The sequence below is a fragment of the Flavobacterium sp. FlaQc-30 genome (genome assembly GCF_044005885.1).
Lineage (GTDB): Bacteria > Bacteroidota > Bacteroidia > Flavobacteriales > Flavobacteriaceae > Flavobacterium.
This window is the reverse complement of sequence record NZ_JBIPCO010000009.1, coordinates 171,798-229,468: the sequence shown is the minus strand read 5'-3', so window position 1 is coordinate 229,468 and position 57,671 is coordinate 171,798. Positions and strand designations below refer to the sequence as shown.

General features: G+C 32.8%; 46 protein-coding genes (2 of these 46 cut by a window edge). 23 read left to right on the top strand and 23 right to left on the bottom strand.

What is annotated here, in order from left to right:
* Nucleotides 1-674, bottom strand: partial view of a prolyl oligopeptidase family serine peptidase gene (locus ACHRV0_RS19390; protein ID WP_395442135.1) — the beginning only. The gene continues 1,738 nt to the left of window position 1, outside the view; 674 of the gene's 2,412 nt are visible here — the first part of the coding sequence; its start codon is at nucleotides 672-674; its stop codon lies beyond the left edge, outside the window.
* Nucleotides 675-939: 265 nt separating this feature from the next.
* Here ACHRV0_RS19390 and ACHRV0_RS19385 point away from each other — a divergent pair, with 265 nt between their 5' ends.
* Together ACHRV0_RS19385 and ACHRV0_RS19380 are read left to right on the top strand one after the other, a co-directional pair.
* Nucleotides 940-1,947 (top strand): 3-oxoacyl-ACP synthase III family protein, encoded by a 1,008-nt coding sequence (locus ACHRV0_RS19385; protein WP_089055930.1) that lies wholly within the window; start codon nucleotides 940-942, stop codon nucleotides 1,945-1,947.
* Between the two features lie 117 nt (nucleotides 1,948-2,064).
* Entirely contained in the window at nucleotides 2,065-2,736 is a 672-nt protein-coding gene (locus ACHRV0_RS19380) for a copper homeostasis protein CutC (protein WP_395442134.1), read from the top strand.
* Nucleotides 2,737-2,828: 92 nt separating this feature from the next.
* Here the strand turns inward: ACHRV0_RS19380 and ACHRV0_RS19375 are convergent, their stop codons facing one another.
* Complete coding sequence (locus ACHRV0_RS19375; protein ID WP_395442133.1) at nucleotides 2,829-5,249, bottom strand: TonB-dependent receptor domain-containing protein; 2,421 nt, start codon at nucleotides 5,247-5,249, stop codon at nucleotides 2,829-2,831.
* A gap of 324 nt (nucleotides 5,250-5,573) precedes the next feature.
* Between ACHRV0_RS19375 and argS the strand changes: the two genes are divergently transcribed.
* From argS to ACHRV0_RS19345, 6 genes are all read left to right on the top strand, one after another.
* Nucleotides 5,574-7,352: an arginine--tRNA ligase gene (argS, locus tag ACHRV0_RS19370; RefSeq protein WP_395442132.1), complete on the top strand. Its 1,779-nt coding sequence runs from the start codon at nucleotides 5,574-5,576 to the stop codon at nucleotides 7,350-7,352.
* 332 nt (nucleotides 7,353-7,684) lie between these two features.
* Nucleotides 7,685-8,395: a hypothetical protein gene (locus tag ACHRV0_RS19365; RefSeq protein ID WP_123872417.1), complete on the top strand. Its 711-nt coding sequence runs from the start codon at nucleotides 7,685-7,687 to the stop codon at nucleotides 8,393-8,395.
* Nucleotides 8,396-9,051: 656 nt separating this feature from the next.
* Nucleotides 9,052-12,243 carry a SusC/RagA family TonB-linked outer membrane protein gene (locus tag ACHRV0_RS19360; protein WP_395442131.1) on the top strand — a complete coding sequence of 1,064 codons (3,192 nt, stop codon included), beginning with the start codon at nucleotides 9,052-9,054 and terminating at the stop codon, nucleotides 12,241-12,243.
* A gap of 11 nt (nucleotides 12,244-12,254) precedes the next feature.
* On the top strand, nucleotides 12,255-13,688 hold the full coding sequence (locus tag ACHRV0_RS19355) for a SusD/RagB family nutrient-binding outer membrane lipoprotein (protein WP_395442130.1): 1,434 nt from the start codon (nucleotides 12,255-12,257) through the stop codon (nucleotides 13,686-13,688).
* A gap of 691 nt (nucleotides 13,689-14,379) precedes the next feature.
* Nucleotides 14,380-17,583: a SusC/RagA family TonB-linked outer membrane protein gene (locus ACHRV0_RS19350; RefSeq protein ID WP_395442137.1), complete on the top strand. Its 3,204-nt coding sequence runs from the start codon at nucleotides 14,380-14,382 to the stop codon at nucleotides 17,581-17,583.
* 7 nt (nucleotides 17,584-17,590) lie between these two features.
* Entirely contained in the window at nucleotides 17,591-19,093 is a 1,503-nt protein-coding gene (locus tag ACHRV0_RS19345; RefSeq protein ID WP_395442129.1) for a SusD/RagB family nutrient-binding outer membrane lipoprotein, read from the top strand.
* Nucleotides 19,094-19,267: 174 nt separating this feature from the next.
* Here ACHRV0_RS19345 and ACHRV0_RS19340 read toward each other — a convergent pair whose 3' ends face one another.
* Nucleotides 19,268-20,173, bottom strand: a complete 906-nt coding sequence (locus ACHRV0_RS19340) for a DUF6607 family protein (protein WP_089055850.1) — start codon at nucleotides 20,171-20,173, stop codon at nucleotides 19,268-19,270.
* Between the two features lie 104 nt (nucleotides 20,174-20,277).
* On the opposite strand from ACHRV0_RS19340, the gene ACHRV0_RS19335 reads away from it, so the two are divergent.
* The 11 genes from ACHRV0_RS19335 to ACHRV0_RS19285 all read left to right on the top strand — a co-directional run bounded on the left by ACHRV0_RS19335 (nucleotide 20,278) and on the right by ACHRV0_RS19285 (nucleotide 34,973).
* On the top strand, nucleotides 20,278-22,392 hold the full coding sequence (locus tag ACHRV0_RS19335) for a TonB-dependent receptor plug domain-containing protein (RefSeq protein ID WP_395442128.1): 2,115 nt from the start codon (nucleotides 20,278-20,280) through the stop codon (nucleotides 22,390-22,392).
* A 17-nt stretch (nucleotides 22,393-22,409) separates the two neighbouring features.
* Nucleotides 22,410-23,501: an HmuY family protein gene (locus ACHRV0_RS19330; protein WP_395442127.1), complete on the top strand. Its 1,092-nt coding sequence runs from the start codon at nucleotides 22,410-22,412 to the stop codon at nucleotides 23,499-23,501.
* Nucleotides 23,502-23,734: 233 nt separating this feature from the next.
* Nucleotides 23,735-25,216 carry an SGNH/GDSL hydrolase family protein gene (locus tag ACHRV0_RS19325; RefSeq protein ID WP_395442126.1) on the top strand — a complete coding sequence of 494 codons (1,482 nt, stop codon included), beginning with the start codon at nucleotides 23,735-23,737 and terminating at the stop codon, nucleotides 25,214-25,216.
* 82 nt (nucleotides 25,217-25,298) lie between these two features.
* On the top strand, nucleotides 25,299-26,630 hold the full coding sequence (locus ACHRV0_RS19320) for a GDSL-type esterase/lipase family protein (protein ID WP_395442125.1): 1,332 nt from the start codon (nucleotides 25,299-25,301) through the stop codon (nucleotides 26,628-26,630).
* Nucleotide 26,631: 1 nt separating this feature from the next.
* Nucleotides 26,632-28,311 carry an MBOAT family protein gene (locus tag ACHRV0_RS19315; RefSeq protein WP_129025837.1) on the top strand — a complete coding sequence of 560 codons (1,680 nt, stop codon included), beginning with the start codon at nucleotides 26,632-26,634 and terminating at the stop codon, nucleotides 28,309-28,311.
* Nucleotides 28,312-28,602: 291 nt separating this feature from the next.
* Entirely contained in the window at nucleotides 28,603-29,955 is a 1,353-nt protein-coding gene (gene ffh, locus ACHRV0_RS19310) for a signal recognition particle protein (protein ID WP_012022351.1), read from the top strand.
* A gap of 126 nt (nucleotides 29,956-30,081) precedes the next feature.
* Nucleotides 30,082-30,969, top strand: coding sequence for a bifunctional 5,10-methylenetetrahydrofolate dehydrogenase/5,10-methenyltetrahydrofolate cyclohydrolase (locus ACHRV0_RS19305; RefSeq protein WP_395442124.1), 888 nt, complete (start codon nucleotides 30,082-30,084; stop codon nucleotides 30,967-30,969).
* Nucleotides 30,970-31,334: 365 nt separating this feature from the next.
* Entirely contained in the window at nucleotides 31,335-32,303 is a 969-nt protein-coding gene (locus ACHRV0_RS19300) for a magnesium transporter CorA family protein (protein WP_395442123.1), read from the top strand.
* A 316-nt stretch (nucleotides 32,304-32,619) separates the two neighbouring features.
* Nucleotides 32,620-33,234, top strand: coding sequence for a hypothetical protein (locus tag ACHRV0_RS19295; RefSeq protein WP_129024581.1), 615 nt, complete (start codon nucleotides 32,620-32,622; stop codon nucleotides 33,232-33,234).
* A 4-nt stretch (nucleotides 33,235-33,238) separates the two neighbouring features.
* Entirely contained in the window at nucleotides 33,239-33,529 is a 291-nt protein-coding gene (locus tag ACHRV0_RS19290) for a winged helix-turn-helix domain-containing protein (RefSeq protein ID WP_395442121.1), read from the top strand.
* 58 nt (nucleotides 33,530-33,587) lie between these two features.
* Nucleotides 33,588-34,973: a DUF4173 domain-containing protein gene (locus tag ACHRV0_RS19285; RefSeq protein ID WP_395442120.1), complete on the top strand. Its 1,386-nt coding sequence runs from the start codon at nucleotides 33,588-33,590 to the stop codon at nucleotides 34,971-34,973.
* Nucleotides 34,974-35,021: 48 nt separating this feature from the next.
* On the opposite strand, the gene rluF is transcribed toward ACHRV0_RS19285, so the two are convergent.
* The 5 genes from rluF to ACHRV0_RS19260 form a co-directional block, all read right to left on the bottom strand.
* Nucleotides 35,022-35,846 carry a 23S rRNA pseudouridine(2604) synthase RluF gene (gene rluF / locus ACHRV0_RS19280; protein WP_395442119.1) on the bottom strand — a complete coding sequence of 275 codons (825 nt, stop codon included), beginning with the start codon at nucleotides 35,844-35,846 and terminating at the stop codon, nucleotides 35,022-35,024.
* 152 nt (nucleotides 35,847-35,998) lie between these two features.
* The gene (locus ACHRV0_RS19275) at nucleotides 35,999-36,343 is read right to left on the bottom strand and encodes an antibiotic biosynthesis monooxygenase family protein (RefSeq protein WP_395442118.1); all 345 of its coding nucleotides are present in this window, start codon (nucleotides 36,341-36,343) and stop codon (nucleotides 35,999-36,001) included.
* 50 nt (nucleotides 36,344-36,393) lie between these two features.
* On the bottom strand, nucleotides 36,394-37,254 hold the full coding sequence (locus tag ACHRV0_RS19270; RefSeq protein WP_395442117.1) for an alpha/beta fold hydrolase: 861 nt from the start codon (nucleotides 37,252-37,254) through the stop codon (nucleotides 36,394-36,396).
* Nucleotides 37,255-37,464: 210 nt separating this feature from the next.
* The gene (locus ACHRV0_RS19265) at nucleotides 37,465-38,244 is read right to left on the bottom strand and encodes a zinc ribbon domain-containing protein (RefSeq protein WP_089055864.1); all 780 of its coding nucleotides are present in this window, start codon (nucleotides 38,242-38,244) and stop codon (nucleotides 37,465-37,467) included.
* 3 nt (nucleotides 38,245-38,247) lie between these two features.
* A complete protein-coding gene (locus tag ACHRV0_RS19260) occupies nucleotides 38,248-39,342 on the bottom strand; it encodes a Nif3-like dinuclear metal center hexameric protein (RefSeq protein ID WP_395442116.1) in 1,095 nt (364 codons plus the stop codon).
* A 126-nt stretch (nucleotides 39,343-39,468) separates the two neighbouring features.
* On the opposite strand from ACHRV0_RS19260, the gene lpxK reads away from it, so the two are divergent.
* Together lpxK and ACHRV0_RS19250 are read left to right on the top strand one after the other, a co-directional pair.
* Nucleotides 39,469-40,494: a tetraacyldisaccharide 4'-kinase gene (gene lpxK, locus ACHRV0_RS19255; RefSeq protein WP_395442115.1), complete on the top strand. Its 1,026-nt coding sequence runs from the start codon at nucleotides 39,469-39,471 to the stop codon at nucleotides 40,492-40,494.
* Nucleotides 40,466-41,278, top strand: coding sequence for a purine-nucleoside phosphorylase (locus tag ACHRV0_RS19250; RefSeq protein ID WP_395442114.1), 813 nt, complete (start codon nucleotides 40,466-40,468; stop codon nucleotides 41,276-41,278). Before lpxK ends, ACHRV0_RS19250 begins: the two co-directional genes overlap by 29 nt.
* A 9-nt stretch (nucleotides 41,279-41,287) precedes the next feature.
* Here the strand turns inward: ACHRV0_RS19250 and ACHRV0_RS19245 are convergent, their stop codons facing one another.
* The 4 genes from ACHRV0_RS19245 to ACHRV0_RS19230 all read right to left on the bottom strand — a co-directional run bounded on the left by ACHRV0_RS19245 (nucleotide 41,288) and on the right by ACHRV0_RS19230 (nucleotide 46,216).
* Nucleotides 41,288-43,456 (bottom strand): ATP-binding protein, encoded by a 2,169-nt coding sequence (locus ACHRV0_RS19245; RefSeq protein ID WP_395442113.1) that lies wholly within the window; start codon nucleotides 43,454-43,456, stop codon nucleotides 41,288-41,290.
* A 26-nt stretch (nucleotides 43,457-43,482) separates the two neighbouring features.
* A complete protein-coding gene (gene gap, locus ACHRV0_RS19240; protein WP_129024573.1) occupies nucleotides 43,483-44,481 on the bottom strand; it encodes a type I glyceraldehyde-3-phosphate dehydrogenase in 999 nt (332 codons plus the stop codon).
* 88 nt (nucleotides 44,482-44,569) lie between these two features.
* The gene (gene lipA / locus ACHRV0_RS19235; protein WP_129024572.1) at nucleotides 44,570-45,436 is read right to left on the bottom strand and encodes a lipoyl synthase; all 867 of its coding nucleotides are present in this window, start codon (nucleotides 45,434-45,436) and stop codon (nucleotides 44,570-44,572) included.
* Nucleotides 45,437-45,511: 75 nt separating this feature from the next.
* A complete protein-coding gene (locus ACHRV0_RS19230) occupies nucleotides 45,512-46,216 on the bottom strand; it encodes a GLPGLI family protein (RefSeq protein ID WP_395442112.1) in 705 nt (234 codons plus the stop codon).
* 223 nt (nucleotides 46,217-46,439) lie between these two features.
* Between ACHRV0_RS19230 and ACHRV0_RS19225 the strand changes: the two genes are divergently transcribed.
* A complete protein-coding gene (locus ACHRV0_RS19225; protein WP_395442111.1) occupies nucleotides 46,440-47,309 on the top strand; it encodes a M48 family metalloprotease in 870 nt (289 codons plus the stop codon).
* 214 nt (nucleotides 47,310-47,523) lie between these two features.
* Entirely contained in the window at nucleotides 47,524-48,396 is an 873-nt protein-coding gene (locus ACHRV0_RS19220; protein WP_129024569.1) for a M48 family metalloprotease, read from the top strand.
* A gap of 71 nt (nucleotides 48,397-48,467) precedes the next feature.
* Here the strand turns inward: ACHRV0_RS19220 and ACHRV0_RS19215 are convergent, their stop codons facing one another.
* The 11 genes from ACHRV0_RS19215 to recF all read right to left on the bottom strand — a co-directional run.
* Nucleotides 48,468-48,848 carry a PH domain-containing protein gene (locus tag ACHRV0_RS19215; RefSeq protein WP_089055871.1) on the bottom strand — a complete coding sequence of 127 codons (381 nt, stop codon included), beginning with the start codon at nucleotides 48,846-48,848 and terminating at the stop codon, nucleotides 48,468-48,470.
* A gap of 143 nt (nucleotides 48,849-48,991) precedes the next feature.
* Complete coding sequence (locus tag ACHRV0_RS19210; protein ID WP_129024568.1) at nucleotides 48,992-49,819, bottom strand: energy transducer TonB; 828 nt, start codon at nucleotides 49,817-49,819, stop codon at nucleotides 48,992-48,994.
* Between the two features lie 154 nt (nucleotides 49,820-49,973).
* Nucleotides 49,974-50,525 carry an RNA polymerase sigma factor gene (locus tag ACHRV0_RS19205; RefSeq protein WP_395442110.1) on the bottom strand — a complete coding sequence of 184 codons (552 nt, stop codon included), beginning with the start codon at nucleotides 50,523-50,525 and terminating at the stop codon, nucleotides 49,974-49,976.
* Nucleotides 50,516-51,622 carry a glycosyltransferase gene (locus tag ACHRV0_RS19200; RefSeq protein WP_129024567.1) on the bottom strand — a complete coding sequence of 369 codons (1,107 nt, stop codon included), beginning with the start codon at nucleotides 51,620-51,622 and terminating at the stop codon, nucleotides 50,516-50,518. The genes ACHRV0_RS19205 and ACHRV0_RS19200 overlap by 10 nt, the downstream gene beginning before the upstream one ends.
* An 84-nt stretch (nucleotides 51,623-51,706) precedes the next feature.
* On the bottom strand, nucleotides 51,707-52,321 hold the full coding sequence (locus tag ACHRV0_RS19195) for an FMN-binding negative transcriptional regulator (RefSeq protein WP_395442109.1): 615 nt from the start codon (nucleotides 52,319-52,321) through the stop codon (nucleotides 51,707-51,709).
* A gap of 75 nt (nucleotides 52,322-52,396) precedes the next feature.
* A complete protein-coding gene (gene murB / locus ACHRV0_RS19190; RefSeq protein WP_395442108.1) occupies nucleotides 52,397-53,410 on the bottom strand; it encodes a UDP-N-acetylmuramate dehydrogenase in 1,014 nt (337 codons plus the stop codon).
* Between the two features lie 110 nt (nucleotides 53,411-53,520).
* On the bottom strand, nucleotides 53,521-54,624 hold the full coding sequence (hisC, locus tag ACHRV0_RS19185; protein ID WP_395442107.1) for a histidinol-phosphate transaminase: 1,104 nt from the start codon (nucleotides 54,622-54,624) through the stop codon (nucleotides 53,521-53,523).
* A gap of 74 nt (nucleotides 54,625-54,698) precedes the next feature.
* Nucleotides 54,699-55,757 carry a glycosyltransferase gene (locus ACHRV0_RS19180; protein ID WP_395442106.1) on the bottom strand — a complete coding sequence of 353 codons (1,059 nt, stop codon included), beginning with the start codon at nucleotides 55,755-55,757 and terminating at the stop codon, nucleotides 54,699-54,701.
* An 87-nt stretch (nucleotides 55,758-55,844) separates the two neighbouring features.
* Nucleotides 55,845-56,525: a DUF2461 domain-containing protein gene (locus ACHRV0_RS19175; RefSeq protein WP_395442105.1), complete on the bottom strand. Its 681-nt coding sequence runs from the start codon at nucleotides 56,523-56,525 to the stop codon at nucleotides 55,845-55,847.
* A 10-nt stretch (nucleotides 56,526-56,535) separates the two neighbouring features.
* Nucleotides 56,536-57,234, bottom strand: a complete 699-nt coding sequence (locus tag ACHRV0_RS19170; protein ID WP_395442104.1) for a thioredoxin domain-containing protein — start codon at nucleotides 57,232-57,234, stop codon at nucleotides 56,536-56,538.
* A gap of 206 nt (nucleotides 57,235-57,440) precedes the next feature.
* Nucleotides 57,441-57,671 carry the end of a DNA replication/repair protein RecF gene (gene recF, locus ACHRV0_RS19165; RefSeq protein ID WP_395442102.1) on the bottom strand. Its footprint extends 849 nt past the window's final position, so only the last 231 of its 1,080 coding nucleotides appear in the window; its start codon lies off the right edge, out of view; it ends in the stop codon at nucleotides 57,441-57,443.

Here is a 57,671-nt window from a genome sequence, read left to right as displayed (position 1 = left end):
GCCTCATCATTTTTGTTTTTCAACATATCAGGATAAGTTCTATTTTGAGATTTTTCACCAGAAGTGTTAGAGATAATTGGGCCGGTTGGTAAATCTTTTTTAGAGTCTAATAGAGGTTGTCTGTTTTTTGGAAGCATTTTTACCAAAATAGTTTCATTGTCTAAAAACCAGCTGAAAGGATTTCCAAGATTTGCATTTACGGTTGCTTCAGTAAGTTTTGTCGCTTGCGCTGTTGCAATATCTAGTACCCAAAGTTCAACACCCGAGTTTGTGGTGTGAGAGAATAAGACTTTTTTGTCATTTGGCGACCAAAGTATATTACTGATTTTAGGATTGCTTGGCAGTCCTGAAACCTGAACTTCATCTTTTCCATTTATTTTTCTAACTTTAAGATTAGTTACATAAGTAACCGTACTTGAAATATTAGTAATAGGATTGATTCTTAAACCAGCTAAACGAAGTTCTTCTTGATTTAAATCATCAAGCGTTTTGTATGTATTTCGGTATAGCAAGAGCATGTTTTCTTTTTTTGTATCCATAGATACGGTTGGAGCTCTTTGGTAATCAGCTAAATCTAGAATAGATTTAGAGGGTTTTTGATACGTTAAATTTTCTTGTGCAAAAGAAAATAAACCAAGGTGTAAAAGTAAGAATAGAGTAACCTTTAATTTCATGATTTGGATTTTTTGGATTTGAATTAAGAACACATAAAAATGTTTGTCTAAGATACAGTAGTCTTGTTACATTTTATAGGTTATTTTTCATTCTTTTCAGTTATTTGTTCAAAATGATGTTTAATTGAGAATTAAATGTTTTTAAATAGTCTTATAATTAAAAGATATTAAACTGATAATTACGAAAAAAAGACTAATTTGTATGCTAATTTTTTAAAGTATACTTAAATTTGCATTCTAAATTTTTAACAAATAATAAAAGAATATGTATCATTCAAAAATAGCGGGCTTAGGATATTATGTTCCTTCAAATGTCGTGACAAATGATGATTTGTCTAAGATTATAGATACCAATGATGAATGGATTCAGGAACGTACCGGAATTCAAGAAAGAAGACATATCATTCGTGGAGAAGATACTACAACTTCAATGGGAGTGAAAGCTGCTAAAATTGCAATCGAGCGTTCTGGTGTAGCCAAAGAAGATATAGATTTTGTGGTTTTTGCGACATTAAGTCCAGATTACTATTTTCCAGGACCTGGAGTTTTAGTACAACGTGATTTAGGATTAAGAACGGTAGGAGCTTTAGATGTTAGAAATCAATGTTCTGGATTTGTGTATGCTCTTTCTGTTGCAGATCAATATATTAAAACCGGAATGTATAAAAATATTTTGGTAATAGGTTCTGAAGTGCATTCGACAGGACTAGATATGACAACCCGCGGACGTGGAGTTTCGGTTATTTTTGGAGATGGAGCTGGAGCAGCTGTTTTAAGTCGTGAAGAAGATTTGACGAAAGGAATTTTATCAACACATTTGCACTCTGAAGGACAGCATGCCGAAGAATTGGCTTTGCAGGCGCCTGGAATGGGAGCGCGTTGGGTAACAGATATTATTGCAGATAACGATCCGAATGACGAAAGTTACTATCCGTATATGAACGGACAGTTTGTATTCAAGAATGCAGTAGTTCGTTTTGCAGAAGTAATAAATGAAGGTTTAGAAGCAAATGGTTTGCAGGTTTCAGATATTGATATGTTGATTCCGCATCAGGCAAATTTGAGAATTTCGCAGTTTATTCAAAATAAATTCAAATTATCAGACGATCAAGTTCATAATAACATTCAAAAGTACGGAAATACAACCGCAGCATCTATTCCAATTGCTTTGACAGAAGCTTGGGAACAAGGTAAGATTAAATCTGGAGATACTGTAGTTTTGGCTGCTTTTGGAAGTGGATTTACTTGGGCTAGTGCAATCATCAAATGGTAAATTAATTCATCTTGCATTATATTTTGAAAACCTGCTTCATTTTGGAGCAGGTTTTTTTATAAATTGCGTATTTAAACCTGTTAGGTTTCTTTTGACGAAAAATAGATTTAAAATAAAATGAAAAAAAATCAATTAGAAATAGCCTGTTTCAATTACGAATCGGCAATAATTGCACAAGAAAATGGTGCTGACCGAATCGAATTATGTGATAATATGCAGCTTGGCGGAACTACTCCAAATACAATATCGGCAGTAAGAGTTCGTGAAAAGCTGAATATAAAAATGCACGTAATTATACGACCACGCGGAGGAAATTTTGTTTATACCGATGATGAGTTTGTCGAAATGAAACAAGACATAAAACAGTTTAAAAAACTAGGAGTTGACGGTTTTGTTTTTGGAATTTTGAATGAAGATGGAAGTGTAAATAAAAAACAAAATCAAGAGCTGGTTAATTTAGCAGGTTCACTTTCGTGTACTTTTCACCGTGCTTTTGATGTAGTTAATGATTTTGAGCAATCGCTTGAAGATGTTATTGCCTGTGGTTTTAATACAATTCTAACTTCTGGACGAGGAAAAAATGTTGAAGAAGGTATTTTTGATTTGGTGTTGATACAAAAGCTGGCAAAAGATCGAATTGAAATTATGCCCGGCGGTGGATTGCGATCTTCGAATATTAAATTGCTTCAAGATAAATTAGCGCCGACTTTCTATCATTCATCAGCAATTACAGATAACACGGAAAGAGCAAATCCAGAAGAAGTAAAAGAGTTAAAAAACTTTTTGTAGCTAAATAAAAAGCCTGAAGTTGGCAAACTTCAGGCTTTTTTTCTACAAGAAATTATTTAAAAAATATTAAAATAGATCTAATAAAAGCGAGATTAGAACATTCCGCCGCCGCCTTTATTAGTATTATCCTCTCTTTGTTTACGTTGTAAGTTTTTAATTTTTGCACCTCCAAAGTTATACGTTAAGCCTAAATAAACGGTTTGGCTTTCCCATGTAAATTGTCCCAATTGCGGGTAAGGATACATTGTATCAAAAGCATATTTCATTGTATTGAAAACGTCATTAAAACGTAAACTTATATTCATTTTGTTGTTTAATAAAGTATAACGAGAACCTATGTCCATTTTATACATTTCGTGGCTGTTGTTTTGAAGTCCGTCTGTAGCACCTCTATAGAAACCAAATAGTAAAAAGCTTAAACGTTTGTTTACTTTAAAGTTTGAATTCATACGACCATTAAATGCTGCAACCGTAATTTTTCGTTCAAGCGGATTACTTTTTTTAGTTACAGGATCATATAAAAATACTATTCCCTCTTGGTTAATGCTCGAAAAGTCGATAGATGGTTGAATATCCCACCATTTTGTAATTTTATAATTAAACGAAGCTTCAAAACCGTAAGCAGTATTATTATCGTAGTTAGTAAAAGTCATAATTTGTTTCTCACCACTTGCATCTGCTGGGTCTGGATATAAAATTCTGCTAATTTGATCGTTAATGCTTCTTACGAAAACACCTGCAGTAAAACTTCCTTTTTCAAGTGTTTTTGTATAATTTACCTCTACAGAATTGGTAAATTGAGGTCTTAGTTCAGGATTTCCTAAAGAAGTAACTAATGGAGTTGCAAACTCACGAATAGGTTTTGTCTGCTCTAAACTCGGACGGTCAACACGACGGCTGTAACTAAATTGTAAAGTGTTTTTCTCATTTAAGTTATACGTTAAATAAGCAGATGGATATAATGTAATATAATCATCATCAAATTTATCTTTACCATAGTTCAAATTTGCCGCTACTTTATAGCTTTCAAAACGAGCCCCAACTTGATAGCTGAATTTTTTAAATTTTTGCCCAAAAGTCACATACGCAGAGTATATATCAGTATCGTAAGTGTAATTTGAAACACGATCAGCAATTGGCATTAAAGGATTTCCTGTTGTATAATCGTTATCTGTTCTAGTAAGTCTGGCTTCAGCACCAGCTTCAAGTGTTGTTTTTTCGTTTAATGGATTTACGTAATCAAGGTTCAAAGTCGTTAATTTTCGTGTACCTTTTATGTAATCATTGAAAATAATATCACTTGAAGTGTTATCAAGTTTAGTTGTTTTTGTGTCAAAAGAAGCATATTGATCTTCTTTGTTATCACTATAATTTCCTTCAAAATCTAAAGTGTGTCCTTCTTTTTTAAAGATGTGTTTGTAGGCTAAATTATAAGTTCCAACTTGATCAGGCCCTGAATATGATGATTTCTGAAAGATGTTGTAAATATCAGAATCTGCTACATTATTATAATCAATGTCAGTATTTACAAAACCTTTACCATTAGATTTATTTTGGTTGGTGTAAATAGATAAAGTATTATGATCATCAATTAAATAATCCATACCAATTTTATACAAATAAGAGTCGTTGTCATTTAGAACGTCGATATTTTGTACAATATCTTGATCTAATCTTCTCATAAAACCTTCATTTTGATATTTACCAAAATTTTGTCCAACATTTCCAAAGAAATTTACTTTTCCAGTTTTATAATTTAAGTCTAAAGATTGGTTGTATTTTGCAGTTTCTCCAAAAGTAATACCTCCACTGTAACTTCCATTAAAACCAGTATTCGCATTTTTGTGCAAAATGATATTGATGATTCCAGACATTCCTTCTGGATTGTATTTTGCACTTGGGTTTGTAATTAACTCAATTTTTTTGATTGAAGTTGATGGAATTTGTTTTAACAATTGCGCTGGGTCAATATTTGAAGGTCTTCCGTCAATTAACACACGAACATTATCATTTCCACGCAGCGAAAGTTTTCCATCCTGATCTACATTTACAGACGGGATATTGTTCATAATATCTGATGCAGAAGCGCCGGCAGTTGTTAAATCTTTACCAACATTAACTACTTTTCTGTCGATTTTTTGTTCGATTGTAGAACGCTCAGCAACAATGTTTACCCCTTTTAATTGAGTTGCTTCTTCTTCAAGAGAAACATTTACAGTTGCAGATTTCTTGTTTTCACTTAAAATGATTGAACCAATATATTTTCTAAAACCGATATATTGAATTTCAATAGTATAACTTTTTAAAGCTAAGTTTTTAAAAGTAAAGTCTCCGTTGTCATCTGTGTTTACGCCCGAAACAACTTTTCCGTTATCTTTAATAGATACCGTAGCATAAGAAATAGGTGCGTTATTTGATTTTTCAGTAATTTTTCCAGAGACCGTTCCTGAATTTTGAGCTTGTACTGTCGAGATTACACCTAGTAATACCAACAGAAAGAATTTTAGTTTCATAATTTGATAATGATTATTTTGATTGATTGATGATGTGCTTGTTTTTGTTTATTTTACTTTTTTTGTTTTTCATAATAAATTCGAAGTCCCTTATTAAGACTCTTTAGTCAGCGATATGTTACAGAAAAAAAGTTAAAAAAATATGTGATTTTATGAATGCTTCTGTTTTGTAAGGGATTAAGGTTTTTATTTTTTGATAATTTTAACACTTGAAAGCAAGAAGGTTTTAAGAAATTCTAATAGTTATATAGTATTTTATATGTTATTCATTTTCTGTTATTGATGAATAAGCAGTATCTTTGCTCACTTTAAAAATAAGTTTACATGTCATTATCACAAATTCTTACACCTTCTATACAAAAAGCAATACAAGCATTATTTGACGTTACAGTTGATAAAATCGAATTTCAAACTACTAGAAAAGAGTTTGAAGGCGATATTACAATGGTGATTTTTCCTTTGGTAAAAGTTATTAAAAGCAATCCTGCAGAATTAGGTAATAAAATTGGAAATTATCTTGTTGAAAATGTTTCAGAAGTTGCTCGTTTCAATGTGGTTTCAGGTTTCTTGAATATTGTAATAGCAGACAGTTATTATTTGAGTTTCTTTAATGATATAAAAGACAATTCTAAATTTGGATATGTAACTCAAAATGCTGAAGACAAAGCAATTATGGTCGAATATTCTTCGCCAAATACAAATAAGCCTTTGCACTTAGGTCACGTACGTAACAATTTGTTAGGATATTCTGTAGCTGAAATTATCAAAGCATCAGGAAAAAAAGTATATAAAACTCAAATCATCAACGATCGTGGAATTCATATCTGTAAATCGATGCTGGCTTGGGAGAAATTTGGAAACGGCGAAACTCCCGAAAGTTCAAATTTAAAAGGAGACAAACTAGTTGGTAAGTATTACGTTGAATTTGATAAAGCTTACAAAGCAGAAATTAATCATTTAATAGAAACAGGTAAAACCGAAGAAGAAGCAAAAAAACAAGCGCCAATTATTATTGAAGCGCAAGAAATGCTTAAAAAATGGGAAGCTGGTGATGAGAAAGTTATTGCACTTTGGAAAAAAATGAATCAATGGGTTTATGACGGTTTTGCTGTCACATATTCTAACCTTGGCGTTGACTTTGATAAATACTATTACGAAAGCAATACTTATTTATTAGGGAAAGATGTTGTGCAAGTTGGTCTTGATAAAGGCGTTTTTGAAAAAGATCCTGACGGTTCTGTTTGGATTGATTTGACAGATGAAGGTTTAGATCGTAAAATTGTATTGCGTTCTGACGGAACTGCTGTTTATATGACGCAAGATATTGGAACAGCGATTCAGCGTGTAAAAGATATGCCGGATGTAGGCGGAATGGTTTATACCGTTGGAAACGAGCAAGATTATCATTTTAAAGTTTTGTTTTTAATCCTTAAAAAATTAGGATTTGATTGGGCGTCAAGCTTGTATCATTTGTCATACGGAATGGTTGATTTGCCTTCTGGAAAAATGAAAAGCCGTGAAGGAACTGTTGTTGATGCAGATGATTTGATGCAGGATATGGCAGATACCGCAAAACAGATCTCGGAAGATCTCGGGAAGTTAAATAGTTACTCTGATGAGGAGAAAGCTAAATTGTATAAAACAATTGGTCTTGGGGCATTAAAGTATTATATTTTAAAAGTAGATCCTAAAAAACGTATTTTGTTTAATCCTGAAGAATCTGTTGATTTTGCTGGAAATACTGGTCCGTTTATTCAATATACTTATGCAAGAATCCAATCAATCATACGTAAAGCCGATTTTGATTTTTCGGATAAATCACAGATTGAAGAGCTGCATGAAAAAGAAAAAGAACTCGTAAAACTAATTGAGCTTTTTCCTGAGATAATTCAAAATGCGGCACAAAATCACAGCCCGGCATTAATTGCAAACTATACCTATGATTTAGTAAAAGAATACAATTCGTTCTATCAATCAGTTCATATTTTAGGTGAAGTAGATTTAATAAAAAAAATATTCAGAGTGCAGCTTTCACAAAAAGTTGCCGAAGTTATAAAATCTGCATTTGCACTATTAGGGATTGAAGTTCCTGAAAGAATGTAGTTGAATAAAACCTATTAAAAAGCTGATAATTGGAAACAATTATCAGCTTTTTTTTTGAATTAATTTGACAGCTGGTGTTTTGAAAAATGTAGAAAAGTTAAAGTTATTGTTAGTGAAATGTTATGAATTGTATGCCTGAATTTTCGTGTAAAAAAAATAAATTATGGCTTGTATATATCGTTTTTATAATTATGTTTACAGTAGGAAAATGATTGTCAATTATAATTAAAAATACAAATATTTTTTAAGAAGTTAATCTTCCTTTTGTGTTGTCAAAATAAAGCGAGGAAGCCGAAAATCGTAAGAGTAGGCACAATTCTAAAACCAAAACAATGATTAAAAAACCGTTACTTTTTATGATGCTTTTTGTTGCATTTACTGCAGTGAAAGCACAAAATTTAATTTCCCCATCTTATGGGTTTTCTCACAGTAAAACAGCGTATATAACTTTAGCTGACGGAACTGAAATTAATGGGACTATTAGAGATATTGACAGAGACAAAGGATTAATTGAATTCATCAAATTGCAAGATGGAGCTGGAAAAAAACACAAACTAAAACCAGAAGATATTAAGTTTATGTATTTGCCGCCAAGCGGACTTGATAATTTAGGAAAAAAACTAAATTTTCTTGAAGATTTTAAAAAGTGGAATGATGAGAAATTAAATCAAGATTTCTTAAACCAAGGTTACGCTTATTTTGAAACTGCTGACGTAAAAGTTAAAAAGAAAAACTCAAAATTATTAATGCAGCTTTTAAATCCTGGATTTAGTAAAGATGTTAAAGTATATTGCGATCCTTATGCAAAAGAAACTACATCTTTAGGAGTAGGAGGAGTTAAATTTGTTGGTGGAGATGCAAAATCATACTATGTTGCTAAAAAAGATTCTCCAGCATTTTTATTAAAGAAAAAAGATTACAAAAAAGAATTTCAACCATTATGGGGAAGCTGTCAAAAAGTAATTTCTGATAATCCTGAGCCAAAATGGACAGATTTGACTAAACATATCGTTACTTATTCTGAGTGTGTTGATCCAAGTTAATATTTAACAACAGCATTCTTTAAATTGTATAAAGCCAATAGTTGAAAAACTATTGGCTTTATTATTTCGTTACTACAGTAAAAAGAGTAAATAAGGATAAAATAAGTTTTATTTTATGTTTATATTTTTATATTGTAGGAAAACACTTTTATTTTAATTATGTTTGCTTCAGAAATCAAGAAACAAATCTTATTTGATAATGTAAGACTCCCTTCTTACAATTATGATGTTTTGTTCTTTACAGCGAAACAACTATCTCTACAAAAAAAATCCGCTTTTTTGTTATCTAGTGTAGGATGAGAATATCTTCCTTATATTCATTTTGGTCTATATTGAATTAGTACCCTATTAGTGCGAAATGGTAAGGAGTTAAGAGCCGTCTAAAATTTTTAGACGGTTTTTTCATGTTTGATACAGTGGTTTTCTATTTTGTTAATTGTATTATTAAAAATGTAGTTATTTTATTAATAGACGAGATTCTTTTCTTTTTTCTGTCCAGTTTAATATTATTTGTAAGTTATTATTTATTTTTTAACTAAATAAAAAATTTATTGTAGTATTAGTATTTCATTATGTAATGTTAAAAGACATATAAAACTTGTTAAAATTATTTTAATTTTATAAGTTCGACCCCAATAATTCTAAACAAAAAAATAATGAAACAAAAATTAAAAGGATTAGTGATCTTCTTTTTTGTTCTTAGCATGCAATTAACATTTGCGCAAGAAAGAACTGTTTCCGGAAAGGTTTCTGATAATGCAGGAATGGTTTTGCCAGGTGTGAGTGTGCTGGTTAAAGGAACTAAAAACGGAACACAAACGGACTTTGACGGTAAGTTTTCTATCAAAGCATCATCAAACCAAGTATTAGTATTTAGCTACTTGGGAATGAAGACTCAAGAAATTGCAGCAAGTTCTTCTACTATTAATGTAAAAATGGCAGATGGAGGTGCACAAGAATTGGAAAGTGTTGTAATTACAGCATTAGGGGTTAAGAAAAGTACACGTGCGCTCGGATATGCTACGCAAGAAGTAAAAGCGGCCGATATTACTAGAGGGAATAATAATAGTCTTGCTGGTGCCCTGCAAGGAAAATTAGCAGGTGTGTCTATTACGCCATCAAGTGGTGCTCCTGGAGCTTCTTCACAGATTATAATTCGTGGAGCTCGTTCTTTTACAGGAAATAATACTCCTTTGTATGTTATTGATGGTATGCCTGTAGCATCTCAAGCAGATTTCAGTACGAAAAATGGAGTTACAGGAGCGGATATTGCAAACAGAGCGGTGGATATTGACCCAAATGAAATTGAGTCGATAAATGTTTTAAAAGGACAAGCTGCGTCAGCTCTATACGGACTAAGAGCTTCTAATGGTGTAATTGTAATTACTACAAAAAGCGGAAGAAATTTAGCTCAAGGTGGTAAGCCGGTTATTACTTTTAATACCTCTACAAGTTTTGAAACAATTTCAAAAAAGCCTGAGACTCAAAATGAATATGCTCAAGGTTCAAATGGAATATTTAACCCAAATGCTTCGACGAACTGGGGGCCAAAAATTTCAGAATTACCTAATGATCCTGTATATGGCGGAAATATAGCTAATACGCTTAATGGCGGAGTGCTTAAACCTGGAAAATATTATGTGCCTCAAAGAGCGAAAGCGGGCTTAGATCCTTGGGTAGTTCCTAAAGCTTATAATAATATTAATGATTTTTTTAAAACAGGATTTACAATTAATAATTCATTGAACATTTCTCAGGCAACAGAGAAAACTAATTATTCATTTGGTGTAGGAACTTCAAAGCAAGATGGTATTATTCCTGAAACAGGGATGAATCGATATACTGCAAAAGCTGTTGTAGATACAAAATTAAATAATGAGTGGAAAACTGGTTTCTCATTTAACTATGTAGAAACTAAAATAAGTAAAAGTACATCAGCAAATGATGGCGCTATAGTTGGAGTATTTGCAGCTCCAAGAAGTTATGACTTAAAAGGAATTGGTTACGCTAATCCTGCTAACCCATACGATCAAATCTATTACAGACCAAGTGTTTTCAATAACCCTTACTGGGCTGCTAAAAACAATGAATTTAGCGAAAAAACGAATCGAGCTTATGGAAATGCTTACATTCAGTACTCGCCAATTATAAGTTCAGATGGAAGTCAAAAATTAACAGTTAAGTATCAAGCTGGTGTAGATTCTTGGACAACCAATTATAGAGATGTTTTTGAATTTGGAAATAAACTTGATTTATCAGGACAAAGCAGCAGTGCACATCTTTATGGGACAACGAATGATGTGATTAATTCTTTATTGACATTAAACTACAACATAAATATTACTAAAGATCTTAATTTAAATGTTTTGGTTGGAAATGAGTACAATCATCAAAACACAAAAGAATATGATGATCTTGGAACAGCTTTCAATTTTGGAGGCTGGGCAACAATTGCTAATGCAAGAACAATAACCGCCGAAGAATATCGTAGACAAAAACGTACTGTTGGTTTTTTTAGTAATGCTGAATTATCATTCAGAAATATGCTTTTCTTAAGCGCAACTATTCGTAAAGATATTGCATCTAATATGCCAAGAGGTAACAGAAGTTTTGTTTATCCGTCAGCATCTTTAGGTTTCGTAGTAACAGAGCTTGAAGGTTTAAAAGGAGGTTCGTTTCTTTCTTATGCAAAACTTAGAGGATCGATTGCTCAAGTAGGACAAGCAGGAGATTATGTTGGAAATTATTACACAAATCCGCTTTATAGTGGGGGATATTGGTCAGGGCAGCCTATACAATATCCACTAGGAGGAGTTAGTTCGTATATACCTAATAACATACAATATGATCCGAATTTAAAACCACAAAATACAAAATCGTATGAAGTTGGGGCGGATTTAAAGTTTTTCAATAACAGAATTGGAATTGATTATACTTTCTCTAAGCAGAATTCAACAAATCAAATTTTTAGTGTTCCATTGGCAGGTTCGACAGGAGCAAGTTCACTTGTGACAAATGGCGGAAAAATGCGTAACGATGTGCATGAATTATCATTAATGGTAAATCCAATACGTACTACAGATTTTAACTGGACATTTAATGTGAACTTTTCTAAAATTGATTCGTACGTAGAGGCATTGGCAAATGGTGTTGATAACATCTTTTTAGGAGGATTTGTAACACCGCAGCTTAGAGCTAGTGTAGGAGATCGTTTTCCAGTTATTTACGGTACAGGCTTTGCAAGAGATGCACAAAATAATATTATAGTAAATGCTCAGGGTCTTCCTGTTGCAGATGGAGAATTAAAAGTTCTGGGAGAAGTTGCTCCTAAATTTACTTTAGGAGGTTCTACTCAAATCACGTACAAAAGAGTTTCACTTGGAGCAGTAGTGGATTGGAAAAATGGAGGACAAATGTACAGCGGATCCAATAACTTAATGAATTTTTACGGTGTAGATGCAAGAACTGCAGACAGAACATCTCAATTTATATATCCAGGTGTTAAAGCAGACGGAACTCCAAATGACATTGTTAGAGGAGGTGCTTCAGATCCTAATGGTGCACAACAATTAGCGGCAGCTTTAAATGGTATTGCAGAATCTGCAGTTTTCGATGCAAGTTTTGTAAAATTAAGAGAAGTTACTCTTGGGTACCAATTTCCTAAATTATTAAACAATACTGTTGATCTTAGAGCTTCAATTTTTGCAAGGAACATTTTGTTATGGTCAAAAATGCCAAATCTTGATCCAGAAGCAACACAAGGAAATAACAACTTTTCAGGTGGATTTGAACAATGGACCATGCCGCAAACGAAGAGTATTGGTTTTGGGATGAACTTTAAATTTTAATAAAAAAACAAATGAAGAATATAAAAATAACATTAAGTGCTATAATGGCTCTATTCTTATTTCAAGCTTGTTCTGAGGACAAGATGGATGATATAAATAAGAATGTCAATAATCCAGCTGATATGGCTACGCGATTAGTGATTACAGATGTCATGGTGAACTCTGCTTTTTCAGTAACTGGTTCTGATGCCTCATTTTATGCTGGAATATACTCTGAATTAAATGCAGGTAACCATAACCAAATGTATAATGCACAAGTTAGACGAGCTGAGCCGCAATTATCATCTACTTATAATAATGGGTGGGGCAATAGTTATGAGCAAATAAAAACATTACGTATAATTATCGACAAATGTTCAACGGGTGAAGAAAAAGGAAACTATCAAACATTAGGTATAGCTCAGATATTACTAGCTTATAATTTAAGTGTTCTTACAGATCTTTTTGGAGATGTACCTTACACAGAAGCTGGACAAGCAGGAATAATATTTCAACCAAAAGTAGACAAACAAGAAGCTATTTATTTGGAGATCTTTACCAAATTAAATGATGGTATTGCTAATCTAAACAAAACTACAACTTATGCAAGTTTAGGAAATCAGGATGTTATTTATGGGGGAAATTCAGTAAAATGGATAAAAGCAGCTAATGGTTTATTAGCAAGATACACTATGCGATTATCACTTAGAAAAGCCGATTACCAAGAAGTTATTAATTACGTAAATGCTTCTTTTGCTAATGCAGACGATGAACTAAAACTTGTAAATGCAGGTGTTCCGAATCCTTATGCCAGAGTTCAACTAGATCGAGGTTTTATATGTGTCGCAAAAAGTTTTTATGATACAATGTTAGCTAATGGGCCTTCTGATGCGCGTACTGCTTCATTTTTTACAAAAAAGAACGGTTTGGTCGTTCCTTTTGATAATTCAAAAGAAGATGTTGAAGGACAAGGTGTGTATTCTATTTCGGCACTTATGAGTGAAAAAAATCCGATTTACTTACTAAGTTACCACGAATTACTATTTTTAAAAGCTGAAGCTGAAGCTAGATTAGGTCTGCCTACGGCTCAAACAACGATGAATAATGCTATAAAGGCTGCATACACCAAAAAGCAAGTTGTAACATTTACAACTGCTCAGGCAGATACTTATATAGCTTCGATAGGAACGTTAACAGGTGATGCCTTATTGAAAAAAATAATGCTGGAAAAACATATTTCTTTCTACGAAAATGAAGGTATTGAATCTTACAATGACATTAGACGTTTGCAAGCAATGGGTAATGGAAGTTTTATTCCTATGGTAAATCCAAAACCTGAATTATTTCCACAAAGATTTGCGTATGGTCAATCTGATGTTGCTTCAAATTCAAATATTAAAGACCTATACGGAGACGGCTCATACGTTTACACAGAAAAAGTTTGGTGGGCTGGAGGTACTAGATAATAGTATTTATAAAATCATAACAAAAAAAGAGCATTCATCTGATAATGAATGCTCTTTTTTTGTTATGATTATTTTTAATGAATGACATAGTTTATTTTTTCTGATTTATAGCATGTTGTGTCAGTTTTGGGTTTTGAATGTTTGATTTAGGCTAAACTAAAAGGAGTAGTTATAAATTATTGGCTTTTTATGCTGCTAATTTAACTTATAGTGGTGTTTTGTCAGTTAATTCTTTCCTAGATTGTGCTGGTAATTTGTAGAGTAGGTTTTGTTGGTTAAGAGAATGTTTTGAGTTTATATAGATTTATAAATAACTGACATCTTTAAAAATATCTTCCTTAATCTTTTGTTTTTAACTATTTTGAATTAGTAAGCTTTTAGTGAAAAATAAAAAAAGGATAGTTAACCGTCTAAACTTTATTTAGACGGTTTTTTTTATGTTTTATATAAAGGATTTCCTTTTTTGAAAAAATTCTTAAAAAAATGGTTTTAACGCAAATGTTTTGCGTTTTTGCTTCTTCTAGCTTCCTGATTGTTGTTTTTTGTAAGTTTTATTCTTTATTTTAACAGTTGCGCATTATAAAAAGAAGTATTTATACTACATTTTGTATTGTTAAAAAACATCTATTTCTTGTTAAAATTGTTTTAATTTTTTAAGTTCGACGTTAATTAATTAAAAAAATAAAGAATGATGAAACAAAAATTAAAAGTATTAGTGATGCTTTTTTTTGTTCTTGGGATGCATTTACTAGCAGCGCAAGAGAAAAAAATTACAGGAACAGTTTCTGACAATGCAGGCATACCTTTGCCGGGAGTCAGTGTATTAGTTAAAGGAACTAAGCAGGGAACTCAAACAGATTTTGATGGAAAGTATACAATTAAAGCCAACACAAATCAGATTCTAGTTTTTAGTTATGTAGGGATGAAAACACAGGAAGTACTTGCGAATTCCTCTTTGATTAATGTAAAGTTAACAGATAATGCTACAGAGCTTGAAGGAGTAGTGGTAACTACCGCAATGGGCGTTAAACGAGAAAAAAAATCTTTGGGTTATGCAACACAACAAATTTCTGGGAAAGATTTAGACGGCGGTGCAGGAAATGCAAATGTGGCTAATTTATTATCAGGAAAAGCTGCAGGTGTCGAGGTTTCTAGAAACACAAACTTTGGAGGTTCAACAAACGTAGTAATTCGTGGGAATAAATCTCTAACAGGAAATAACCAGGCTCTTTGGGTTATTGATGGTGTGCCAGTAGATAATTCAAATTCGAATACAACGACTCAGACTTCTGGACGTGGAGGATATGATTATGGTAATAATGTTTCTGATATCAATCAGGAAGACATTGAGAGTATAAATATTCTGAAGGGCGCAGCGGCAACAGCTTTGTATGGATCTAGAGCAGCTAATGGAGTTGTTATGGTTACAACAAAAAAAGGAAAGAAAGAAGACAAGAAAGTTGGATTTACTTTTTCAAGCAGCTTTACCGTAGGGACAGTTGACAAATCGACGTTTCCTAAATATCAAACTAAATATGGATCTGGATATGGAATTGGGAGTTCCTTTCTTGATGCCGAAAGCCCTATTCCTACCGTAGATACATCTAATGACGCTTCTTATGGAGATGCTTTTACTGGACAACCTGTTTATCAATGGGATGCCTTTACTCCATATTCAAAAAATTATGGACAAGCAACTCCTTGGAGTGCAGCTAAAAATGGGCCAATTACTTTTTTTAAAACGGCTCAGACAAATGTAAATAGCTTATCCCTTGAAAAAGCAACCGAAAGATCTAGTCTTTCATTGTCTTATGTAAATACACTTCAATCGGGGATTTTACCAAACAGTGAATTAAAAAAGAATCAGTTAAGCGCTAGATTTAGTCAAAAAGTTACAGATAAATTAACCGCAAATGCATATGCTGCCGTTACGCTGCAAAGTACTGTTGGTAGAAACTCTACTGGTTATAATGATAATATTTTGGGGAATTTTAGACAATGGTGGCAGACCAATACTGATCTAAAAGAGCTGCAAAATGTTTACAAAGCTTCTGGCGGACAAAATGTTACTTGGAATTGGGCGGATCCAACTTCGGCAGAAGGTTTAGTGCCAGCTTATTGGGACAATCCTTATTTTACTCGTTATCAAAATTATTCTTCAGATAATAGAACGCGTTTGTTTAGTTACGCATCTCTAGATTATAAAATTACAGATTGGTTAAGTGCTTTAGGTCGAGTATCTCTAGATACTTATAAAGAACTTCAAGAAGAAAGAAGAGCTGTTGGCTCTATTGCCTCAGGTTTTGGATTATCTCCTGTTGATGAAACTTCAGGTTATCAGAGATTTGATAACAATTTTCAGGAAATCAATTACGATTTCATGTTGAATTTTAATAAAAAATTTGCTGAACATTTTAGTTTGACAGGAATATTAGGTGCGAACGTAAGAAGAAATGACAAAGAAAGTGTGCTTTCATCTACAATTGGAGGTTTAGTGACACCTGGAATATATGCATTATCAAATTCAAGATATGCATTGCCTTTTCCTACTGAAGCAAAATATACGAAACAAGTAAACGGTATTTATGCTCAAGCCTCTTTAGGTTACAAAGACACCTATTTTTTGGATGCTTCTGTTAGACGTGATGAGTCTTCTACACTTCCTAATGGAAATAATTCCTATGTATATCCTGCAGTTTCGGGATCTATTTTATTCTCCAATTTAATGAAAGCAGAATGGTTGAATTTAGGGAAGTTTAGAATGAATTATGCAGAAGTAGGTAATGATGCAGATGCATTGCAACTAACAAATACTTATACAAGAAGTTCTAATTTTAATAATGAACCAATGTATACTTTACCTAATATTAATAAAAATCCTAATCTAAAGCCTGAAAGAACAAAATCTTTCGAAGTTGGTTTGGAAACAAGCATGGTTAATAGACGTTTAGGATTTGATGTTACCTATTATAAAACAAACTCTGTAGATCAAATTGTATCTGCAGCAGTGTCTTCGGCATCAGGATTTACAAATGCAGTTGTTAACGGTGGTAACATTGAGAATAAAGGGTTAGAAATTCAAATTATGGGAACTCCTATTAAAACAAAAGATTTTAGTTGGGATATTATTGTGAATTGGTCTAATAACAGAAGTAAAGTTGTTTCATTGCCAGGAGGTATTGAGAATTTGCAATTAGCATCTTTTCAAGGAGGTGTTACAACCAATGCAACCCTTAATGAAGCTTATGGAAGCATAAAGGGTACAGATTATGTTTATACAAACGGTCAGCCTACAATAGATCAAAAAACAGGGAAATATATGATCACGACTACATCTGATAATACAATTGGAAACATTACTCCCGATTGGATAGGTGGTGTAAGAAATAAGTTTACCTACAAAAACGTCTCTCTTGGCTTCTTAATCGATACTCAAAAGGGAGGTGATATCTTTTCTTTAGATATGTACTACGGATTAGCTACAGGTCTGTATAAAGAAACTGCAGTAGGTAACATTCGTGAAATAGGTATTTTAAACGCTGGAGTTGCTCCTGATGGAACTCCAAATAAAGTGATATCGCAAAATCCAGGAACTTACTCTAATAACTACGGTTATTTAGCAGAACCAGCGAAAGCATTTGTTTATGATGCGTCCTATATAAAATTGAGAGAGGTTTCTATTTCGTATAACTTTCCTAAAAGCATGTTTCAAGGAACATTTGTAAACTCTGCTACATTTAGTTTGTTAGGTTCTAATTTATGGATAATAAGTAAAAATCTGCCTTATGCAGATCCTGAGAGTGGTTTGTCTTCTGGAAATAACTCAAGAGGTTATTCTGTTGGTTCATTGCCTACAACAAGAGACATTGGATTTAACTTAACATTTAAATTTTAATAATATCATGAAAAAAATAATTTATTTTTTAAGTGTTTTAGCACTTACAAGTTCTTGTAGTGATTTGACGGACTTGAATACAGATAAAAAAAATCCTTCAGAGGTGCCCGCAGCTTCACTTTTTACTAGTGCCCAAAAAGGTATTGCAGAGCAAGTTGTTAATACTAGTGTAAATAAAAACATATTTAGACTAGTGAATCAACAATGGACAGAGACTACTTATATTGATGAATCAGTTTATCAATGGACAACCAGAAATATTTCAGGAAATCATTGGAATGCCTATTTATCTGGAACAACAACAAATGATGGATCTTTAAGCGATTTAGTCATGGCAAGATTAGCAGTAGAAAATGAATTTATCTTAGCTTCTGATCCTGATTTTGCAGCAAAGACTGCAACAAAAAAGAATCAACTTGCTTTAATTGATATTTTAACTGTTTATTCTTATCAGATTTTAGTAGATACTTTTGGAGACATTCCGTACACAGATGCGTTAAAAGGCTCAGGAAATTATCTTCCAAAATATGACAAAGCTGTTGATATTTATAAAGATTTGATTGTACGTCTTGATAACGATATTGCTAATATTGAGACAGGATATGCTGCATTTGGAAATGCAGATGTTATTTACAGAGATAATTTAGTCTCTTGGATAAAATTTGCAAATAGTATTAAACTGAAACTAGGGATAAATCTTAAAGCTTCGGGCTTGGAAGATGCTATTGCAAATGCTGCTATTATTTCTGCGTCAAAAAATGTATTTGTATCTAATGCTGATAATGCGAAAATAGTTTACGAGAAAAATGTACCAAATACTAATCCGCTTTTTGTAGATTTAGTTTTTGGAGGCAGACACGATTTTGTGCCCGCTAAACCATTTGTAGATGCATTAGTAGCTAAGAATGACCCTAGAACAAAAGCTTATTTTGCTCAAAATTTACAAGACGAAGATGGAAATCCGTTGCCATATAAAGGAGGAGTGATTGGAGTTAAAAATAGTTTTGGAAAATTTACACATATCAGTGATTTAATCCAAGCGCCTGATTTTAAAGGAACATATTTGGATTATGCAGAAGTTGAGTTTTTATTAGCAGAAGCAGTAGAAAGAGGTATTGCTGTTGATGGCAGTGCAGAATCTCATTACAATAATGCGATTAAAGCTTCAATGCAAGATTGGGGAATGTCAACAGCTGCAGCCGATGCTTACTTAGCACAGCCAACAGTAGCGTATAGTACTGCTGCAGGGACTTGGCAGCAAAAAATTGGAGAGCAAGCTTGGTATGCTATGTACAATAGAGGTTTTGAAGGATGGACATTTACAAGAAGGTTAAATTTCCCTGCCCTTACGCCGCCGCCAAATGCTGATGCAGCTGCAAATGGACAAATTCCCTCAAGAATGGCTTACCCAATTCGAGAACAGACTTTAAATGCTACAAATTATAATGCTGCTGCTGCCGCAATTGGGGGAGATAAATTGTCTACAAAACTATTTTGGGATATAGATTAAATTGTTTTAATCATTAATTAGTGGTGTTTCTAACCATTTTAGATTGACTGTTTTTTAATGAAAAAAAATACAGATAAAGGGTCTAAGTTAATAGTTTAGACAAATTTAACTTCAAAGTAAAAAGCCGATAGTCCTAAAACTATCGGCTTTTTTACAACTAACACAAACATTTTTTTATTTTACGAACTTGTTGATGATAGCATCACTCTCAGCTTTTGTTGCGTTTGGTTTTAAGTCAAACAAAAGAGAATAAAGTGCTTTTCTGTCAACTTTAGCTTCTAAGTTTAGATCTTGATGTCTGTCGAATAAAGTTTGCCACTTATCACGAACATTTTTCCAAAGTGCATTGTTTGCAACCCACCATTTTTGACCAGCGATACATTTAATATCTGGTACTTTTGTGTAAACATCAAATCCTTTTTCCTGAGCTAACAAAACATCTTTTCCGCTGTCATCTCTAACCAATTTGTCATTATCTTGCTCATGATTCCAGCCAGTTGCCGTGATTTCATGAATGTTTCTTCTTTTTAAAACATTGTAATCATTTCGGTGAGTTTGCTCTCTTCTTGGTAATGGTGCATCAGCAACGTTTGCCCAATAATCTTTTCCGTCAACATGTACCCAAGTTGATGATCCTTCGTATCTCGGGCTGTCATCTACTTGATATACTTTTTGAGTCCATTGCCCTTTTACGGCTTTTTTATCTAACTTTTTATACTTCCAAGAAGTTCCTTTATCAAATGAATATAAGTCTGTGTTTTCGTAAAGCCAATCTTGTCTCCAGTGTTTAATAATCATATCATCACTTACAATTAATAAGTGCTGCATCACAATTTTGTTAGGAGTGTCTTCTAGCAATTCTACCCATTCTAAAGCAGATTCATGCTTAGTTTGTGAAGGTTTGTATGTTGCTGAATCTTTAGCATATTGAAAAGTTTCTGCAAAATTAAATTTCACTTCATAACAACCGCACATCGATTTGATCGATTTAATGTCTTGCTGTTTTTTTGCGTCCTGACTGAAACCAAGGCTGCATGTCAAAGCCATAATGGCTGAAAAGTAGAGGCTTTTTGAAATCATAACTTATTGTTTTGTTTTTAAATTTTTGCAAATATATAAATTTTATTTAGAACAATTAAAAATAGTTATATATTTGCATCGATTATTAAGACTGAATAAAAATAATGAAACTAAAATTGATCCTTTTTGCAGCATTGCCCTTTTGTCAAATTTCTTTTGCACAGCAAAAAGATACTATTGCCTCACGAGAAAAACTTTCTGAAGTTGTTGTTACCGGGCAGTTTGAGCCACAATCAATTAAGAAATCGGTGTTTAATGTTCGTGTGATTTCAAATCAGGATATACAAAATTTAGCAGCAAATAATTTGGCTGATGTTTTAAATCAATATTTAAATATTACAGTAAGACCAAGTGGAACAAGCGGTCGATCTACAGTTTCTTTATTTGGATTAGACGCACAGTATTTTAAAATTTTGATAGATAATGTTCCGTTGGTTAATGAGGCAGGTTTAGGAAATAATGTTGATTTATCGCAAATCAATTTAAATGATGTTGATCATATTGAAATTGTTGAAGGTTCAATGGGAGTTACCTATGGAGCTAATGCTGTAAGTGGTGTTTTAAATATTATAACCAAAAAATCTTCGAAATATAAATGGGGAATTACAGCATCAGTTCAAGAAGAAACTGTTAGCGATGAATATTCTCTTTTTAAGGAAGGACGCCACGTACAGGCTTTAAAAGTATCTCATACCTTTAATAAAAATTGGTATTTTTCATTAGGTGCCAATCGAAATGATTTTCAAGGATATTTGAGTGATAAAAATGGAATTGATTATAGTGAAAATGATGGTACGAGAGGATATAGATGGCTTCCAAAAGATCAGTTAAACGGTTCGGCAGTAATCGCATACCATAAAGATAATTTTCGATTTTTCTACAAATTCGAGTATTTGGATGAAAATGTAGATTATTATAATAGTACAGTACAATCTGGGTATAATTCTACTTTAGGTTCGTATCGTTATGCAGATGACAAACGATATTTAACAAATCGTTATTTTCATAACTTAAATGCGACAGGTAAACTGTTTTCACAATTGAATTACAATGTTTCTCTTTCCCATCAAAAACAAGCACGTGATGTAGAAGATTTTAGATATTACTTATCTACTAAAACAGAAGCAAATAATGTTACGGTCAAAGATCAGTCGATGGAAGTGCTTTATTCTACAGGAACGTTGAATAACTTTTTTTCAGACAAAAAAGTTGATCTGCAAATTGGATATGAGTTTGTTAATAATCGCGGTTATTCCCTTGTTCAAGAAGCAAATAATATTATGTCGCCTGTTCGAAAAACACTTGAAAACTACGATTTTTTTGCTTCTTCAGAAATCATGGCAACGCAGCAATTTTCTATTAGACCAGGAATACGATTTTCTGCACAATCTCAATTTGATAATCAATATGCTTCATCTCTTGGTTTGAGATATTTGTTTGATAAAGGAGTTGAACTTCGAGGTTCTTATGGAAGCTCATTTAGAACACCGACTTTCGAAGAGTTATATTCAAAACAAATCTTTGACGGACATTTTTTTACTGGAAACGAAAATCTTATTCCAGAAACAAGTATGTCTTATGAAGCTAGTCTTAAAAAAACAACGGTTTTTTCATCAGGAATTCAACTTTCAAACACGTTTGCTGGAAGTTATTTAGATGTTGATGACAGAATTGATATGGCTTTGGTAAGATTCAATCCTGACACAGGTAATCCAGAATACGAATACGTTAATATCAGTAAATACAGAATGTGGAATTTCTCGACAATGAATCAATTTAAAAAAGGCAATCTATCTTTTAATTTTGGTGCAGCGATTGTTGGAATTTCTCAAGAGATAAAAAATCAAGAATTTACATCAGACGATAAGTTTCTTTATTCCTTTAATTTAAATGCAAGTGCATCGTATATAATTCCAAAATGGAAAACTATAATTTCTGGTTATTATAAATACAATGGCAGAACACAGCAGTTTGTAGAAGGTTCGTCATCTTATCTTTTATCTACAATCGACCCAAGCAATTGGCTTGATGCTTCAATTCGACAAAATTTCTTTAAAGATCAATTTGAAGTCACTTTAGGAGCAAGAAATATTCTTAATGTCACCAATGTAATACAATCAGGTACAAATCAAAATGCGGTTCATGCTTCACCAGGAGAAGTAATGCTGGCATACGGCCGTTCCTATTTTTTAAAATTAGCATATAACCTTAATCTTTAATATAAATACAGAATACAATGAAAAAACTTTTATTTTTATCAATAGCCCTATTGTCGCTGGCAGCATGTTCAAGTGATGATGATAGTACTCCAGTTGAAGTTCCAACGGTAGGAGAAACGTTGAAAGAATCAGTAGGTGGAGCAAATCAGCCCAATCAAGTTTATCTTGATTTAAGTACTGCAGAATCTAAATCTGTAAATAGAGGAGCTTGGGATTTTGGATTTTCTACAGGTACAGATTTTAGAGTAATCCTTAATGGATCAATTAGAATGGCTGTTAAAAAATTAGAGACATCTGATATTACAGTAGCACAAGAAATCGATATAAAAGTTTTAGCAGGAGGAGGAGAAACTCAAGCTTCAAACGGATATGTTGATAATCCTACAGGGGTTTTGGCAGGTGCTGGAGCAGGTATCGGAACAGCAATTGCAGAAATTTCTGCTACAGATGCAGATAATAAAGTTTATTTGGTAAATCTTGGATATGCAGTAGGAACTGCAAAAGCAAATCCTGGTAATGTTGCAGTTGATGGAGATCCTAGAGGATGGAAGAAAGTTAGAATCTTAAGAAGCGGTAATGGGTATAAAATTCAGTATGCTGATTTAGCTTCAAAAACGTTTACAGAAAAAACAGTTTCTAAAGATGCCGATTTTAATTTCACATTTTTTAGTTTAACTTCAGGAAATACGGTTTCAGTTGAACCTGCAAAAGCGAAATGGGACTTAAACTTTACTGTGTTTACAAATTATTTAAACATGGGACCTGGTGGTGAAGTTACTTACGCATATTCAGATTTTATTACTACAAATTCAAAAGGAGGAACGCAAGTTTACCAAGTTTTAGTTTCTGCAGGAGGATCTTACGCTGATTTTACAAAGGCAAAAGTTGTAGAAGATAGTTTTAAACCTTCTGTTACTGATCAAAGAATGATTGGAGCTAACTGGAGAAATGGCGGAGGACAAAATGGTTCATTACCAAGTATTAGAACAGATCGTTTTTATGTAGTTAAAGATGCAGCAGGAAACTATTATAAAGTTAAATTCCTTACCATGACAAATGATGCAGGAGAAAGAGGGAATGTTGTTTTAGAATACGCTATCTTGAAATAATACAGTACTAAAAACATTAAAAATTCAGTTAATCATTAGCTTTGTTTTTTTATTTTTTTTTTGATAAAGAGGTTAGATTTTTCTAGCCTCTTTTTTTTGTTTTCTTTATTGTTAAAATGAGCAAAAAATGAACGATTTAATTCTATCTTTGCGCATTATTTTTTTCAAACAGAATTAATAGGAATTTTGATAATTAATTCTTGAAATCCTACCTTTCAAATTATAATTAGTAAGTGAATACAAAATCATATTTCTTTCAGTCTTTTGCAATCGTAGCATTAGCGTTTGTAGCTTTCATTGGATTTAAGCAAATCTTGCCAGATAAGATTTTTTCTGACAGTAAAGTAGATTCAAAAAATGTACTAATCGACAGTCTGCTTTTAGAGTCTGTAGCAAAAGATTCCTCGTCTTTAGAAAGTGACAGCATTGCAGAAAGCGAACGTAAATTGGGTCAGGAAAAAATTGTATATGATGCATCTGAAGGAATTGAGTTTCCATCAGAAACATTTGATAACTATAAAGGATATCAATACCTGATTTCTTTTTATGAAAAATTATATCAGCTGGAACAGAATCCGCAAAGTAGAGTAAGAATTGCTTATTATGGTGATTCGATGACAGATGGTGATTTAATTGTACAAGACGTTCGAACAAATTATCAAGATCGATTTGGCGGAAACGGAGTAGGTTTTGTGCCTATAACATCAGAATCTGCAGCCTCACGCGGATCAGTAAAATCGACTTATTCTAAAAACTGGAAAACCCAATCTTATTTAAATGTAAAAAGACCAACTAGTCCTTTTGGTGTAAACGGACACGTGTTTTTTGCAAATGACAAATCAAACACAACTTGGGTTCAATACGAAGCCGGACTTCCAAAACATACAAAAACCTTAGATAATCCAACCTTATTTTACGGAAGATCTTCTAAAAAAGGAAATGTAAACTTTATAATCGGAAAAGATACACTTCGAAAAACGCTGGCTCCAGGTAATCTAGTAAACAGTTTAAAAGTGACTTCAGGAAGTATAAAAGCATTTAAAGCAAACTTTATTCATGCCGATTCAATTCCAATTTATGGATTTAATTTTGATAATGGCAGCGGTGTTCATGTTGATAATTTCTCTCAAAGAGGAAATTCAGGACTTCCAATTTCGATGTTCGATGCCAGTGTAATGAAGGCTTTTAATAACAGCTTAAAATACGATTTGATTATTCTTCATTATGGAACCAACGTATTGAATTATGGAACCAAAAATTATTTTTGGTATGAAAAAGGAATGACAAAAACCGTTAATAAAATAAAAGAATCGTTTCCTGGAGTTTCAATTTTAATTGTTTCAACCGCAGATAAATCGACTAAATATGATTTAGAAATGAAAACAGATTCGGCCGTTGTTCCTTTAATGAAAGCTCAAAAAAGATATGCATTAGAAACAGAATCCGGATTTGTTAATTTATATACCTTAATGGGAGGTGATGGTTCGATGGTAAAATGGGTTGACGAAGCCCCAGCAAAAGCCAATAAAGATTATACACACTTTAATCAAAGAGGTGCAAAAGCAATTGGTAATTTGTTGTACAATCAATTAAATAAAGGTTACGAACAATATAAAGTTTTACGTGAAAAACGCGAATCTGGCGTTACAACTAGAACAAGTAAAAAGCCAAAAACAGATTCCGTATCTGTAAAAATAGACAGCGTAAATGAATAGACTAATTATTTTCTTTTGTTGTCTTTTTTTCTCAACAAACGATAAAACTCCCAAGACAGATTCACTTTCAATAACAAAAAATATGATTCATAAGATTGATACAGCAGTAATTGAGCCTATTTCAGGTAATCAAATTTATAATGCGGTTGTATTAGAGTCGTTTTTTAAGAAAGTAAAGGATAATGAAAGCAATAATAATCATAAAATAAATATTGCCCACATTGGAGATTCTCATATTCAGAGTGATTTAATGACCAATGAAATCAGGAAAAATCTCCAGCAAAAGTTTGGAAATGCTGGGCGAGGTTTAGTTTTTCCTTATCAATTGGCAAAAACAAATGGTTCTTACAACGAACGTTTTTATTCAAACAGAGCATGGGAAAGCTATCGCAATATTCATCCTTTTAAAAATTGTCCCGTTGGTTTAAGCGGAATTGCACTTTGGAGAGATAATGACGGTTTTGCTGTTGAATTGAATATTAAAGATGCTGCTTATAAATTTAATTCCATTTATATTATAACACCTCAAAATCAGGATATGTTTAATTTGGCGACATCAACCCAAACAAAAACAATTCAGACAACAGAGCGAAAAGTCATAACACATAAAATAAAAAAAGGAGAAGCAATTTCGACGATTGCAGATAAATACAATGTGTCGATTGCCGAAATAAAAAGAGACAATCACTTAAAATCTAATAATATTCGTGCCGGAAGAGTATTAAAAATTTCAACCAATGAAACTAGACCAAAGAATATTGTAAGTTCAGAATTTGTCACTTTAGATTTAGAATCAGATTCGTTTTCTCATACCTACCATTCAGACAAACCGTTGGATAAGATTTATCTACTTCCCAACAAAAATGCAGAGAAATATGAGCTTAACGGAATTGTTCTAGAAAAAGATGCTCCAGGGATTATTTATAGCGGAATAGGTGTAAATGGCGCAAAGTTTTCAGATTATAATAAATACCCTTTGTTTTTTGAGCAGTTAAAATCATTGCATCCAGACTTGTTGGTTCTTTCGCTGGGAACAAACGAAAGTTATGATCATATGGAAAGTGCTGCCTATATAGAAGAATTACGTGATTTTATAAAAAAAGTAAAAGAACATAATAGTATTGTTTCTATAATAGTTACAACTCCGCCGCCTTCGCTGCTCAAAGCTAGAAGACCAAATATTTATATCAGAGATTACGCAAAAAGTATTCTTGAAATTGCAAAAACAGATGGTTTTGCAGTTTGGGATTTATATGGAGAACTTGGTGGAATGGACGGAATTCGAAATCTGAAAACTACCGGATTAATTGGACCAGATTGGGTTCATTATTCCAAAAAAGGATATGAAAAACAAGGCAGTTTGTTTACAGAGGCATTTTTAAAAGCATACGAAAATTTTAAATTAAAGAATTAAATTGATAACAATAGACAGCATTAATGATTGGTTCATAGGTCATTTTGGTGCAATTACAATAGAACAAGTAAAAAGCTGGTTTATCTATAATCCAGACGAAAAACTATTATTTAATACGGGATTATTCTTAGGATTATTTCTTGTTTTTTATTTTGTGTATGGCTTTTTGCGCAAAACATTTTATTTAAGATTAACCTATGTTATTCTCTTCTCGCTTTTCTTTTATTATAAGTCAAGCGGAATTTACTTTTTACTGTTGCTGCTCTCTTCAGTTGTAGATTATGGGTTAAGCCAAATTATCTATAATGAAACAAAAGACAGTCGAAAAAAACTATATCTGGTTATAAGTGTAATTCTAAATTTAGGATTACTTGGATATTTCAAGTATACCAACTTTATGATTGCGACTTACAATGATATGTTCAATGGGAATTTTAAGTTCCATGATATATTTCTTCCAGTCGGAATTTCATTTTATACTTTTCAATCGATGAGTTATATTATTGAAATTTATCGAGAAGAAATTAAGCCTACAAAAAATTACATCGAATATTTGTTTTTCGTTTCCTTTTTCCCGCAATTAGTTGCTGGGCCAATTGTGCGTGCCAAAGATTTCCTGCCGCAGATTTATCAAAAATTAAATCTAACGAAAGAAGATGTCAACAACGCTTTGTTTTTGATTATTGGAGGATTAATTAAGAAAACAGTAATTTCAAATTACATTTCAGTAAATTTTGTCGACCGTGTTTTTGATACACCAATGAGTTATACTTCATTCGAAAACTTAATGGCATCCTACGGTTACGCTATTCAAATTTATTGTGATTTCTCTGGATATTCAGATATGGCAATAGGAATCGCTTTATTACTCGGATTCAAATTACCAGCCAACTTTAGAACACCCTATAAATCTACATCGATTACAGATTTCTGGAGAAGATGGCATATTTCGCTTTCAACTTGGCTAAAAGATTTCTTGTACATTTCTATAGGTGGAAATAGAGAAGGATCATTTGCAGGATATTTATTCCCGAGTTTATTCTTTTTCGGATTGCTGTTGTGGGGAATAACAAGTTACAGCACTAGTGTAATTCCGTTAGTAATTGCATTTGGTTCAATTGCACTTTTCTGCTTGTCTTTTTTACTTTCAAGCAAACGCCGACAAACTTTAGTAACCAATCTGAATTTGTTTACAACAATGCTTTTAGGGGGATTGTGGCATGGAGCAGGAGCACAATTTATTGTTTGGGGAGCATTACACGGTTTGGCATTAGCCGTTCATAAAATTTTTATGGAATTTTTTCCATCCAAAAAAGAAGGTTCAAATTTCTTGTGGAGATTCTTTTCAATCGTAATTACATTTCATTTTGTAGTTTTCTGCTGGATCTTTTTCCGTGCAAGAGATTTCGAAACAGCTTTGCAGGTAATTAATAATATCGGTCAGTTAACTTTCGAACCAGAACATTGGCAGGCAATAATTTTAGGGTATAAAAATGTATTTTTATTAATGCTGTTTGGATACGTTTGGCATTTCTTGCCGGAAGTAATAACAGATAAAATGAAATTCGTTTTTGACAAAACACCATTATTATTAAAAGCAGTAATTCTAGGTTTCGTTTACTGGATTGTTTATGCAACAGCGGTAGCCGGTTCACAGCCGTTTATTTACTTCCAGTTTTAATTTTAAAGGTTCATAGCTGTAAAGGTACAAAGGCGCAAAGGTTTTATCCTTTGCGCCTTTTTTGTTTCTCGCAGATTTAGCAGATATAGCTGATTTTTGTGTTTACTCTAAAAAGTAATCTGCCCAATCTGCGAGAGTGAAAAAATAATTTTCGCAATTAGGGAAATTTAGTGTAATTCGTGGCGAAAAAACTTTGCGCCTTCGTGTCTTTGCGGCAAAAAATGCGTATAAATAAAAATTGCCTGAAATAGCTATTTAGATTATCTTTGCACTTCAAATAAAGAAAATAGTATGTTTGATAATTTAAGTGATAAGTTAGATAAAGCGTTCCATATATTAAAAGGACACGGTAAAATTACAGAAGTAAACGTTGCCGATACCTTAAAAGAAGTTCGTCGTGCCTTACTTGATGCCGATGTTAACTTTAAAATTGCCAAAGATTTTACAACCAAAGTAAAAGAAAAAGCAATTGGTCAGGACGTTTTAACAACGCTTCAGCCAGGACAATTATTGGTGAAGCTGGTAAAAGATGAGCTGACAGAATTAATGGGAGGTGATGTTGCCGGAGTTAATTTATCTGGAAATCCAAGCGTTATTTTAATGTCTGGACTTCAAGGTTCTGGTAAAACTACTTTCTCAGGAAAATTAGCGAACTTCTTAAAAACAAAGAAAAATAAAAAACCACTTCTTGTAGCGTGTGATATCTACCGTCCTGCGGCGATTAATCAGTTGCATGTTGTTGGAGATCAAATAGGTGTTGAGGTTTACTCAGAACCAGAAAACAAAAATCCTGTAGAAATTGCTCAAAATGCAATTAAACATGCAAAAGCAAACGGTTTCAACGTAGTTATTGTCGATACAGCCGGGCGTTTAGCAGTTGATCAGGAAATGATGGATGAAATTGCACGTGTTCACAAAGCAATTCAACCACAAGAAACATTGTTCGTTGTAGACTCTATGACAGGACAAGATGCTGTAAATACAGCAAAAGCCTTCAACGATATCTTAAATTTTGATGGAGTTATCTTAACGAAATTAGATGGTGATACTCGTGGTGGAGCTGCAATCTCGATTAAATCGGTTGTAAACAAACCAATCAAATTTGTGGGTACAGGCGAGAAGATGGAAGCAATTGATGTTTTCTATCCAGATCGTATGGCTGAGCGTATTCTTGGTATGGGTGACGTTGTGTCGCTTGTAGAAAGAGCTCAAGAACAATTTGACGAAGAAGAAGCAAGAAAACTTCAAAAGAAAATCGCTAAAAACGAATTCGGTTTTGATGATTTCCTAACGCAGATTCAACAAGTAAAGAAAATGGGTAATATGAAAGACTTGGTTGGAATGATACCAGGAGCTTCAAAAGCCATGAAAGACGTAGAGATCGAAGATGATGCTTTCAAACATATCGAAGCAATCATTCACTCGATGACGCCAGGAGAAAGAAGCAAACCAGCCATAATCGACGTAAAAAGAAAAGCCAGAATCGCAAAAGGTTCGGGAACTAAAGTCGAGCAGGTAAATCAGCTGATGAAGCAGTTCGACCAAATGAGCAAGATGATGAAAATGATGCAAGGTCCGGGCGGAAAAAATCTGATGAAAATGATGGGAGGCATGAAAGGAATGCCAGGAGGAATGCCGAGATAATAAAATTAAAAGTTTCAAGTTTCAGGTTTCAAGTTAGAGACTGAAATTTGAAACTTTTTTAATTACATAAATATTTAAGTTTCGCAAATAATGTGAAACATGAAACTTTAAACTTGAAACAACAAAATGCAACTACTAGACGGTAAAAAAACATCTAACGACATTAAAAACGAAATTGCAGCCGAAGTTCAATCTATAAAAGCAGCAGGAGGAAAAGTACCTCATTTAGCAGCAGTTTTGGTTGGAAACAACGGAGCAAGTTTAACTTACGTAGGAAGTAAAGTAAAATCATGTCAAGAAATCGGATTTGATTCAACTTTAGTGAGTCTGGCGGAAACAATTACCGAAGAGGAATTGTTAGCTAAAATTAAAGAGTTAAACGAAGATGACAATTTAGACGGATACATCGTTCAGTTACCGTTGCCGAAACACATCGACGAGCAAAAAATCTTATTAGCGATCGATCCTGATAAAGATGTAGATGGATTTCACCCAACAAATTTTGGTAGAATGGCGCTTGAAATGGAAAGTTTTATTCCAGCAACACCATTCGGAATTATGGAATTGCTTGAGCGTTACAAAGTAGAAACTGCAGGAAAGCATACCGTTGTAATTGGAAGAAGTCACATCGTTGGACGCCCAATGAGTATCTTGATGAGCCGTAAAGGAAATCCAGGAGATTCAACCGTTACCTTAACTCACAGTCGTACTAAAGACTTAGCCGAATTCACTAAAAATGCCGATATTATTATTACAGCTTTGGGAGTTCCTGAATTTTTAAAAGCCGATATGGTAAAAGAAGGAGTAACGGTTATTGATGTTGGAATTACGCGTGTAGACGATGCATCAAACCCAAAAGGATATGTTATTAAAGGTGACGTAGATTTTGACGGAGTAAGCAAAAAAGCAGCATTCATTACCCCAGTTCCAGGTGGAGTAGGACCAATGACAATCGCAATGTTGTTAAAAAATACACTTTTAGCACGCAAAATGCGAAGTGCAAAAAACAAATAAAATTGCCTAAAAATATAAAAAAGCCTGTTCTATATAGAACAGGCTTTTTTATTGCATTAATTTTTTAAACACATGGAAACATAGAATTTAATTTTCAAAAAAGAAATGCAAAAGAGAAACAAATTTCTTTCACATAGTTTACTCGGACTCCAGCTATGTTTATTTAAATAAAGTGAAATGACTTTTTTACAGTTACAAAATTGATGTTTCTATGTGTTTAAAATCTACGCAAAGATCCATTTTAATATAGAATTAATAGTTTAAAGTTTTCGTTCTTAAAAATAAAGGATACTTTTGCACCACTTAAAAAACACATGCCCAAATGGACGATTATTATTCGTTAGTATTAAATTAAAAGCAGCTTTTTGAAAATTTCAAAATGCTGTGATAACACCCCGTATTTTGAAATGAAAGCCTTTTACACAAATGACAACGGATTACTAGAAGTCTCAGAATGGACTCCAAACTGCTGGATTAATATTGAAGATCCATCAGAAACAGAAAAAAAATACTTACTCGAAGAACTTCAAATTCCCGAAGCTTTTTACAATGATATAGAGGATATCGATGAAAGACCCCGTATAGAAATTGAAGACGGCTGGACGCTTATTATCATGCGTGTTCCTATAAAAAGTAACGATATCAAACTTCCTTTTCAAACCATTCCGCTTGGCGTAATTTTCAAAGACGATGTTTGCGTTACAATTACGTTTTACAAAACAGAAATAATATATGATTTTATGTTGTATTCACGACGTAAAATCATTCAAGTAAAAGACAATTTAGATTGGGTTCTAAGATTGTTATTGTCATCAAGTGTTTGGTATTTAAAATACCTAAAACAAATCAATCAGAAAATAAAACTAGCCGAAGATAATTTAGAGAAGTCAATAAAAAATGAAGAATTGCAGGCATTACTCCAAATCGAGAAATGTTTGGTTTTTTTCATTACCTCATTAAAAGCAAACGATGTTTTGTTTCATCGTATAAAAAATCTGCGAGCGTATAAAGCAAGCTACGATCCGGATTTGTTAGAAGATGTAGAAATCGAATTAAGCCAGGCACAAGATACAGCCAATATTTATAGTAACATCTTAACTGGAATGATGGATGCTTATGCATCTGTAATTTCTAATAATATGAATGATATTATGAAACAGATGACCTCAATTTCTATCATCCTTGTGATTCCGACCTTAATTGCTAGTGTATATGGAATGAACGTGCCAAATGGTTTAGAAGAAAGCAAATACGGTATCTGGATTATTCTTTTTGTTTCATTTTTATTTTCAGCTTTTGGCGTGTTTTTGTTCAAAAAGAAAAGATGGTTTTAGAATTTAAGAATTGAAAATAATATAAATGCCTGTTCGTAAGAATAGGCATTTTTCGTTTTGCGCATTGGGCGTGACCATATTTACAAAAAGGCGCTCCAATCTTTACGCTTATGAGCGCCTTTGTGCAAATACGGTCGGGCTATCCATGCTGCTTCGGCAGCTTATTTCTATCCCTCACGCACCTTACCAGACCTTGTGTTTTCTTGTATAGCTTTCAAAACTTTGCAGGAATTTACATTATTCTCGAAAATATTTTATACTTTTTACTTGCCAATTCAAAATAAGTAATAACTTTGTACTGCAAAGTACTTTTATTATGAATCAAAAACACCAAGAAGATTTAGCACACATTCGTTCCATGATGGAGCGTTCTTCAAGATTTATATCCTTAAGCGGACTTTCGGGAGTCTTTGCTGGACTTTCAGCCTTGATAGGAGGATTATATGTGTATCAGCTATTTAAGCTTAATGGGATTGAGTATTTTACAGATGAGCATATTTTGCTTTCAGGTAGTCTAGTTTCTCATTTGTTTTTGACAGGAATCGTAATATTAGTATGCGCTTTTGTATTTGGAGCCTTTTTTACAATCAGAAAAAGCCGAAAATACAATTTGCCAATTTGGACATCTGCAACAAAAAATATGCTGTTTAATCTTGCTGTTCCGCTTACTGTGGGAGGTATATTTTGTCTAGCTTTAATGTATCATGGAAATTATGGTTTAGTTGCACCATCGACTTTGATATTTTATGGACTTGCAGTTGTAAATGCAGAAAAATATACTTTCTCAGACATAAAGTATTTAGGTTTTTCTGAACTTGTTTTAGGATGTATTTCGCTTTTTTATATTGGATATGGATTGATATTTTGGATCATTGGATTTGGAATCCTGCATATTGTATACGGATTAGTGATGTTCAAAAAATACAAATAACCTAATGGGAATTATTGATAAATTAAATAAAGATTTTGAAAGCCGTGTCAGACTGGGTATTATGTCCGTTCTGATGGTCAACGACTGGGTAGATTTTACCGAGATGAAAGCGCTTTTAAATATCACCGATGGTAATTTAGCAAGTCATTCCTCTGCATTAGAAAAGTCACAATATATCGAAGTTAAGAAAGAATTTGTGGGCAAAAAGCCTAAAACATCTTATCAAGTAACACCGCTTGGCCGCGCGGCGTTTAAAGAACACCTTTCTTACCTCGAGAAATTAATGAAATCGTAATAACTATATTTTTTTGTCTAATTACTTTGAAATGCAAAGTACTTTTAAAAATTTAATCATGAAAAAACATCAAATTATTTTAGTTTGTACAGTAATCTTTACTTTACTTTTTTACAATCAAAATCCAGGAGTTAATATTGGTATTTTTGGTGTAATTTTAACATTGTTAACTAGTTACTTCTTTCAAGAGAAGTTTGTTGATAGATCGCATTTAATTTTGGTAATCACATCAATCTTGTCATGTTTCGCTTTTGCGTGGTATGGAGATGCAGCTTCTTTTTTTGCTTTAGCATTTTCAATTCTTTTTTTACAGTTTAAAACTCAGGACGGAGAACTTAAAATAGTACAGATCTTTCCGTTAATTTTTTTAAACGGATTTACTTCAATTGGGCGTATTTTTATCTTTAGTCAATGGCTTCCTGAGCGAAAAATTCACAACGATTTTGCTAAGAAATTAGTAGCCTTTGTTGTTATTCCAGTCGTCTTTTTGGGATTGTTTTTTATCGTTTATTCTTTCGGAAGTGCACATTTCTCTTCATTGTTTACAGATTATACTTTAGATATTAATATTTTTCAGTTAATCTTAATTACCATACTTGGGTTTTATATTTCATTTAGTTTTTGGAATTATTGGGTTCCAGATGCTTGTTATGAATTTAATCCAAAGTTAAACAATGAGTTTACTGATATTTCTGAAGTAAAGAGCCAAAGTACATTTTCATTTTTAGATCTTGATTTCGAAAGAAAGAGTGGTGTAATTACTTTGATACTGCTTAATATTTTGCTTTTAATTTTTATCGGAACATACAATTATGAGCAGTTTTTTGAAGTTGCGGATAAAGCAAATTTAAGCGCTGATACACACGAACGTGTAAATGCTGTGATTTTTTCAATTTTGATGGCCGTTGGTGTAATTCTGTTTTATTTCAAAGGCGGATTCAATTTTGATGAAGAAGCAACATCATTAAAAAAACTCGCTAAAGTCTGGATTATTCTAAATGCAGTTTTGATTGTTAGTACTATTATAAAAAACTCAGAGTATGTTTCTTCTTTTGGATTAACATATAAACGTTTAGGAGTTTACGCTTTTTTAATTTTGGCAATTATAGGTTTAGTTTATACTTTTTTAAAAATTACAAAACAAAAAACAAATGCTTACTTAGTCAATCAAATGGTTTGGTATTTCTACGGAACAATTTTAGTTTGCAGTTTTGTGAATTGGGGAAATCTTATAACCAATTACAATATTTCGGTAAATAAAGGAGTAGAGCCAGTTTTTTTAAGTGAATTGAATTTTAATGATGATGCTCGCCGTGACTATTTCAAGAAAAATAATTTAAGCGGAAAATATTCAGAAGGCCTTAGAGAAGAATCGATTTTGAATTATCAGAAGGAAGACTTTTTATCTAAAGCATTGTATTATGAATTTTTGGATAAAAAGTAAATAGAAACAAAAAAATCCCATATGTTATAAACGTATGGGATTTTGTATTTAGTTTTCTCCTCTTTTCTTAAATCTAGGATCGTGTTTAGAAATAAAGGTTGTTCTTCTGCTTGAAGGTTTACTAGGAGTTTCAACTTTTGGTAAACTTGCTTCTTCAGTTTTGCTCGAAGGTTCAATTAACTGATTTAATTCTTTGATTTCATCATCAGTCAAATCGCGGTATCGACCAACCGGAATGTCCAAAGAAATATTGATGATTCTGATACGTTTAAGAGCCGTAACTTCATAACCCAAATATTCCGCCATTCTTCTAATCTGACGGTTTAATCCCTGCGTTAGAATGATTTTGAAAGTGTATTTACTAATTTGTTCTACTTTACATTTTTTAGTAACAGTATCTAAAATAGGAACACCATTTCCCATTCGCTGAATAAAACGATCTGTGATAGGTTTGTTTACTGTAACCGTATATTCTTTTTCGTGATTGTTTCTAGCGCGTAAAATCTTGTTTACAATATCGCCGTCATTGGTCATAAAAATTAGGCCTTCACTGGCTTTATCCAACCTCCCGATTGGAAAAATACGTTTAGGATAATTGATGTAATCAACAATGTTATTTCGAACTTCAAGATTAGTGGTACATTCAATTCCAACAGGTTTGTTGAATGCTAAATAAACCAGTTTTTCGTGCTTTTCAACAATTAGTTTTCCGTCAATGCGTACTTCATCATCAGGTGAAACTTTAGTTCCCATTTCAGGTACAGCACCATTTATTGTAACACGTCCTTCCTCTATAAGTTTATCAGCTTCACGACGCGAACAATAGCCAGTTTCGCCAATAAATTTATTCAAACGTTTTAAATTCTCTTCCATACTGCAAAAATAGGCAAAATTTAGGACTTCTTAGATTGTTAGACTTCTTAGAATTTTAGATTTTCACAATCTTGTCAGGAATGACAAAAATGGGGTTGGATTATCAAAATAAAACCTTTGTTCCTCTGAACCTCTGTAACTTTGAGCCTTTACTAAGAATGAAATTGAGAACTGTCCTCTGGAGTTTCTTTTCGATCAAACATTCCGTAATCACGAACAACAGTTGCAATTCTTAAATGATAATCTTTAAAAACTTCATTGCGTCCTTTTGCCTGTGCGTGACGATGCATTTCAAGATTTCTCCATTGCTGAATGCTCTCTTCGTCTTTCCAAAAAGATAGTGATAGAACCTTGTCAGGATTATTAATGCTCTGAAAGCGTTCTATTGAGATAAAACCTTCGATGTGGTCTAATTCAGGACGCAGTTTTGCTGCAATATTTAAATATTCTTCTTTTTTTCCTTCGTTAGGAATAACTTCAAAAATCACTGCTATCATTTTAATTTTAAATTTTAGAAAAAAAAAAACTTTGTCCCTTTGAGCCTCAGTTACTTTGTCCCTTCAGAAAAAAGAAACTCAATTACTTTGTTGTACAGTGCATCATCGTGCATTCCGTGGCCTAAACCTTTGGTTTCTATAAATTGACTGTTTTTCCAGTTACTGTGAATTTTTTTTCCTTCTGCAAAAGCAACGACATCATCTGAAGTGTCATGTGCAATAAAACCTTCAACATTAAATTCTGAAGCAAATTTTTGTCCTGAAAAATCTTCAAGCTTAAAATTGAATCGATCTAAAAACTTACTTTCTAAAAGTGAAAACATTTTAGTGTTCAGACTTAACATTGAAATATAGTTATCAATTAAAGTTTTCAAGTCTGATGGAGCTCCCAGAATAACCATTTTATTTATACTCGTATTCGGAAATAAGTATTGGTGATACACGCAGGCTGCACCGCCAATCGAGTGGCCAATTATAATTGTCGGCTGGTATTTTTCTACTGCTTTGTTTATAAATTCGGCATAAAGCGGAACATTAAATTCTTTACCGCTGCTTTGACCGTGGGCAGGAGCGTCAATTGCTATAATGGTACTTCCTGATTTTTGAAGATGCGGAAGCGTTTTTTTCCATCTTGAAGCATTGCTTTCCCAGCCATGAACTAATAAGATTTTAGTTTCGTTTCCTTTCCAGATATAAGTTTGAAAATGATGTTCGTTAAGGTTAAAAGTTTCCGTTTCCGTATGTCGCAAAATTTTTGGAAGAGCTTCTTTTTGTAATCGTCCAATTCGAGGTTGGCTAAAAAGGGCATAAGAAAGCTCAACGGCTTTTTGAGGACGAACATAGCTTAAAAAGTTAATGTATTGCCCAACAGATTTTAAAGTAATAAAACGGATTCCTTTTTTAATTCCCAAAATAAATAATTTAGTGGTAAAATAATATTCGGGAATCGATCTAAAAAAGTTTCGCCACGAATTACACAAATTTAGCACGAATTTTTATTCCATTTAGAAACAAATTAAAAATTAGTGAAAATTAGTGTAATTGCTTCGCCTATTCGCTGTCACTCGGGTCGCGGCAAAAAAAAGATATAAAAAAAGTCCCGATTAAATCGGGACTTCTATTTAGAATTTTGAGAACAATTGTTCCATTTTTTCTTTTTCTTCTTCAGCTAATGCGCTGTCAACTAAAATTCTTCCAGAGTGCTCATCAGTAATGATTTTTTTTCTAGAAGCAATCTCAACTTGAGTTTGCGGTGGAATAGTAAAGAATGATCCTGCTGAAGCTCCTCTTTCGATAGAAACTACTGCTAAACCATTACGAACACTAGTTCTGATTCTTGTATAAGCTGCTAATAATCTGTCTTCGATTTGGCTTGAATACTCAGCAGATTTCTCAGATAAGAAAATTTCTTCTTTTTGAGTTTCTGCCATGATAGCGTCAAGTTCAGATTTTTTATGTTTTAAATGAGAACTTTTTGCGTCAAGCTTTTCTTTTAAGTTAGATATAACTTCTTTTTTATGCTCGATAGAAGCTTTCATTTCTTTGATTTGCTTTTCAGCCAATTGAATTTCTAATTCTTGAAATTCAACCTCTTTAGTCAAAGAATTAAATTCTCTGTTATTACGAACTGATTCTTGTTGTTTTGTGTATTTTTTGATAACCTCTTTATGCTCATCAATACCATTTTTCTTAGACTTGATTTGCTCCTCAATTACTTCAAGTTCACTTTTCAGTTTCTCTGAACGCGTGCTTAAACCTGCAACTTCATCTTCTAAATCTTCCACTTCTAAAGGAAGCTCACCTCGTACGTTTCTGATTTCGTCAATTCTAGAGTCAATAAGCTGTAAATCGTATATTGCTCTTAACTTGTCCTCAACACTTAATTCTTTCGTATTCGCCATATTCTATAAGTACTTAACTGGATTTGTATTTTCTTCTGATAAAATGATGGCAAAATTAAGGATTTTTTTTCGAAGATAATCAACAATATAGTTTTTTGTATAGCGTTCGCTCTCAAAATGACCAATATCTGCTAAAAGTAATCGATTTTCAGCTTCGTAAAACTGATGGTATTTTAAATCAGCAGTCAAAAAAGCATCCGCTCCAGCATTAATTGCATTTTTTATGGCAAAGCTTCCTGAACCACCTAGAACGGCTACTTTTTTTATTTTCTTTCCTAAAAAAGCAGAATGACGTATTCCGTCAGCGATCATTTTTTCTTTTACAAAAGGAAGAAAATCTTTTTCATTCATTTCAGTTTCAAACTCGCCAATCATTCCCAAACCAATATTTTGATGTGAATTTTGAAGATCGTAAATTTCATAAGCGACTTCTTCGTAGATATGATTCGCTAATAGCGCTTTAAGAATTTTAGACTGCAAATGTTTTTCAAAAACAACTTCAATTTTTATTTCCGTTCCAGTATGTAATTTTCCTTTTTCTCCAATTACAGGATTGCTGTCTTCGTTTCCTTTAAAAGTAAAAAAACCTTCAGTGTTAAAACTGCAATTATCATAATTACCAATAGTTCCTGCGCCGATGTCAAACATGGCATTTCGAACTTTTTCAGAATTATCTGGAGTAGTATAGGTTACTAATTTTTGAATGAAATTTTGTTTCGGTATCAAAACTTTCGTATTGGTTAATCCCAAAGCATCACAGAAAATTTTATTAACGCCTGCAGAATGATTGTCTAATGCAGTATGAACGGCATAAATTGCAATGTCATTTTTGATTGCTTTTAAAATCGCGCGTTCAACATAATTTTTCCCCGTTATTTTTTTGATTCCAGAAAATAAAATAGGGTGAAAACAAACTACCAGGTTGCAGTTTTTTGCAATAGCTTCGTCAATGACAGTTTCTAAAGCATCATGACAGACTAAAACACCAGTGCTTTCGGTTTCAGTATTTCCAACTAAAAGACCAACATTATCAAAATCTTCGGCGTAAGCCAAAGGCGCCATTTCTTCTAGAACTAATACTATTTCTTTGATTTTCATTATTGCTTTTTGTTTCAAGTTTCAGGTTTCAGTCTTTAAGTTTTATGCCGTTTGGGAAAACTTGAAGTGCAAAATCTGAAACAAATTCATAAAACAAATTAACGAAAAAAATTATACTTTCGTAAAATGAATATACTTCGAAAAATACTTTTCCCTTTTGCAATTTTGTATGGATTAATCGCATCAATTAGAAATTTTCTTTTTGATAAAGGAATTCTTAAATCGACTTCATTTGATGTTCCTGTTATTGCGGTTGGAAATTTAAGTGTAGGAGGAACCGGCAAAACACCTCAAATTGAGTATTTGATTCGATTATTATCAAGTAAATATAAAGTGGCGACTTTAAGTCGTGGTTATAAACGTCAGTCAGAAGGATTTGTCTTAGCAGATGAAAATTCTAATGCCTCAATACTTGGTGATGAACCGTTTCAGTTTTATCAAAAATTTCCAAATGTACAGGTTGCTGTTGATGCAAATCGTACAAACGGAATTACTCAATTGCTTTCGCAAAAAGAAAAGCCAGAAATAATTTTGCTTGATGACGCTTATCAGCACCGAAAAGTAAAAGCTGGGTTTTACATTTTGCTTACTTCATATGGCGATTTGTATGCGGATGATTTTATGCTGCCAACAGGAAATCTGCGTGAGGCTAGAAGCGGAGCAAATAGAGCCAATATTGTTATAATTACAAAATGCCCTTCTAATTTGGATGAATCTGAACAGGAAAATATTAGAAGAAAGTTAAAACTAGAAGCTTCACAAGAATTATATTTTACCTTTATAGATTATGATGATTGTGTTTATTCAAGAACAGAGAAATTAGCAGTAGAGGAAATTAAAGAGGAAAGAAAGTTGCTTTTGGCTGGAATTGCAAAACCAAAACCCTTTTTTGATTTTTTAAAATCTAAAGATGATGAATGTCTAACATTTCCAGATCATCATCATTTTACAGAAAAAGATATTACAACAATTGCAGAGAAAGCAAAAAAATATAAAATTATTACAACCGAGAAGGATTATGTTCGTTTAAAGGACACTAGTATTGTATCGCAATTATTTTATTTGCCTATAAAAAGTTCTTTCATCAGGGAGCAGAATAATTTTGATAAAACAATTTTAAATTATGTGGGAAAAAGTTCAAGAAACAGTTAGTTATATAAAATCAAAAACACAATTTACACCAGAATATGGAGTGATTTTGGGGTCGGGTTTAGGCGGTTTTACAAATGATATCGAAATAGCATTTACATTACCGTATGATGAAATTCCTAATTTTCCTGTGTCTACAGTTCAAGGACACAAAGGTGCGTTGGTTTTTGGAACTATTGGAGATAAAAAAGTGGTTGCGATGCAAGGTCGTTTTCATTTTTATGAAGGTTACACGATGGAAGAAGTTACTTTTCCGGTTCGTGTGATGAAGTTTTTAGGAGTTAATAAACTATTAGTTTCAAATGCATCGGGAGGAGTAAACGCAGCTTACAAAGTAGGTTCGATTGTTATTATTAAAGATCATATCAATTTTGCGCCGGAACATCCTTTGCGTGGTAAAAATGATGAACGTTTTGGACCACGATTTGTAAATATGAGTGAGCCTTATTCTCGAAAAATGATTGCCAAAACAAAAGAAATTGCATCAAGATTGAATATCGAAATTCATGATGGAGTTTATTTTGGTTTGCAGGGACCAACTTTTGAAACTTTGGCTGAATATAAAATGGTTAAAATTCTTGGAGCAGACTGCGTAGGAATGTCAACTGTGCCAGAAGTTATCGTAGCACGCCATATGGATGTAGAAACTTTTGGAATCTCAGTAATTACGGATATGGGTAATGAGGAAAGTATAGATACAATCTCTCATGACGAAGTTCTTGAAGCTGCAAAAATGGCAGAACCTCAAGTAAGAGCTTTGATAAAAAACTTGATTATAGAATATTAAGTTTTTGCTTTAAAAAAACTTGGCGATAGTGCTGTAAAATTCATCTGGAACAAATGGTTTTGTAATAACATCATTCATTCCGTAAGATAAAAGCATGTCTCTGTTTTCGTCAAGCGAAATCGCAGTCAACGCAATAATAGGAGTTGTTTTGTCAAACTCTCTAATTTGCTGCGTTGCTGTTGTTCCGTTAATGCCAGGTAAATGAACATCCATTAAGATCATATCAAAACGCTTTACTTTTAAAAGCTCGACAGCTTCTTCTCCGTTATCGATGATTTCGCAGGTTATAGCTTTATTCTCCAGCATTTTTCGAGTAATCATCTGATTGATTTTATTGTCTTCAATTAGTAAAATTGATTTGTGCTGTAATTGAGAATCGTCGTATGTTTTTTCTTCTTGTACGACCTCCAAAGGTTCTTTGTTAATTTTAAAATCTAATTTAAAAGTAAAAGTAGATCCTTTGCCAACTTCACTTTTTAGTTTTATTTCGCCGCCCAAAAGTTCAATTAGTTTTTTTACAATAGTAAGCCCAAGACCAGTTCCTCCATATTTTCGATTTACTTCTATTGAGCCTTGCGAAAAACTCTCAAAAACAGTTTGCAATTTGTCTTCAGGAATTCCAATTCCAGTATCAACAATTTCAAAATAAACCGTTGCCGTATCATCTTCCTCAGCGTATAATTTTGCAATTACATTTACATTTCCGTTTTGAGTGAATTTTAGTGCATTGTTGATTAAGTTCAATATAATTTGAGACAATTTAGTAGGATCACCAATTAAATTGTCCGGAATTGATTTGTCTATCTCAAGATTGAAATAATTTTTATTGGCAGTAGCCAATTCTTTTAAAGAACTTTGAATATTAAAAAGAAGCTCTTTTAAATTAAAACTGATACTTTCAACTTCGACTTTAGTAGAATCGATTTTATTAATTTCAAGAATTTCGTTGATAAAAGTGGTAAGGTAGTTTCCTGAGAATTTTAAGGATTCTAAGTATTTTAGTTGCGTTTCTTTTGGATCGTCTTCGAGTAATAAATGAGTGATTCCATTGATCGCATTCAGCGGTGTACGAAGTTCATGACTTACCGTTGATAAAAATTCTGATCTTGCTTTTGAAGCTTTTTCGGCTTTGTTTTTGGCTAGAATTAACTCTTTGTTTTTTTCTCGTAAAAGAAGGTTGTTTTGATTGCGAATAATGTTGTTTTTGTATAAAGCTAAACTCAAAAGCGATAAAATAGAAATTAAAGCAATTGCCAAAATGCTGACCAACTTAGAATAGCGATAGGTTTTTAATTGAATTTTTTCTTCGCTTTCACGTTTTATGCTGTTGTTTAAAGATTGATTTTTTTTGAATTTCTGATATTCATTAAAATCAATTTTAGCATTTTTTAATTTTAAAATGTAGTTTTCTAGTTGATAATGTTCATCTAAATAAGAATAAGCAAGATCAAAGTTTCTATTTTTTTTATAATACTGACTTATAGCTAAAACAATTTTAGATTTTTGCGGAAGATCATTTATCATCGCATTATAATCTAGTGCTTTATCAAAATAAATTATGGCAGAATCATTTCGTTTAAGTGCGCTTTCAATTAATCCCAGCTGATAGTAAGAACTGCTTTTTGTTTTTAAAATAGCAGGATTATCAGGTTTTTTGGTGATTTTTTGTAATGTCTTAGCCGCTAATCGTAAGTTTTGATTTGACTTAAAAGCCATTGCTTTTTGATAGCTGAGAACTTCGGCGCTGTCAACAACTCCTAGTTCTTTTAAAAGGTCTTGAGCTTTTGCGTAATATATATCGGCAGTTTTGTAGTTGCCCATTGCCGTGTTTGCGGCACCAATATAATGCAATGCCAAAATTTTTGTGCAATTGGGTTTTACACTGTCAAATGAAGAAACACTTTTGTGAAAATTTTTTAAAGCTTCGTCATATTTTTGCTGATTGTAAAATATTTTTCCAAGCTTAAAGGTTTGATTGGCTAGATTTTGAGTATGATGATGTGTTTCACAAAAGTCAATTGATTTTTTAGTGTAAAAAACAGCAGTATTGTATTTTTTATTGTTAAGATTTTTGTTGGCGAGTTTATTGTAATAGGAAACACTATCCGTATTCTTTTTAGTTTGAGAATACAAAAATGAATTAAAAAAACAAACCAGAATAAGAATGTGGTATTTCATGTATTGCAATGCTTTTACAATGAATTCTATTTTTTTCTTATCAGTAAAATCAAATCTATTAATCTTGATGAATATCCAATTTCATTATCATACCAACCCACAACTTTTACCATTTTATCAATAACAGATGTAAGTTGTGCATCAAAAAGGCACGAATGTGTGTTGCCAATTATGTCAACAGAAACGATTGGATCTTCAGTATAATCTAGTATTCCTTTTAAATTTGTTTTTGAGGCTTCTTCAAATGCTTTATTAATTTCGTCAATACTGACAGCGCGTTTTACATTAAACGTTATGTCGGTCAATGAACCGTCAGGAACTGGAACACGAATGCCGCAGCCTCCTATTTTTTCATGCAATTTAGGAAAAATTTTTGTTAATGCCTTAGCTGCACCTGTAGTTGTTGGAACAATTGACTGACTTGCACCTCTCGCACGGCGTAAATCCTTGTGTGGCTGGTCGTGAAGGCTTTGGTCAGTTGTGTAAGAATGTATTGTTGTAATGTAAGCTTGCTCAATTCCGCATAATTCCTCGATAATTTTTATCATCGGAGCTGCATTATTTGTTGTACAGCTAGCATTTGAAACAATGTCTTCCGTTCCGTCCAAAATAGTTTCATTTACTCCTAAAACAACAGTTTTTATTGTGTCTACTTCAGAAGGAGCAGAAAGGATTACTTTTTTTGCCCCAGCTTCTATGTGTGCATTTAATTCTTCGTGTGTTTTGTATTTTCCTGTTGATTCTATAACAAAGTCGATAGAATGACTTTTCCAATCTAAGTTAGAAATGCTTTTTTCGTGAAAAAATAAAAAGTGTCTATCGTCAACAATTATCCCATTTTCATCATGAGATACCTTAAATGGCAAAACACCATGTATGCTGTCGTATTTTATTAAATGTGACATGGTTTTGTTATCAGCAATATCGTTAATTGCAATAACTTCAATTTCAGGGTGGTTTAGAAGCAGACGGAATAAGTTTCTTCCAATTCTTCCAAAACCATTAATAGCAATTCTTGTTTTCAATATTTTGTTTATTATTTGTTTAATCGTTCAGCCGTTTAATCGTTTTATCAATGCGATTAAACGATTAAACAGTTAAACAAATAACCTTTTATAATATGTGTTTTTGTGCTTTGTATGAAGAACGAACTAGCGGACCGCTTTCTACATGTCTGAAACCTAATTCTTGACCAAATTTTTCATATCGAGCAAATTGTTCAGGTGTAATGAACTCTTTTACTGGTAAATGTTTTTTACTTGGTTGTAAGTACTGTCCAATAGTAACAACATCAACATTTGCATTTCGCAGGTCGGTCATAGTTTGAAAAACTTCTTCTTCTGTTTCTCCAAGACCTAACATGATTCCAGATTTAGTTCTGTTTATTCCTTTTTCTTTCAAGTAACGCAAAACTTCCAAACTGCGATCGTATTTTGCTTGAATACGAACTTCTCTTGTTAAACGTCGAACAGTTTCAACATTATGCGAAACTACTTCAGGATTTGCTTCCACAATTCTATCAAGATTTCTTTCCATTCCTTGAAAATCCGGAATTAAAGTCTCAAGTGTAGTATTCGGATTCATTCTGCGAATCGCTTTTACAGTTTCAATCCAAATTATTGAGCCGCCGTCTTTTAAATCATCTCTATCAACACTTGTAATAACAGCATGTTTGATATTCATGATTTTTATAGAACGAGCTACTTTTTCAGGTTCATCCCAGTCTACTGTTTCTGGTCTGCCGGTTTTAACACCGCAAAAACCACAAGATCTAGTACAGATGTTTCCTAATATCATAAAAGTAGCAGTACCTTCTCCCCAGCATTCTCCCATATTTGGGCAGCTTCCAGAGGTGCAAATCGTATTTAAACTGTATTTATCGACTAAACCACGAAGTTCAGTATATTTTTGTCCAATTGGTAATTTTACCTTCAACCATTTAGGTTTTCCAGGTGGTATGTTTTCAATGACTGTTTCCATATATCATAATTCAAAGTACAAAGATACGGAAGTTGATAATAAGATTATAGTATTGCGTTTTAACAAGACAAAATATTATTTATATTTTGTAAGAGGACTTATTGAATCTAGATAAGTTTTGGTGTCCTTGTACATTTGACGAATTGAAACTGGTCTGGTTTTCATTTCTGGTTCTTTGATTTCAATATTTTCGTTACTGATTATAATTTTATCAACTGTAACAACTGTATATTCTCCAAGTTCTACTTTTAGTATTAACCCTGGCAATCCCCAGTATAAACCAGGTCCGTCATTGACTGGTATTTCTTCAGCATACCAAGCGGTTATGGGAGCTAATGATTTTGTTGAGGTTGCTTTTTTACAAGTATATCCGTTAATTATAGTAGTCTCATCTGCAAATGTCCATTCATACTCTGTAAGTTTATCTTCTGCACTAAAATCTTTATCGCTAATCGTATACTCTTTTCGTATTGATTTGTTATTTAAATCTTTAAAGGTTATGTTAATTGTAGGAAGAACAATTTGATGATAGGTTTCAAGTTTACGCCCTCCAATTTCTACATGTGAAGTATCAATAGATGATTTTTGTGATGGGATTAGTTCAGTAATAGATTTTTTATCAGCATAATAATAAGTGAATGTTTTAGGTTTAATTTCATTAGAATTGTTTCTGCTGTCTTTTCCAATTGTTTTAAGTATTTTTTCTGTATAAGTTGCCTTTATGCTCTGTGAATTAGCCTGAAAGGCAATAAGAAGTAAAAAAAGAATGTATCTATTCATAATTTTAATATTATGGTTTTGGTTGTTTTTGTAAAAGAATAAAAGTAAGATAATTAATTCAAGTTTTAAGTTGTTTACTTTGTTTTTTATTCATAATTAATGTTTTAGCTTTATTTTTTTTTAAAACTAAATTCTGTCTTATTATGCTATAAATTTAGCGTTTTAAGACAATGTAAAATTTGCGCTGTAGTAATTTTATTGTTAATTTAAAGTTTTAAAAAACATGAAAAAGAGAGTTATTGTATTAGGAATTTTACTTACAGCTTTTAGTTTTACTGGGATGAATGCACAAATACTTTCAGACAAAGCTATGGGAGCATTAGGCAAAGGTGTTTCAGGATTTACTTTTAGCGATGCAGATGCGGCAGCTTTGGCTAAAGAATCAGTCGCCGCATTAGATGCAAACAATCCTGTTGCGGGGACTGAGGATGGTTATTCAATTCGGTTAAACCGTTTATTTGGAAAGCACACTTCTACTGAGGGCGTTAATTTAAATTATAAAGTTTATTTGGTTAGAGATATTAATGCTTTTGCTTGTGCAGATGGAAGCGTTCGTGTATTTGCTGGTTTAATGGATATTATGGATGATAATGAATTGCTTGCAGTTATCGGGCATGAAATTGGTCACGTAGTTAATCACGACACAAGAGATGCTATTAAAGCAGCTTATAAAAAAGAGGCTTTGTTAGATGCTGCTTCATCACAATCAGGAAAAATCGAGACTCTTACAGGATCTCAATTAGGGAAAATTGGAAGCGCAATGATCGACAGCAAACATAGTAGAAAACAAGAATCTCAAGCTGACTCATTTTCTTATGATTTTATGAAAAAGAATGGTTACGATGTAAATGCGGTAGAGTCAGCTTTTAGAATTCTTCAAAATTTAAGTGAAGGAGCTGAATCTTCTTTTATGACTAAAATGATGAGTTCGCATCCGGATTCTGGTAAAAGAGCAGATGATGCTAAAAAGAAAGCAACAAAAGATGGTTTGTATAAAGCTTATGTACAGCAGAAAATTGATAATACTGCACCTGTAAAAGCAAAAGCAGCAACAAAAGCACCGGCTAAAAAGACGACAACAAAGAAAAAGTAATATTTTTCATAAAAGCTAAAAACGGCAGATTCTCTAGAGAATCTGCCGTTTTTTTGTTATAGCGTTGGGTACTATGAATAATAGCTGTAGATCGTTATACAACTCATCAAAAATTTATATCTTTAATTTGTTAAAAAAAAACAAGCTTTTCGTGAAATGAAATAGTATTTTCTTGTACTACATTTGTTGTTAAATAATAATTATGTTTAGAGATATGAAAAAGAAATTTATTGTATTAGGAGTTTTGTTTGCAGCTTTTGGATTTACAAAAGCAAATGCGCAGATTAATTTAGGCGATAAAGCAATTGGAGCGGTTCAAAAAGGAGTGACGGCTTTTACATTGACTAATGCTGATGCTGCGGCGTTGTCTAAAGAAGCAGTCGCAAAATTAGATACTGAAAATGAAGTGGCTGGTCCAACAGATGGTTATACATTACGATTAAACAGAGTGTTTGGAAAACACACTGCTGGTGATGGATATACTTTGAATTATAAAGTATACAAAGTTAAAGATGTCAATGCTTTTGCTACTGCAGATGGAAGTGTGCGTGTATATTCAGGTTTAATGGATATAATGGATGATAATGAATTGCTGGCTGTAATTGGGCATGAAATTGGTCACGTTGCTAACAATGATTCTAGAGATGCAATGCGTGCGGCTTACCAAAAAGAAGCAGTAATTGATGGAGTTTCTTCTCAATCAGCAAAAATATCTTCAGTAACCGATAGTCAGTTAGGAAAAATCGGAAGCGCTATGATTGACAGCAAACACAGCCGTAAACAAGAAAGTGAAGCGGATTTATTTTCGTATAATTTCTTGAAGAAAAATGGTTATGATGTAAATGCGGAAGAATCAGCGTTTAGAATTTTGGCTAAAATGAGCGAAGGGGCTCAAGCTTCTTTTATTGATCAAATGATGAGCTCACATCCAGATTCTAAGAAAAGAGCAGATGATGCGAAAAAAAGAGCTGAAAAAGACGGTTTGTATAAACCATATGTGCAGCAAAAAATAGATAATACGGTTCCAAAAGCTGCAACCACTAAAAAGCCAGCTGCAACCAAAAAAACAACAACCAAAAAGAAATAATAATTTCTAGTTTAAAAAAGAGAACGGCAGATCATATATGATCTGCCGTTCTCTTTTTTTGTATACTATTGTTAGCCTAAAACATGATGCGCTAAAACTTTTTGTACGTCGTAAACATTTACAGATTTGTTAAACTGTTTAACGATACTTGGATTCAGTTCGCTTGAAACCCATATTTTTAATTCAGCATCAAGGTCAAAAGTCCCAGCAGTTTCTACGCTGAAACGAGTGATGCTTTTGTAAGCAATAGATTTATATTCGGTTTTACTTCCTGTTAATCCTTGTACGTCAACTAAGATTAATCTTTTGTTTGTAAAGATAAAAGTATCACGGATTAGTTTAAAACCCATTTCAATTTCTTCATTATCAGTTAATAACTGACCATACTTTTTAAGTAAATCGTCCTGAGTGACAGTACCTGCATTACCCATAAGGGCTGAAAATATTCCCATTTTTTTAGTTTTTACGGTGATTATTGTATTTATGATTAGGAGTCGTAAAAGTAGAAAAAATAGAATATGTTTAGTTCGGTAAACGTTTCAGTTTTGAAGAAAAAGCATAAAAAAAGCAGAACCTAAATTCTGCTTTTCTATTTTTATTCTGCTTCTGTTTTTATTGTTATCGGGAGGTTGTAAGCAGTTCTTACTGCTTTACCGTTTAGTATTCCCGGAGTCCATTTTGTTTTTAATGATTTTAAAACTCTAATTGCTTCTTTTCCCATTCCGTAACCTGGATCGTTTTTTACTAGGATGTCTGTAATTGAACCATCTTTTTCAATTACAAATGAAACATACACTCGTAAAGTTTTTTCAGCATCCAATTCTGGTCTGTTAAAGTTGTTTCCAACATAGGCATAAAATTTTGCCATTCCACCTGGAAATTCTGGCATTTTGTCTAAAACACTTGTGTTCACAATGCCGTTTCCGTTATCAACTGGTTCAGAAGTTCCTGTGTTTGCTGAGCCAGTTCCTGGTAAAACATTGACGCTAGTTCCAGTTCCTGTAGTGTTTTCTACAATTGGAACATTGTTAGCATTTGTAGCAATTTCTGGTGTCGCTTGAGCAGCTGAAGTAACAACCGGATTTGTCAATTGCAAAGCTTCAGTAACTGGTGTTGCAGCAGTTTGCTGAGGAGGTGCGATTGGTGCAGGAGGTTCAGGCTGTACCTTAATAGGTTCTGTATTGACTTGTACAACTACCAATGGCTCTGTAATTGGTGTTGCCTCGACAGGATCATGTGTCCTAAATTTATTAATCAGCATCGATACGCTTCCTAAGGCTGCTAGTAACAACAGTCCCATGAATAGTGCTGTAATAGTAGTTTTAGAATTCTCTTGGCGTAATTGATACGCGCCGTACTCTTTGTTTTTGTTTTCGAAAACAAGATCAATCCACTTGTTTTCATAGATGCTTAATTTAGACATGATTTTTGGGTTTTAAGGTTAAGTAACTTTAAATCATACGCGATAAGAATTAGGGTTTTGACAAACAACGCAGAAGTTGTTGTTTTAGTGTGTTAAAGTAATTTTTTTAAGAAAAAACCAGATAATGTGTTATTCTTTTCTTAAAGATAGTAAATTATCTATTACGATTAATGATTTCTGCTAACAATTTTTTAGCACGAAGTATTTTTACTTTAACATTACTTAAAGGTTCATCTATTTTACTGGCAATTTCCTGATACGTCATTTCTTGAAAATAACGCAGTTGAATTACTTCTTGATAATGAGGTTTTAATTCTTTAATGCACAGAAGCAGTCGAGACAGGTTTTGCTCGTTAATTAAAGCGTCTTCAGCAGAGAGAGTAGTGTCAGCAATATTATAAGCCTGCTGATCTTCGGCATCGGTAATTTCTATAAAAAGGTTGGTTTTCTTTTTACGCAATAAATCAATGTAGACGTTTTTTGCAATTGCAATCAGCCAAGTGTTAAATTGAAATTCAGAATTGTAAGAAGCAATTTTGTCAAACGCTTTAGAAAAGGTTTCTATCGTAATATCTTCGGCAGTAGTTTCGTTTTCTGTTCGTTTAAGCATGAAGCTGTAAACTTCATTCCAATAATAATCTAATAAAAAAGTAAAGGCGGCTTGATCGCCTTTTTTTGCTTTTTCTATTTTAGAATTTATTTCCAATATACAGGTTTTGAAAAGATATTAGATATAAAGATATTAATTTGCGTGAATATAAGCGCTATTTCAAGCACTGGAAACCAAATTTTAATATCATTTTCTTTTAATTTTCCTGCAGAGAACCCAATAACAGTCCAAACTATGGTGTAGCGGGTTGCAAGAATTGCCAAGACTGCAATCCATTGAAATTGGAAAGCAAGCAGAATAATGACAGATAAAAAGAAAAACAATTGCGAGCAGAAGAAAATCCCCAACTGAAACTTGTCGAAAAATTTATAATATTCAGCTGTAGAAACGTGTCTTCTTTTTTGGGTAAACCATTCTTTGTACGATTCCTTTGGTTTAGAATAAGTAAAACTTTCTGGAGTATAAGAAATGGTCGTGTTTGATTTGTTTGCAGCCTGATTAATAAATAAATCATCATCGCCGGAACGAACTTGTATATGATCAATAAAACCATTTACATTAAAAAACTCGTCTTTTTTATAAGCTAAATTTCTTCCAACTCCCATATATGGAAATCCTGCTTTAGTCCATGAAAAATATTGAACCGCAGTTAAAACAGTCTCAAAACGAATGATTTTATTTAATAATGAACGTTCTATTTTTTCGTAACCTCCGTATCCTAAAACAATAGTTTTGTTCATTGTAAATTGCGAAGTCATTGCTGTTATCCATTCTTTTGAAGTTGGGTAGCAATCAGCATCAGTAAACAATAAATAATCTTTTTTTGCGGCTTTAATTCCTAATGTCAAAGCATATTTTTTATTTCCCCAAAAAGCTTCGTTGTTTTTTACTTTAACCAAACGAATATTAGGATATAGATTTTCAAATTCTTCAAAAACTTCTAAAGTTTCATCACTTGAAGCGTCATCAATCAAAACAATTTCGAAATCAGGATAATTTTGTTCAGCTAATAATGGGATAAATTTCTTTACGTTTTCTTCTTCATTTTTTGCGCAGACAATAACTGAAACCGGAATTCTTTTTGGTGTAATATTTTGAGGTTTAGCGAATGCAAACTTTCCAAAAATTCCTAAGTAGTAGAAAACTTGAATAAAAACAATAGCAATAAAGAAGTAAAATAAAGTTATAAGCATATGGTTTTAATGTCTATTAATATCTGAAATTTTGCGAGTACAAAGGTAGTTATGAATTAGTAAATTTCAATGATTAAAAACCATTTACTTTCGGCATTTCAACATTTCCTTTGCAATAGCAATAGACTGAGGGTTTTCAGTCTTTTCTAATTCCGAAATTATGTTTTTATAATTATGATCGTCTCGATTTTGCGACAGTTTTTTAGTTGCCTGAATTTCGTCAATTTCTATTTCAAAACCAAAAATTCCTCGAGCTTCACGCATTGTTTTAGCAGATAAGTCTTCAACTCTAACAGGGTTTTCTGAATTTGCTTCGTATTTATCAACTAGTTTCTTTAACTGTTCTACCGAAGTTTCATAATCAACAATTTTAATTCTTCCATAAACATGTACGGCTATGTAATTCCAAGTAGGTACATTTTCGTGATCGTACCAGGATGAAGAGATATAACTGTGCGGTCCTGTAAACACCGCTAGAATCTGATCGTTTGCTGCAAAACCTTCTGCTTGAGGATTTAGTTTTGAAATATGTCCCTGTAAAATTTCTTTTCCATCAGAGTTGATTTCAAGTTCTATCGGAATATGAGTTGCACACAATTTTCCGTTAGTTTGATTAATCAGAATTCCAAAACTATTTTCTTTTAGAAAAGCTCTGATTTCTTCTGGATTTTCGTTTTTGTATAAATCAGGAGTGTACATATTGTGTTTGGTTTATCGCCACTAATTGCACTAATTTAATTTGTGTAAATTCGTGAAATTAGTGGCAAAAAGAAATTAAATCACATTTACTTCCGCTTCAATATGAATTCCAAAAGTCTCAAAAACTGTTTTCTGAACTTCTTTTGAAACGGCTAAAATTTCCTGCCCCGTTGCGTTGCCATAATTCACCAGAACTAAAGCTTGATTTTTATGCACTCCGGCTTCTCCAAAACGTTTTCCTTTTAAACCAGCTTGTTCAATAAGCCATCCAGCAGGAACTTTTACTTCGGTTTCAGAAACTTCATAAAATTTCATTTCAGGGAATTTTTGATGAATTTTCTCGAAATCAGATTTCAGTAGAATTGGATTTTTAAAGAAACTTCCACTGTTTCCTAATTCTTTCGGATCAGGTAATTTACTTTGTCTAATGGCAATTACAGCATTACTTACCTCTTTCAAAGTTGGTTCAGTAATGTTTTTTTTAGCCAATTCAGCTAAAATATCGCCATAAGAAGTATTGATTTTATGATTGCGTTTGGTCAATTTATAAATAACAGAAGTAATGATGAATTGATCTTTTACCTCATTTTTGAAAATGCTTTCGCGGTATCCAAAATTACACTCAGGATTAGTAAAAGTTTTTATTTCCTGAGTTGCAATATTCATTGCTTCGCAAGAAACAAAAGTATCTTTGATTTCGGTTCCGTAAGCGCCAATATTCTGTACCGGAGTTGTGCCGACATTTCCAGGAATTAAAGACATATTTTCTAGACCTCCAAAATTGTTGTCGATTGTCCAAAGTACAAAATCGTGCCAAGTCTCACCAGCCTGACTTTCGACCCAAACAAAATCATCATCTTCTTTTATGATTTTTTTTCCTTTTAAATCAATATGAATAACCAGTGCTTCAATATCTTTAGTCAAAAGCATATTGCTTCCTCCGCCTAAAATGAACTTTTCCTCATTTTTGTTTGCTGCCAAAATGGTTTTTAATTCAGCAATTGAATGAACGGCAACAAATTTTTTTGCTTTGGCTTCGATGCCAAAAGTATTGTAGTTTTTTAAAGAAAAATTGGATTGGATTTCCATAAATAAAAGGCTTTTTTGAGTTCCGAAGCTTCGGAAAAATTCTGAGTTCAAAAGTAACGATTATAATTTATTTGAACAGATTTTCTGTAAAAAGACTTTTTTGAGAATTTTTATTTTAGGGCTTCAATAAATTGCTGCATTTCTTTCATCGTTCCTATTGTAATTCTAGTCCATTTTCCGTTTTCTTCATAAATTTTTGTTCCCATAATATTACGGTTCTCCAATTGTTTAAAGTAATCCTTTTTGTAATTCTCTAAAGAAAAATAAATAAAATTAGAATAAGACGGAATGCAGGTTAAGCCCAATTGAGTAAGTTGTTCTACAGTATATTTCTTTACTTCTTCATTTAAAGAAGATACTTCTCGAATAAATTTTTCATCATTTAAAGATGCAATCGCCGCAGCCGTTGTTACCACGCTGATGGATAAGTTAGGAGATGATTTTAAAATACTGAGTTCTTCAATTGTCGAAGAGTTTGCAACAGCATAACCTATACGCGCACCGGCTAAACCGTACATTTTTGAGAAAGTTTTAGTGATTATTAAATTCTTGTTCTCAATTACAAGATTGCTTAATGATTGCTCTTTTGTAAAATCGATATAAGCCTCATCAACAAAAACAATTGCTTTTTTAGAAGCTTCTTTTACAAAAGAGACTAAATGTTCTCTATCGCAGATTGTTCCCGTTGGATTATTAGGATTACAGATGTAAATCATTTTAGTATCTGAATCGATTGTTTTTAACATTGCTGTTAAGTCATGCTTTTTATCAGCAGTTAACGGAACTGTGATTTTTTTAGATCCTAATTTTTCAGAAGGAAATGTCCAATAATCGAAAGTGGTTTCGGCAAGTATAAAATTACCCTTTTTTAAAGCAGTATATTGAAGTACTAAATCTAAAATTTCTGTTGAACCAGCGCCCAATAGAATATTATTGTCTGAAACATTGTTTTTCTTAGCAATTAAAGAAATTAGTTCTTCTGAAGCATTCCAGCCATATCGATTGCTGTTGTTGATGCTTTTTTGCATGGCAAGGCGAGCTAGTGGAGAAGGTCCGTACGGATTTTCATTCGACCGTAATAAAATAGGAGATTTGTCTGAACTTGGAGGGATGTAATTTTCTAATGGAGGATTGGCAAATGCCTCAAATTGACAAAAACCTAATCCTATTGTACCTAATCCGATTTGTTTTAACCAGTTTCTTCTATTGCTCATATTGCTTTCAGAATTAAATTAGAAATTCATTATAACAGTATGTCGCTGAGGTTGAAAAAAAGTTACGCTTGCAGTTAAATAGATTGAGAGTTGAGGAGTTCGTGATATTTATCTGCAATAATTTTCATATTGGAGTTATAATTTGCGTTTTCTTCTACAAACTTCCTGTTTTGTAAAATGGCATTATTTCGATAGTCAACATTTTCAAAAGACCAGATTAATTCCTCAGCAAGTTGTTCGTTGTCATCGATTGTTATTAATTGTCCGTTTTTGCGATGTTTGATCCAGCTTTGATTTCCAGGAACGTTTGAAACAATAGGGTAACATTGACATGCCATTGCTTCGAATAAAGAAGCTGAAACACCTTCGGTAATTGGCATACTGATATAAGTGTTTGATTGGTGTAATAATTTTGGAAGTTTTGTATTTGGTATTCTTCCAGTAAAAGTTACTTTAGTTTCAATTTGTAATTTTTTTGCCAAATCTTTTAAAAACTCTAATCTTGTTCCGTCACCAACGATGGTTAAAGAAAAGTCAATTCCTTTCTGATTAAGAATAAAAAATGCCATTAAAATAGAGTCGTGTCGATATTCAGGTTCTAAAGAACGAGTGATAATAGCTTCTATTTTGCTTGAATTGTTTGGTGAAGGCGTAAAAAGAGATAAATCGATTCCTTTTGGAAGAACAAAAACCTTGTTCATGTCAACATCAATCGCTTTCATAGAAATTGTCATTACTGGTCCCCAAGCATGAATTAAATGTGCTTTTTTGAATGCGTATTTCTGAATGATCTTTTTAAAAGTATATAATACAGAATCTTCCGGCCATAAATCTGTTTGGCCTTGCTGCGCAATGACAATTGTTTTCGAGCCAGATAATGCTGCAAGAAAACCATAACTCGTGGTTCTTTCAGCAATAACCATGTCTGGTTTTTCTTTTTTAATGATTTTTTGAATTGAAATTGGGGCGAAAAAATACTCTAGAATACGTTTGAATCTATTAAATTTTGAATTGTTTGGCGTTTGAAGTTCCCAAGTAATAATTTCAAAATTGCCAAATTCTTTTAAACCTCTCATCCAGGTTATAGCATCGGCACGGCAAGATTCTCCAAGAAAAAGTATTTTTCTTTTCATTAGCAAAATGTTTTTCGCTACAAATTTCACGAATTCACACTAATTGAATTCGTGCAAATTCGTGCAATTTGTGGCGATTATCCTTCTCTAAAACTCTTCGTCTGTTTCTAAAGCACGATTGATAAAATCATTTAAGGGCTTTAGCGCGATTAATTTTTTGCTCATTTTAGAAACAAAATCTTTTTCAGTCACTTCAGAAATATCATATTTTTGAGTTGCAGTAAAGCTTTTCAGTTTTAAAAACTCGATTGCAGGATGTTCTTTTTCGTAACCTCGGGGTGGGTTTTTCAGCGAATTGTTTTCGTTTACATCTAAACTTCCAAACTCTTTCTTGAAATTTTTATCCGCTAAAAGAGCCTCTAAATCATCGTGAAAAAAAGCAATTTCTTTACGAACTTTTTTTAAATCTTCAGATTCTGGAGAGTAAAATCCGCCAGCAATAAAACTAGCTCCTTTTTCAATATGCACATAATATCCCGCTCGGTTCAAACCTTTTGTCCCGCCAGAAATCCAAACACCTAAATGTGCTTTATAGGGAGATTTGTCTTTTGAGAATCGAATGTCGCGGTTGATTCTGAAGGTGCAGTTTTTGACTTCTAATAATTCTAACGAAGGATCAAGCGGTTTCATCGCGTCTAGAAAATCACTTACCAATTGATAGTAATCTTTTTTGAAGATTTCGTAGCGCTTTTTATTGTCTTGAAACCAATCTCGATTATTGTTTTTCTTTAAATCGTCTAAAAATTGCAATGATTCTTTCGTTAGCATATTTTATGTTTTATTGCAGTTGTTTTCTTAATTCTTCTTCGCTGATGTATCCGATATTTTTCTTTTTCATTGTTTTATTTTCATATAAAAAAGTTGTCGGAAGCTGTGTTATTTCCATTTGCTGTGCTAAATCTTTGTTTTTATCTACATCAATTCTGATAATAACTGCTTTATCAGCCAATTCTTTTTCTAGTTTTAAAATGTGAGGCTCCATTTGTTTACAAGGACCACACCATTCAGCATAAAAATCAACAAACACCTTTTTATCTGTATTTAATAAAGCATTGAACTCATTCATTGTCATTCCATTTTCAGAAGCTTCCGCATTTGGAGCGTTTTTATCATTCCAATTAATGAATCCTCCGTCAAGTTCATAAACAGATGTAAAGCCTAATTCATTTAGTTTTGCTGCTGCTTTTTTACTTCTTCCGCCGCTTAAACAATAAACAAATACAGGTTTCGATTTGTCGTAAGCAGCTGCTTTTGAATCGAAATCGTCGCCGTTCCAGTTTACATTTACTGCTTTGTCTATATGTGCTGATGCAAATTCATCAGGAGTTCGAACGTCTAAAATTTGTGGATTTTCAGTTGTTTTAATTTTTTCTGCAAACTCTTGTGGTGAGAGTGATTCAAATGGAGTCACTTTTTTTTCATTACAAGAAAAGAGAACAAGTGAAACTATTGCCAATAAGATTTTAGGGAATTTCATGCCGTTGTGATTTTAAAAATGATTTAGGCTAAAATAATGATTTTTCATTTTTAAAATCTTAATAGAATTATAAAATCGAATTGATGTTTTTTGCCGTGAATTTCACGAATTAACGCGAATTTTTTAATTTCGGTTTGACTTTGAGCAACTTTGTCAAAGTTTTGCATCCTGTTAATCTTGAATTCGTGCTGGTTCGCGGCAAACAATTACAAATTAAAAATTTTATAACTCTGATGCGTCAATTTTACAATGGCTTCTGTACGATCTGGATGAGTGTCTGAAATAAAAAGCTGCCCAAATGTTTCGCTGTTTACCATTTCGACAATTTTTGCCACTCTGGTTTCGTCTAACTTGTCAAAAATATCATCAAAAAGTAAAAGAGGTTTTACGCCGCTTTGCTTCTTTAAAAATTCAAATTGAGCCAGTTTTAGCGCAAT

Coding starts and splice junctions, on each gene's coding strand:
- ACHRV0_RS19305 (WP_395442124.1), top strand. CDS start 30,082: ATGCAACTACTAGACGGTAAAAAAACATCTAACGACATTAAAAACGAA.
- ACHRV0_RS19330 (WP_395442127.1), top strand. CDS start 22,410: ATGAAAAAACTTTTATTTTTATCAATAGCCCTATTGTCGCTGGCAGCA.
- lipA (WP_129024572.1), bottom strand. CDS start 45,436: ATGGAAACAGTCATTGAAAACATACCACCTGGAAAACCTAAATGGTTG.
- hisC (WP_395442107.1), bottom strand. CDS start 54,624: ATGAGCAATAGAAGAAACTGGTTAAAACAAATCGGATTAGGTACAATA.
- ACHRV0_RS19350 (WP_395442137.1), top strand. CDS start 14,380: ATGAAACAAAAATTAAAAGTATTAGTGATGCTTTTTTTTGTTCTTGGG.
- ACHRV0_RS19355 (WP_395442130.1), top strand. CDS start 12,255: ATGAAGAATATAAAAATAACATTAAGTGCTATAATGGCTCTATTCTTA.
- ACHRV0_RS19335 (WP_395442128.1), top strand. CDS start 20,278: ATGAAACTAAAATTGATCCTTTTTGCAGCATTGCCCTTTTGTCAAATT.
- murB (WP_395442108.1), bottom strand. CDS start 53,410: ATGGAAATCCAATCCAATTTTTCTTTAAAAAACTACAATACTTTTGGC.
- ACHRV0_RS19210 (WP_129024568.1), bottom strand. CDS start 49,819: ATGTCTAAATTAAGCATCTATGAAAACAAGTGGATTGATCTTGTTTTC.
- ACHRV0_RS19215 (WP_089055871.1), bottom strand. CDS start 48,848: ATGGGAATATTTTCAGCCCTTATGGGTAATGCAGGTACTGTCACTCAG.
- ACHRV0_RS19265 (WP_089055864.1), bottom strand. CDS start 38,244: ATGGCGAATACGAAAGAATTAAGTGTTGAGGACAAGTTAAGAGCAATA.
- ACHRV0_RS19245 (WP_395442113.1), bottom strand. CDS start 43,456: ATGAAATACCACATTCTTATTCTGGTTTGTTTTTTTAATTCATTTTTG.
- lpxK (WP_395442115.1), top strand. CDS start 39,469: ATGAATATACTTCGAAAAATACTTTTCCCTTTTGCAATTTTGTATGGA.
- ACHRV0_RS19380 (WP_395442134.1), top strand. CDS start 2,065: ATGAAAAAAAATCAATTAGAAATAGCCTGTTTCAATTACGAATCGGCA.
- ACHRV0_RS19375 (WP_395442133.1), bottom strand. CDS start 5,249: ATGAAACTAAAATTCTTTCTGTTGGTATTACTAGGTGTAATCTCGACA.
- ACHRV0_RS19260 (WP_395442116.1), bottom strand. CDS start 39,342: ATGAAAATCAAAGAAATAGTATTAGTTCTAGAAGAAATGGCGCCTTTG.
- argS (WP_395442132.1), top strand. CDS start 5,574: ATGTCATTATCACAAATTCTTACACCTTCTATACAAAAAGCAATACAA.
- ACHRV0_RS19320 (WP_395442125.1), top strand. CDS start 25,299: ATGATTCATAAGATTGATACAGCAGTAATTGAGCCTATTTCAGGTAAT.
- ACHRV0_RS19275 (WP_395442118.1), bottom strand. CDS start 36,343: ATGATAGCAGTGATTTTTGAAGTTATTCCTAACGAAGGAAAAAAAGAA.
- ACHRV0_RS19195 (WP_395442109.1), bottom strand. CDS start 52,321: ATGTACACTCCTGATTTATACAAAAACGAAAATCCAGAAGAAATCAGA.
- ACHRV0_RS19295 (WP_129024581.1), top strand. CDS start 32,620: ATGAATCAAAAACACCAAGAAGATTTAGCACACATTCGTTCCATGATG.
- ACHRV0_RS19250 (WP_395442114.1), top strand. CDS start 40,466: ATGTGGGAAAAAGTTCAAGAAACAGTTAGTTATATAAAATCAAAAACA.
- ACHRV0_RS19365 (WP_123872417.1), top strand. CDS start 7,685: ATGATTAAAAAACCGTTACTTTTTATGATGCTTTTTGTTGCATTTACT.
- rluF (WP_395442119.1), bottom strand. CDS start 35,846: ATGGAAGAGAATTTAAAACGTTTGAATAAATTTATTGGCGAAACTGGC.
- ACHRV0_RS19225 (WP_395442111.1), top strand. CDS start 46,440: ATGAAAAAGAGAGTTATTGTATTAGGAATTTTACTTACAGCTTTTAGT.
- ACHRV0_RS19220 (WP_129024569.1), top strand. CDS start 47,524: ATGAAAAAGAAATTTATTGTATTAGGAGTTTTGTTTGCAGCTTTTGGA.
- ACHRV0_RS19290 (WP_395442121.1), top strand. CDS start 33,239: ATGGGAATTATTGATAAATTAAATAAAGATTTTGAAAGCCGTGTCAGA.
- ACHRV0_RS19200 (WP_129024567.1), bottom strand. CDS start 51,622: ATGCTTATAACTTTATTTTACTTCTTTATTGCTATTGTTTTTATTCAA.
- ACHRV0_RS19385 (WP_089055930.1), top strand. CDS start 940: ATGTATCATTCAAAAATAGCGGGCTTAGGATATTATGTTCCTTCAAAT.
- ffh (WP_012022351.1), top strand. CDS start 28,603: ATGTTTGATAATTTAAGTGATAAGTTAGATAAAGCGTTCCATATATTA.
- ACHRV0_RS19175 (WP_395442105.1), bottom strand. CDS start 56,525: ATGCTAACGAAAGAATCATTGCAATTTTTAGACGATTTAAAGAAAAAC.
- ACHRV0_RS19340 (WP_089055850.1), bottom strand. CDS start 20,173: ATGATTTCAAAAAGCCTCTACTTTTCAGCCATTATGGCTTTGACATGC.
- ACHRV0_RS19285 (WP_395442120.1), top strand. CDS start 33,588: ATGAAAAAACATCAAATTATTTTAGTTTGTACAGTAATCTTTACTTTA.
- ACHRV0_RS19345 (WP_395442129.1), top strand. CDS start 17,591: ATGAAAAAAATAATTTATTTTTTAAGTGTTTTAGCACTTACAAGTTCT.
- ACHRV0_RS19230 (WP_395442112.1), bottom strand. CDS start 46,216: ATGAATAGATACATTCTTTTTTTACTTCTTATTGCCTTTCAGGCTAAT.
- ACHRV0_RS19170 (WP_395442104.1), bottom strand. CDS start 57,234: ATGAAATTCCCTAAAATCTTATTGGCAATAGTTTCACTTGTTCTCTTT.
- ACHRV0_RS19180 (WP_395442106.1), bottom strand. CDS start 55,757: ATGAAAAGAAAAATACTTTTTCTTGGAGAATCTTGCCGTGCCGATGCT.
- ACHRV0_RS19360 (WP_395442131.1), top strand. CDS start 9,052: ATGAAACAAAAATTAAAAGGATTAGTGATCTTCTTTTTTGTTCTTAGC.